47 protein-coding genes (1 of these 47 running past the window's edge) are annotated in these 57,671 nt (G+C 60.4%); 31 read left to right on the plus strand and 16 right to left on the minus strand.

Features of this window, described 5'->3' with window-relative positions; translation table 11 throughout:
* Positions 1-163: 163 nt before the first annotated feature.
* The 4 genes from rhtA (at position 164) to BK662_RS08010 (ending at position 2,974) form a co-directional block, all read left to right on the plus strand.
* Positions 164-1,051, plus strand: coding sequence for a threonine/homoserine exporter RhtA (gene rhtA, locus BK662_RS07995; RefSeq protein ID WP_123357627.1), 888 nt, complete (start codon positions 164-166; stop codon positions 1,049-1,051).
* 169 nt (positions 1,052-1,220) lie between these two features.
* A complete protein-coding gene (locus BK662_RS08000; protein ID WP_123357628.1) occupies positions 1,221-1,502 on the plus strand; it encodes a hypothetical protein in 282 nt (93 codons plus the stop codon).
* A 98-nt stretch (positions 1,503-1,600) separates the two neighbouring features.
* A complete protein-coding gene (locus BK662_RS08005) occupies positions 1,601-2,341 on the plus strand; it encodes an SDR family oxidoreductase (protein ID WP_123357629.1) in 741 nt (246 codons plus the stop codon).
* Positions 2,342-2,377: 36 nt separating this feature from the next.
* On the plus strand, positions 2,378-2,974 hold the full coding sequence (locus BK662_RS08010) for a 2-hydroxychromene-2-carboxylate isomerase (RefSeq protein ID WP_123357630.1): 597 nt from the start codon (positions 2,378-2,380) through the stop codon (positions 2,972-2,974).
* Positions 2,975-3,031: 57 nt separating this feature from the next.
* Here BK662_RS08010 and BK662_RS08015 read toward each other — a convergent pair whose 3' ends face one another.
* The 4 genes from BK662_RS08015 to BK662_RS08030 all read right to left on the minus strand — a co-directional run bounded on the left by BK662_RS08015 (position 3,032) and on the right by BK662_RS08030 (position 7,253).
* Entirely contained in the window at positions 3,032-4,840 is a 1,809-nt protein-coding gene (locus BK662_RS08015; protein WP_123357631.1) for an aminopeptidase P family protein, read from the minus strand.
* Positions 4,841-4,895: 55 nt separating this feature from the next.
* Complete coding sequence (locus BK662_RS08020; protein WP_123357632.1) at positions 4,896-6,062, minus strand: cysteine desulfurase family protein; 1,167 nt, start codon at positions 6,060-6,062, stop codon at positions 4,896-4,898.
* A gap of 205 nt (positions 6,063-6,267) precedes the next feature.
* Positions 6,268-6,882 (minus strand): LysE family translocator, encoded by a 615-nt coding sequence (locus BK662_RS08025; protein ID WP_123357633.1) that lies wholly within the window; start codon positions 6,880-6,882, stop codon positions 6,268-6,270.
* A 101-nt stretch (positions 6,883-6,983) separates the two neighbouring features.
* Complete coding sequence (locus BK662_RS08030) at positions 6,984-7,253, minus strand: hypothetical protein (protein ID WP_008006484.1); 270 nt, start codon at positions 7,251-7,253, stop codon at positions 6,984-6,986.
* Between the two features lie 410 nt (positions 7,254-7,663).
* Here BK662_RS08030 and msuE point away from each other — a divergent pair, with 410 nt between their 5' ends.
* From msuE to BK662_RS08055, 4 genes are all read left to right on the plus strand, one after another.
* Positions 7,664-8,227 (plus strand): FMN reductase, encoded by a 564-nt coding sequence (msuE, locus tag BK662_RS08035; RefSeq protein ID WP_123358120.1) that lies wholly within the window; start codon positions 7,664-7,666, stop codon positions 8,225-8,227.
* A gap of 10 nt (positions 8,228-8,237) precedes the next feature.
* Positions 8,238-9,383: an FMNH2-dependent alkanesulfonate monooxygenase gene (ssuD, locus tag BK662_RS08040; protein ID WP_048397477.1), complete on the plus strand. Its 1,146-nt coding sequence runs from the start codon at positions 8,238-8,240 to the stop codon at positions 9,381-9,383.
* A gap of 212 nt (positions 9,384-9,595) precedes the next feature.
* Positions 9,596-10,783 (plus strand): acyl-CoA dehydrogenase family protein, encoded by a 1,188-nt coding sequence (locus BK662_RS08050; RefSeq protein ID WP_123357634.1) that lies wholly within the window; start codon positions 9,596-9,598, stop codon positions 10,781-10,783.
* Between the two features lie 24 nt (positions 10,784-10,807).
* Positions 10,808-11,911, plus strand: coding sequence for a sigma-54 interaction domain-containing protein (locus tag BK662_RS08055; RefSeq protein ID WP_123357635.1), 1,104 nt, complete (start codon positions 10,808-10,810; stop codon positions 11,909-11,911).
* Here BK662_RS08055 and BK662_RS08060 read toward each other — a convergent pair.
* The gene (locus BK662_RS08060; protein WP_123357636.1) at positions 11,908-12,273 is read right to left on the minus strand and encodes an antibiotic biosynthesis monooxygenase; all 366 of its coding nucleotides are present in this window, start codon (positions 12,271-12,273) and stop codon (positions 11,908-11,910) included. The two genes, BK662_RS08055 and BK662_RS08060, sit on opposite strands and share 4 nt — an antisense overlap.
* 94 nt (positions 12,274-12,367) lie before the next feature.
* Between BK662_RS08060 and soxR the strand changes: the two genes are divergently transcribed.
* The 10 genes from soxR (at position 12,368) to BK662_RS08110 (ending at position 20,221) form a co-directional block, all read left to right on the plus strand.
* Positions 12,368-12,835 (plus strand): redox-sensitive transcriptional activator SoxR, encoded by a 468-nt coding sequence (soxR, locus tag BK662_RS08065; protein ID WP_123357637.1) that lies wholly within the window; start codon positions 12,368-12,370, stop codon positions 12,833-12,835.
* A gap of 246 nt (positions 12,836-13,081) precedes the next feature.
* Complete coding sequence (locus tag BK662_RS08070) at positions 13,082-13,540, plus strand: VOC family protein (RefSeq protein WP_123357638.1); 459 nt, start codon at positions 13,082-13,084, stop codon at positions 13,538-13,540.
* Positions 13,541-13,894: 354 nt separating this feature from the next.
* Positions 13,895-15,100 carry a PepSY-associated TM helix domain-containing protein gene (locus tag BK662_RS08075; RefSeq protein ID WP_123357639.1) on the plus strand — a complete coding sequence of 402 codons (1,206 nt, stop codon included), beginning with the start codon at positions 13,895-13,897 and terminating at the stop codon, positions 15,098-15,100.
* On the plus strand, positions 15,097-15,639 hold the full coding sequence (locus BK662_RS08080; RefSeq protein ID WP_123357640.1) for a PA2404 family protein: 543 nt from the start codon (positions 15,097-15,099) through the stop codon (positions 15,637-15,639). The genes BK662_RS08075 and BK662_RS08080 overlap by 4 nt, the downstream gene beginning before the upstream one ends.
* Positions 15,636-15,956, plus strand: a complete 321-nt coding sequence (locus BK662_RS08085) for a hypothetical protein (RefSeq protein WP_123357641.1) — start codon at positions 15,636-15,638, stop codon at positions 15,954-15,956. Before BK662_RS08080 ends, BK662_RS08085 begins: the two co-directional genes overlap by 4 nt.
* Positions 15,957-15,964: 8 nt before the next feature.
* Positions 15,965-16,540, plus strand: coding sequence for a DUF6162 family protein (locus tag BK662_RS08090; protein WP_123357642.1), 576 nt, complete (start codon positions 15,965-15,967; stop codon positions 16,538-16,540).
* 35 nt (positions 16,541-16,575) lie between these two features.
* Positions 16,576-17,505: a metal ABC transporter substrate-binding protein gene (locus BK662_RS08095; RefSeq protein WP_123357643.1), complete on the plus strand. Its 930-nt coding sequence runs from the start codon at positions 16,576-16,578 to the stop codon at positions 17,503-17,505.
* Entirely contained in the window at positions 17,502-18,350 is an 849-nt protein-coding gene (locus BK662_RS08100; protein WP_123357644.1) for a metal ABC transporter ATP-binding protein, read from the plus strand. The genes BK662_RS08095 and BK662_RS08100 overlap by 4 nt, the downstream gene beginning before the upstream one ends.
* A complete protein-coding gene (locus BK662_RS08105) occupies positions 18,350-19,249 on the plus strand; it encodes a metal ABC transporter permease (protein WP_007906536.1) in 900 nt (299 codons plus the stop codon). The genes BK662_RS08100 and BK662_RS08105 overlap by 1 nt, the downstream gene beginning before the upstream one ends.
* Positions 19,250-20,221, plus strand: coding sequence for a metal ABC transporter substrate-binding protein (locus BK662_RS08110; protein WP_123357645.1), 972 nt, complete (start codon positions 19,250-19,252; stop codon positions 20,219-20,221).
* 203 nt (positions 20,222-20,424) lie between these two features.
* On the opposite strand, the gene BK662_RS08115 is transcribed toward BK662_RS08110, so the two are convergent.
* From BK662_RS08115 to BK662_RS08135, 5 genes are all read right to left on the minus strand, one after another.
* A complete protein-coding gene (locus BK662_RS08115) occupies positions 20,425-20,652 on the minus strand; it encodes an MbtH family protein (protein WP_007934245.1) in 228 nt (75 codons plus the stop codon).
* A gap of 81 nt (positions 20,653-20,733) precedes the next feature.
* Complete coding sequence (locus BK662_RS08120; protein ID WP_123357646.1) at positions 20,734-22,146, minus strand: aspartate aminotransferase family protein; 1,413 nt, start codon at positions 22,144-22,146, stop codon at positions 20,734-20,736.
* Between the two features lie 143 nt (positions 22,147-22,289).
* Complete coding sequence (locus BK662_RS08125; protein ID WP_123357647.1) at positions 22,290-22,775, minus strand: GNAT family N-acetyltransferase; 486 nt, start codon at positions 22,773-22,775, stop codon at positions 22,290-22,292.
* 298 nt (positions 22,776-23,073) lie between these two features.
* Positions 23,074-24,399, minus strand: coding sequence for an ATP-binding protein (locus BK662_RS08130; protein ID WP_123357648.1), 1,326 nt, complete (start codon positions 24,397-24,399; stop codon positions 23,074-23,076).
* Positions 24,396-25,076: a response regulator gene (locus tag BK662_RS08135; RefSeq protein WP_123357649.1), complete on the minus strand. Its 681-nt coding sequence runs from the start codon at positions 25,074-25,076 to the stop codon at positions 24,396-24,398. Before BK662_RS08135 ends, BK662_RS08130 begins: the two co-directional genes overlap by 4 nt.
* A 326-nt stretch (positions 25,077-25,402) precedes the next feature.
* Between BK662_RS08135 and BK662_RS08145 the strand changes: the two genes are divergently transcribed.
* The 4 genes from BK662_RS08145 (at position 25,403) to dsbG (ending at position 29,607) form a co-directional block, all read left to right on the plus strand.
* Positions 25,403-26,098 carry a hypothetical protein gene (locus tag BK662_RS08145; protein WP_123357651.1) on the plus strand — a complete coding sequence of 232 codons (696 nt, stop codon included), beginning with the start codon at positions 25,403-25,405 and terminating at the stop codon, positions 26,096-26,098.
* Between the two features lie 163 nt (positions 26,099-26,261).
* Positions 26,262-27,998, plus strand: coding sequence for a protein-disulfide reductase DsbD (gene dsbD / locus BK662_RS08150; protein WP_123357652.1), 1,737 nt, complete (start codon positions 26,262-26,264; stop codon positions 27,996-27,998).
* Entirely contained in the window at positions 27,998-28,864 is an 867-nt protein-coding gene (locus tag BK662_RS08155; protein ID WP_123357653.1) for a TlpA disulfide reductase family protein, read from the plus strand. The genes dsbD and BK662_RS08155 overlap by 1 nt, the downstream gene beginning before the upstream one ends.
* On the plus strand, positions 28,840-29,607 hold the full coding sequence (dsbG, locus tag BK662_RS08160) for a thiol:disulfide interchange protein DsbG (RefSeq protein ID WP_123357654.1): 768 nt from the start codon (positions 28,840-28,842) through the stop codon (positions 29,605-29,607). Before BK662_RS08155 ends, dsbG begins: the two co-directional genes overlap by 25 nt.
* 94 nt (positions 29,608-29,701) lie before the next feature.
* Here the strand turns inward: dsbG and BK662_RS08165 are convergent, their stop codons facing one another.
* Entirely contained in the window at positions 29,702-30,514 is an 813-nt protein-coding gene (locus tag BK662_RS08165) for an alpha/beta fold hydrolase (protein WP_123357655.1), read from the minus strand.
* 169 nt (positions 30,515-30,683) lie between these two features.
* Positions 30,684-43,667 (minus strand): non-ribosomal peptide synthetase, encoded by a 12,984-nt coding sequence (locus tag BK662_RS08170; protein ID WP_123357656.1) that lies wholly within the window; start codon positions 43,665-43,667, stop codon positions 30,684-30,686.
* Between the two features lie 380 nt (positions 43,668-44,047).
* On the opposite strand from BK662_RS08170, the gene BK662_RS08175 reads away from it, so the two are divergent.
* Positions 44,048-44,596 carry an RNA polymerase factor sigma-70 gene (locus BK662_RS08175; protein WP_007894994.1) on the plus strand — a complete coding sequence of 183 codons (549 nt, stop codon included), beginning with the start codon at positions 44,048-44,050 and terminating at the stop codon, positions 44,594-44,596.
* A gap of 148 nt (positions 44,597-44,744) precedes the next feature.
* On the opposite strand, the gene BK662_RS08180 is transcribed toward BK662_RS08175, so the two are convergent.
* The 3 genes from BK662_RS08180 to BK662_RS08190 form a co-directional block, all read right to left on the minus strand.
* Positions 44,745-45,758 (minus strand): GNAT family N-acetyltransferase, encoded by a 1,014-nt coding sequence (locus BK662_RS08180; RefSeq protein ID WP_123357657.1) that lies wholly within the window; start codon positions 45,756-45,758, stop codon positions 44,745-44,747.
* Positions 45,759-45,870: 112 nt separating this feature from the next.
* Entirely contained in the window at positions 45,871-46,665 is a 795-nt protein-coding gene (locus tag BK662_RS08185; RefSeq protein ID WP_123357658.1) for a substrate-binding periplasmic protein, read from the minus strand.
* A gap of 93 nt (positions 46,666-46,758) precedes the next feature.
* Positions 46,759-47,385, minus strand: a complete 627-nt coding sequence (locus BK662_RS08190) for a TetR/AcrR family transcriptional regulator (RefSeq protein ID WP_038982266.1) — start codon at positions 47,383-47,385, stop codon at positions 46,759-46,761.
* A gap of 178 nt (positions 47,386-47,563) precedes the next feature.
* Between BK662_RS08190 and BK662_RS08195 the strand changes: the two genes are divergently transcribed.
* From BK662_RS08195 to ppnP, 8 genes are all read left to right on the plus strand, one after another.
* Positions 47,564-49,363, plus strand: a complete 1,800-nt coding sequence (locus BK662_RS08195) for an acyclic terpene utilization AtuA family protein (protein ID WP_123357659.1) — start codon at positions 47,564-47,566, stop codon at positions 49,361-49,363.
* Positions 49,364-49,643: 280 nt separating this feature from the next.
* On the plus strand, positions 49,644-50,558 hold the full coding sequence (locus BK662_RS08200; RefSeq protein WP_123357660.1) for an SDR family oxidoreductase: 915 nt from the start codon (positions 49,644-49,646) through the stop codon (positions 50,556-50,558).
* A gap of 2 nt (positions 50,559-50,560) precedes the next feature.
* Entirely contained in the window at positions 50,561-52,177 is a 1,617-nt protein-coding gene (gene atuC, locus BK662_RS08205; protein WP_123357661.1) for a geranyl-CoA carboxylase subunit beta, read from the plus strand.
* Positions 52,178-52,202: 25 nt separating this feature from the next.
* A complete protein-coding gene (gene atuD, locus BK662_RS08210) occupies positions 52,203-53,360 on the plus strand; it encodes a citronellyl-CoA dehydrogenase (protein ID WP_123357662.1) in 1,158 nt (385 codons plus the stop codon).
* Positions 53,357-54,154 (plus strand): enoyl-CoA hydratase/isomerase family protein, encoded by a 798-nt coding sequence (locus tag BK662_RS08215; RefSeq protein ID WP_123357663.1) that lies wholly within the window; start codon positions 53,357-53,359, stop codon positions 54,152-54,154. The genes atuD and BK662_RS08215 overlap by 4 nt, the downstream gene beginning before the upstream one ends.
* Positions 54,155-54,257: 103 nt before the next feature.
* Positions 54,258-56,219: an acetyl/propionyl/methylcrotonyl-CoA carboxylase subunit alpha gene (locus BK662_RS08220; protein ID WP_123357664.1), complete on the plus strand. Its 1,962-nt coding sequence runs from the start codon at positions 54,258-54,260 to the stop codon at positions 56,217-56,219.
* A gap of 71 nt (positions 56,220-56,290) precedes the next feature.
* Positions 56,291-56,839 (plus strand): 3'-5' exonuclease, encoded by a 549-nt coding sequence (locus BK662_RS08225; RefSeq protein ID WP_123357665.1) that lies wholly within the window; start codon positions 56,291-56,293, stop codon positions 56,837-56,839.
* Between the two features lie 74 nt (positions 56,840-56,913).
* Positions 56,914-57,198: a pyrimidine/purine nucleoside phosphorylase gene (ppnP, locus tag BK662_RS08230; RefSeq protein ID WP_123357666.1), complete on the plus strand. Its 285-nt coding sequence runs from the start codon at positions 56,914-56,916 to the stop codon at positions 57,196-57,198.
* A 74-nt stretch (positions 57,199-57,272) separates the two neighbouring features.
* On the opposite strand, the gene BK662_RS08235 is transcribed toward ppnP, so the two are convergent.
* Positions 57,273-57,671: the end of an MOSC domain-containing protein gene (locus BK662_RS08235; protein WP_123357667.1), read on the minus strand. 405 nt of this gene lie beyond the right edge of the window; only the last 399 of its 804 coding nucleotides appear in the window; the start codon falls outside the window, past its right edge; it ends in the stop codon at positions 57,273-57,275.

Genomic DNA, 57,671 nt, shown 5'->3' on the forward strand with positions numbered 1-57,671 from the left:
GAATTATAGACTTCCAGAATCTGCCGTCAACCCCTGATTACGCTTTTCTATCAGGATGTTCAAAATCCCTGCTTATATATAGACGCGCCTGCAACTAATGCGCAGTATATTGCCCAACACATAAAACAATACTCTCGCTTGCTACTTCGGACGATGCCACGCAATGAATGACCACCCCCGCAGCCTTGCCTCGACCCTGTTCTCGGTTGGTCTGCTCTTGATAGCCATGGCGTCGATCCAGTCCGGAGCTTCCCTGGCCAAAAGCATGTTCCCGGTTATCGGTGCTCAAGGAACGACCACCCTGCGACTGATTTTTGCCAGTGTGATCATGCTGCTGCTATTGCGCCCGTGGCGAGCGAAGCTGACCGCGAAATCCCTGCGCACCGTTATCGTCTACGGGATGGCGTTAGGCGGCATGAACTTCCTCTTCTATATGTCCTTGCGCACCGTTCCTCTGGGTATCGCCGTAGCCCTGGAGTTCACCGGCCCATTGGCAGTCGCAATTTATGCCTCACGTCGAGCGATCGATTTTCTGTGGATCACTCTGGCAGCCTTAGGTTTACTGCTATTGATTCCGACAGGCGCCACAAGCGCAGGCATCGATCTGGTCGGCGCCGGCTATGCCCTTGGTGCTGGTGTCTGCTGGGCGTTGTACATTCTGTTCGGCCAGAAGGCCGGTGCTGATAATGGGGTGCAGACCGCAGCATTGGGCGTGATGATTGCCGCACTGTTCGTAGCGCCCATCGGCATTGTCCACGCTGGTGCCGCGTTACTGACACCCTCGTTGATTCCCGTGGCCATCGGGGTCGCCATTCTGTCCACCGCCCTGCCCTATACCCTGGAGATGGTAGCCCTTACACGGATTCCAGCCCGGACCTTCGGCACATTGATGAGCATCGAACCTGCGATCGGCGCGCTGTCTGGCCTGTTGTTCCTCCAGGAACACCTTTCCCTGTCACAGTGGATGGCTATCTTGTGCATCATTCTGGCTTCCGTCGGCGCGACCCTGACCATGGGGAGTACCGCCAAGCCTGTGGTCGCAGCGGATTGAAACGAGATTTGACGAAGGTCTGGTATTTGCCGCTCAATTAGGCCATGTTTAGGCGACGTAACTCAGTGTCAGACATGGATTTTTTCAGACAGGGATATCAGAGCGCTTCAAGCAAAAGCGAATGCAGGCAGACCCAGGCACAGATCCGGGGCCGCTATTAAGGACAGCAATGAAACGAATTTTGATACTGATCGCCGTACTTGCAATTGCGGGCTGCGCGGCGACCTCGAAACCCCAGATAAAACACGGCAAGAAAGGACTGCATATCAACTGTTCGGGACTCTCGTCCTCGTGGGACAAGTGTTACACCAGCGCCGCCAATTCGTGCGCACCCAAGGGTTACAAGGTCATCGCCAAGTCAGGAGATGCGGTGGAAGAGCCTGGTGACTATCCGTTCGGCCTCAACCCTGCCGGCTATACCAGCCGTAGCATGATCGTCATCTGCAAGTAACCCTCCCTTTCTATCGGGCTTGCGTAGCCCGATAGTCGCTTCGCCCCGATGCTGCTAACGTTCGTCAGTCAATGACCGTTCAGCAAAGGGCGATATCCATGACCACCGCTATCAATAACAAGAACATCGTATTGGTCGTCGGCGCAGGCGATGCCACCGGCGGCGCCATCGCCAAACGTTTTGCCCGTGAAGGGTATGTCGCCTGCGTCACACGTCGCAGCGCAGACAAACTTCAGCCACTGGTAGAGTCCATCACAGCCAGTGGCGGCGAGGCTCACGGTTTTGCCTGCGATGCGCGCAATGAAGAAGACGTGATAGCGCTCATCGAGCAGATCGAAACCGAGATCGGCCCCATTGAAGCGTTCGTCTTCAATATCGGCGCCAATGTACCGTGCAGCATCCTCGAAGAAACCGCCCGCAAGTATTTCAAGATTTGGGAAATGGCCTGTTTCTCAGGTTTTCTCAACGCCCGTGAAGTGGCCAAGCGCATGGTCACCCGCCAACGAGGCACGATCCTGTTCACCGGCGCCACTGCTGGTTTGCGCGGCGCCGCAGGTTTCGCCGCTTTCGCTGGTGCCAAGCACGGGATTCGCGCCTTGGCGCAAAGCATGGCCCGCGAACTGGGACCGATGAACATCCATGTCGCCCACGTCGTGGTTGATGGCGCCATCGACACCGATTTTATCCGCGACAATTTTCCGGAGAAATACGCGACCAAGGATCAGGACGGCATCCTCAATCCCGAGCACATCGCCGACAACTATTGGTACCTGCACAGCCAGCCACGGGACGCCTGGACCTTCGAGCTGGATCTGCGCCCCTGGAACGAACGCTGGTAAGCCCTCCCCTACCATAATAAGAAGAGCACATCGACCATGAGCAAAACCGTGGAGTTCTTTTTCGACCTCGGCAGCCCTGCCACTTACCTGGCCTATACCCAACTGCCGAAGATCTGCAAACAGACCGATAGTCAGCTGATCTACAGACCGATGCTGCTGGGTGGCGTCTTCAAAGCTACCGGCAATGCTTCCCCCATCACCGTACCGGCCAAGGGTCGCTACATGTTTCAGGACCTGGACCGCTATGCCGAACGCTATGGTGTGCAACTGAAGTTCAACCCGCACTTTCCCATCAATACCCTGATGCTGATGCGCGCCGTCATGGGTATGCAACTGCGTCATTCCGAACGCTTTCAGGCGTTTATTGATTGCCTGTTTCACGCCCTTTGGGTTGAAGGATGCAGCCTCGATGATCCAGCGACCGTCGTCGCCGTGTTGACGCAAAATGGCTTTGATCCGAACGAAGTGCTGGCGCTGACCGCCGATGAGGACGTCAAAGCCGCCCTCAAGAAAAACACCGAGGAAGCGGTGCAACGCGGTGTATTCGGTGCGCCGAGCATGTTTGTCGGTGATCAGCTGTTCTTCGGCCAGGATCGGCTGGACTTCGTCCTTGAAGCCCTGCGTGCGCAATAACCAGCGCCGCCTATGACATGAGCCAGGCGCTGGAAACAGCGCCTGAACTCAAACCGCTCAAATAGCCGCGGTTCGGGTGTTCAACCATTCAAGGGCCGCGCCGTCAAGCAACGGGCTCAAGCGTTCACGCACCTCGGCGTGATAGCCGTTGAACCATTGTTTCTCATCTTCGGTCAGCAGCGACGGTTCCAGGCAACGGGTGTCGATCGGGCACAGGGTCAGGGTTTCGAATTTCAGAAACTCACCGAATTCGCTCTTGCCCGCCTCACGATTCAACACCAGATTCTCGATCCGCACACCCCAGCGACCCGGACGGTAAGTGCCCGGCTCGATGGACGTGATCATGCCCGGCTGCATCGCAGTTTGCGGTGCCGCCGCGGCCTGATAGGCGATGACTTGCGGGCCTTCGTGAACATTGAGGAAGTAGCCGACGCCATGACCGGTGCCATGGCCGTAGTCGACGCTTTCGGCCCAGATCGGGGCGCGGGCAATAGCGTCCAGCAACGGTGACAGAATGCCTCGTGGGAACTGAGCACGGGAAAGTGCAATCACGCCTTTGAGCACTCGGGTGCAATCGCGCTTCTGCTCGGCAGTCGGCGTACCCACCGGCACCATTCGGGTGATGTCGGTGGTACCGCCCAGGTATTGGCCGCCGGAGTCGATCAGCAACAGGCCGTCACCCTCGATCACCGCATGTTCTTCTTCGGTGGCGTGATAGTGCGGCATGGCGCCATTGGCGTTAAACGCGGCAATCGTGTTGAAGCTCAGCGACACATAATCCGGACGCCGGGTACGCGCCGCGGTCAGGTGTTCGTCGATGGTCAGTTCGGTGATGCGCTCACGCCCCAAGGCCACTTCCAGCCAGGCGAAGAATTCGCACAGCGCCGCGCCGTCCTGCTCCATGACCCGACGTATGTGCTCGGCATCAGCCAGGCTTTTCTGCGACTTGGCAAGAGTGGTCGGATTCAGGCCTTCGAGCAGTTTCACGCCGCTGTCCAGGTTATCCAGCAGACCGGCCGTGACCCGCGCCGGATCGACTTGCAGGCTCTCGCCGCTCGGCACAGCGCGCAAGGCGTCGGCCACTTCGCTGTAATCGCGCAGGGTCACGCCGTCCTGTTCGAGAATGGCGCGCAGCTCGGCGCTCACTTTGCTCAGGGCCACGAACAAGGTGGCCTGCTGCTGGCTGATCAGGGCGAAGGACACAAACACCGGATTGAACGATACATCGCCGCCGCGCAGGTTGAACAGCCAGGCGATGTCATCGAGGGTAGCGATGAAGTGCCAGTCGGCACCGCGCTCTTTCAGCACCTCACGCAGTTTGGCGAGTTTTTCGCCACGGCTGACCGTCGCCTGAGGCGGCAAGTGTTGGTAGATCGGCTCGTTCGGAAGACTCGGACGGTTACTCCAGACTTCACTCAGCAGATCGATGTCGGTGCGCAGACGTGCGCCGCGCTCTTCGAGTTTGCTGCTCAACGTACGCGCGGAGGCCACGGCCATCACCGCGCCATCGACTGCGACGACACCGCCTTCAGGGGTTTGCTCGGCCAGCCAATCGAGCGGGCCGGGTTGACCCGGTTGCAGCTTGACCAGTTCGATGCCGCTGCCCTTGAGCTCCTTGCTCGCTTGTTCCCAATAGCGGCTGTCGGCCCAGACACCGGCAAAATCCGGCGTGACGATCAGCGTGCCCACCGAACCATGAAAACCCGACAGCCACTGCCGTCCCTGCCAATAGCCCGGCAGGTATTCCGACAGGTGCGGGTCGGCCGACGGCACCAGCAGAGCATGAATGCCCTCCCGGCTCATCAGCTCGCGGGTTTGCGCCAGGCGCTGGGGTACCAATCCATTGGTCAAAGGCTGTGTACTCATCGTGTCTCCTGCTAACCACTCATCATTATTATTCGGTGCCGATCGGAGTCGGCGCTTAAGGACCTGTCGCCCAGAATGCCGGAGCACTGGCGCAAGTTGCTTTAATCAGGTGTACCGCTTGATCGATATCCTGCTCGGTGGTGAAACGCCCCAGGCTCAAGCGAATGGTGCGACTGGCCGAGCGTGCGTCATGCCCCAGGGCCAGCAGCACATGGGACGGCGCATTGCTGGCGGAATTACAGGCCGAGGTCGCGGAAAACGCGATCGAGGCGCTCAACGCCGCGGAACTGAACTCGCCTTCGTTGAAAGTCAGGCTCAGGGTATGGGGAATGCGCTGGGTCGGGCTGCCATTGAGGCGCACGCCGGGAATGCTCAGCAGCGGCTCGAGCAAGCGTTCACGCAGACGCGCAATGGTGGCTTTTTCTTCATCGAACGAGGTGGCCGCCAACGCGAAGGCTGCCCCCATTGCGGCAATCTGGTGCGTCGCCAGCGTGCCGGAACGCAACCCGCCCTCGTGACCGCCGCCGTGGATCTGCGCCTGCAGACGCTGCTGCGCACGAGGACCGACATACAGCGCGCCGATGCCTTTGGGACCGTAGACCTTGTGCGCCGAAAACGACATCAAGTCCACCGGCCACCGGGCCAGATCGATCAGCACTTTGCCCGCGCCCTGAGCCGCATCAACGTGGAACAACGCATCGCGATCACGCACCACCTGGCCGATGGCCGGGATGTCGTTGACGGTGCCCAGCTCGTTATTGACCAGCATCACCGACACCAGAAAGGTGTCCTCACGCATCGCTTCACTGACCGCTTGCGGGGTAACCATGCCATCGGCATCGGGCACCAGATACGTCACCGCAACGCCTGCGTCCTGCAACTGTTTTGCAGTGTCGAGAATCGCTTTGTGTTCGATCTGGCTGGTGATGATGTGGCCGCCGGATACACCGCGGGCCTGGGCCACGCCCTTGAGGGCAAGGTTGTTGGACTCGGTGGCGCCGGAGGTCCAGACGATCTGCTCCGCCTGGGCGCCTACCAATTCGGCGACCTGGCGCCGTGCTTGCTCAACCGATTGCCGGGCCTGTTGGCCGAAGGCGTGGGAACTGGACGCTGGATTGCCGAAGTTACCTGTGAACCCCAGACACTCGACCATGACCTTGATGACCCGCTCATCCACCGGCGTGGTGGCGGCGTAGTCGAAATACAACGGACGTTTATTCATAAAAGACTCGCAGAGCGTGTTCCGGGATCAGGAAGCTCGTCACTGGAAGTTTCAAAGCGCCGCCTCATGAGCGACGCCGAATTTTCAGAACGACAGCAATACCTGATCGGAAGCCATTAAAGAAGAACAACTTCATTTAAAAGTGCGTAGGAACGCTCCTGAAGTCGAGCTTAACAGGCATCGGGCCACCGGATGAAGCAATGCGTCAGCTAAAACTTTCGAGTAACAACGGATACATCGAAGCCACCAACAATAAGGCCATACCCCAGTTGAACAGCCGCAACCAGCGGCGATCGCGCAGCACATTGCGCAACAGCGTGCCGCAGCCGGCCCACACCCCGACGCTTGGCAGGTTGATCAAGGCGAAGACTGCGGCAATCACAATCACATTGGTGAAATAGCCTTGCATCGGCGTGTAGGTGCTGATGGCGCCGATGGCCATGATCCAGGCCTTCGGGTTGACCCACTGAAAGGCTGCCGCGCCCAAATAACTGATCGGCTTGCCCTCGCCCTGCTCTCCCTCGGCTACCGGCCCGGAATGAGCAATCTTCCACGCCAGGTACAGCAAATACGCCGCGCCGACATAGCGCAAGACGGTGTAAAGCATTGGATAGGTTTGAAATACCGTGCCCAGGCCGAAACCGACAGCGACCACCAGGACAAAGAAGCCGCAGGTGATGCCCAGCATGTGGGGAATGGTGCGCTGAAAGCCGAAATTCACGCCCGAGGCCAGCAACATGGTGTTGTTCGGGCCGGGGGTGATCGAGGTGACAAGGGCAAACAGGGCAAAGCCCAGCAGCAGGTCGAGCGAGAGTGTCATGGGTGGCAGTCCATCAGGGTCAGTCAGGTGTTGACCCTATCGCACGCCTTGAGGGAATCCCATGGACAGTTGCGTGAAAGTTCGAGCGGTACAGTCGCCGCTCAACTTGGGCGACCGTGCAGCTGTACTGCGCGTTCGGCGTTCATCTCCCCTTGTTTGTCGAAACTGAACGATTTTGCCGGCTGGCCGAGCAATTCGGCTTTCTTCGCGTGGTACTCCTCGAAGGACAAGCCACGACGATTCAGGGCCTCCAGCGCCAGTTCCCGGGTTTCTTCAGCGGTGTAGGGCCGCAATTCCGGTGAAACATGGCTGGCACATCCGGCGAGAACGGAGATGGCGAGCAACAAGAAAGTGGCGAGTAGAGATTTCATTTCGGGCGTCCGGTGATCTGTGTTCGGGGCAATGAACACAGGCTACCCGTGCCGCTCGAAGGGTAGAAATCAACGCTCTCGATAGTGGGTATCGGATCAAAAGATCGCAGCCTTCGACAGCTCCCACACCAGCCTTATATCTCTAAATTGCATATAAATATTAATTTAATGTCTTTTGAGTAATAACAAATAGCCTTTATAAACAACTCCATCGCCTCACGCACTGTTGCCCACGCAACTGTTTGCCTGGCAACAGTCAATCAACAAACAGCCGGTCCAATCGAACAGTGCCTGCCAGCAATTGCGCTGAAAGCCACGGAAAACGGGGCTCCCAAGGATTGGTACAGCTCTTGCTCAACTCCGGTGACTCATCACTGCTCGCTGAGCAACTGTTTAAAAAGGAACTGATCATGTCGCGTCCATTGAAAGTCGTTGCCCTCTCCGGCGGTACCTGGCGTCCGTCTCGCACTTTGGTGTTGACCCAAGCGTTGTTGGCCGAACTGGCCGAGCAGTTACCGATCGAGAGCAAGCTGATCGAACTGGGCGACATCGCCCGACCACTGGGCGCCGCGCTGTCGCGTCAGGAACTGAGCGCCGATATCGAAGCCGAGCTGCAAGCGATCGAAAGCGCCGACTTGCTGATCGTCGCCGCGCCGGTTTATCGCGGCTCCTACCCTGGCCTGCTCAAGCACCTGTTCGACCTGATCGACCTCAACGCACTGATCGACACGCCGGTGCTGCTGGCTGCCAGCGGTGGCAGCGAACGTCACGCGCTGGTGCTCGATCATCAGTTGCGGCCGCTGTTCAGTTTCTTCCAGGCCCTGACCTTGCCGATTGGCGTCTATGCCACCGAAGCCGACTTCTCCAATTATCAAATAACCAGTGAGCCCTTGAGGGCCCGCATTCGTCTTGCTGCAGAACGCGCGGCGCCGTTATTCGGCGTGTCTCCCAAAAATCTGCTGAAAATTGCTTAAGGATCTCTTCATGGATGTTTTCTGGTTTCTGCCCACCCACGGCGACGGCCATTACCTGGGCACCACTCAGGGCGCGCGCCCAGTGACGCTCAACTATTTGAAGCAAGTGGCCCAGGCTGCCGACAGTCTGGGTTACCACGGCGTGCTGATTCCTACCGGGCGTTCCTGCGAGGATTCGTGGGTGATCGCCTCGGCCCTGGTGCCGTTGACCGAACGCCTGCGGTATCTGGTCGCGATCCGTCCGGGGATTATTTCACCGACGGTCTCGGCACGGATGGCCGCGACGCTGGATCGACTGTCTGGTGGCCGCTTGCTGATCAATGTGGTAACCGGCGGCGACCCGGATGAAAACCGTGGCGACGGCAGTTTTCTCGATCACAGCGAACGCTACGAAGTCACCGACGAATTCCTGAAGATCTGGCGTCGGGTGCTGCAAGGCGAATCGGTGGATTTCGAAGGCAAACACCTGCGGGTGCAGAACGCCAAAGCGTTGTATCCACCGGTGCAGAAACCTTATCCGCCGCTGTATTTCGGTGGCTCGTCCGAGGCCGCTCATGACCTGGCTGCCGAGCAGGTCGACGTATACCTGACGTGGGGCGAACCGCCTGCCGCTGTAGCTGAAAAACTGGCCGATGTTCGAGAGCGTGCGGCGCGAAACGGTCGCACGGTGAAGTTTGGGATTCGCCTGCATGTGATCGTGCGCGAGACGGCCGAAGAGGCCTGGAAAGCTGCGGACAAACTCATCGAGCACATCAGCGACGAGACCATTGCTGCCGCGCAAAAGTCGTTCTCGCGATTTGATTCCGAAGGCCAGCGACGCATGGCGGCGCTGCATGATGGACGCCGCGACAACCTGGAAATTTCGCCCAATCTCTGGGCTGGTGTCGGTCTGGTGCGCGGCGGTGCCGGGACTGCGCTGGTGGGTGACCCGCAACAAGTGGCGGCGCGGATCAAGGAATACGCGGACTTGGGAATCGAGAGTTTCATCTTCTCCGGCTACCCGCATCTCGAAGAGGCTTATCGCTTTGCCGAACTGGTGTTCCCGCTGCTGCCCGAGCCGTATGCCAGCCTGGCCGGACGTGGCGTCACCAACCTCACCGGGCCGTTTGGCGAAATGATTGCCAATGATGTGCTGCCGGCCAAAGCCACGGCCTGAAAACCGCTCTCCTGTGGATCCGCAAACCTGTGGCGAGGGAGCTTGCTCCCGCTGGACTGCGAAGCAGTCCCATAACCGGTGAGCGCGGATCTTCTGAAAAACCGCGCGAGCCGATTTACGACTGCTTCGCAGCCGAGCGGGAGCAAGCTCCCTCGCCACAAAAGCCCCCATTCCCCCAGGAAACTTGAGATGAGTCCCAAGAGGAACCCCGCGTGACTGCCAAGCCGATAAGCGCCCTGTTGTCCCCCGTGCAGACCGCCCGCCAGCTGGCCGCCGAGTTTGCCCTGACCGCTGTCGAGCGCGATGAACGCGGCGGTACGCCAAAAGCCGAACGTGATGCCTTGCGCCACAGCGGCCTGCTCGCTTTAAGCATTCCCGTCCAGTACGGCGGCCTCGGCGCCAGCTGGAGTGAAACCCTGAACATCGTGCGCGAGTTCGCCAAGGTCGACAGTTCGATCGCCCATGTCTTCGGCTTTCATCACCTGATGCTCGCCACCGTGCGCCTGTTCGCCCGGCCCGAACAATGGCAACCGTGGTTTGAACAGACGGCTCGCAAGAACTGGTTCTGGGGCAACGCCCTCAATCCGTTGGACACTCGTACCGTGGTGAAAGACCTCGGAGGCTGGCGCGAGTTTTCCGGCAAAAAGAGCTTCTGCTCCGGCGCCAGCGACTCGGAAATGCTGATCGCCTCGGCCGTCGATGAAAGTGCCGGCGGCAAGTTGTTGATCGCCGCGATTCCCAGCGGACGCAGCGGTATAACGCTGCACAACGACTGGAACAGCATGGGTCAGCGCCAGACCGACAGCGGCAGCGCCACGTTTGAACGGGTGCGGGTTGAAGAGTCGGAACTGCTGCTCGACCCCGGTCCGTTGAGCACGCCGTTCGCCTGCCTGCGTCCCTTGATCGCCCAGCTGACGTTCACCCATATGTTTCTTGGCATTGCCGAGGGCGCCTTTGAAGAGGCGCGGCAATACACCCTCACCGAAACCCGTCCATGGCATAAATCCAGTGCTCTGGATGTGCGGCAGGATCCTTACGTGCTCGGCCATTACGGCGAATTCTGGGTGGCACTGGAAGGTGTTCGATTGCTGGTGCAACGCGCCGCCGAGTTGCTCGACAAAGCCTGGGCCAAGGGGCCGACTCTGAGCGCCGAGGAACGCGGACATCTGGCCACCGCCATCGCCACCGCCAAAGTCGCCGCCACCCGTAATGGCCTGGAGCTGTGCAGCCGTTTGTTCGAAGTAACCGGCGCCCGTTCGACTCACGCCTCACTGCGGCTGGACCGCCACTGGCGCAACTTGCGTACGCAAACCCTGCACGACCCGGTGGATTACAAACTCCATGAACTGGGTGACTGGGCGCTGAACCAGTCCCTGCCGATCCCGACCTTCTATTCATAGCCTTCCACTCATGGAGCCTGCCCCATGCAACTGCTGACCTTACCGCCCTCGCCCGCGTTGGCCACCTCGATTCGCGCCACGGCACAGGTGTTCGAAGACCCGAAATCCCAAGCCCTGCTGGCGCACTTGCAGCAGGTCGCGCCAAGTGAAGCCAGCGTGCTGATCATCGGTGAAACCGGCACCGGCAAGGAGCTGGTGGCGCGGCACATCCACAACCTCAGCGCCCGGCGCAACCGGCCGTTCGTGGCGGTGAACTGCGGTGCATTCTCCGAATCCCTGGTGGAGGCCGAGCTGTTCGGCCATGAAAAAGGTGCTTTCACTGGCGCGCTGAGTGCCAAGGCCGGTTGGTTCGAAGAGGCCGATGGCGGCACCTTGTTCCTCGACGAAATCGGCGATTTGCCAATGGCGATTCAGGTGAAATTGCTGCGGGTGTTGCAGGAGCGCGAAGTGGTGCGCCTGGGTTCGCGCAAGAGCATTCCCATCGATGTGCGCGTGCTGGCAGCGACCAACGTGCAACTGGAAAAAGCCATCAATGCGGGGCACTTTCGCGAGGATCTGTATTACCGCCTCGACGTGGTCAGCCTGGAACTGAGCCCGTTGCGCGAGCGCCCCGGCGACATCCTGCCGCTGACCCGGCACTTCGTCGAAGCCTACAGCCGGCGTTTGGGTTACGGCAGCATCACCATCAGCAAGGAGGCCGAGCACAAACTGCGCAGCTACGGCTGGCCGGGCAATATCCGCGAACTGGAAAACGTCATTCACCACACGCTGTTGATCTGCCGCAATGGTGTGATCGAGCGCGATGACTTGCGGCTGTCGAACATGCGCATCGAGCGTCAGGACGACTACCACGCCAACGTCGATGACTCACCGGAAGCCTTGCTCGATCGGGCCTTTCAAAAGCTCTTCGAGGAACAGGCCGGCGCGCTGCACGAGAAAGTCGAAGATGCGTTGTTGCGGGCGGCTTACCGCTTCAGTCATTACAACCAGGTTCACACTGCTGCCCTGCTGGGGCTGAGCCGCAACGTAACCCGCACTCGGCTGATCAAGATCGGCGAACTGGCGGTGAATAAACGCCGACCCACGGAGAACCTGCAGGGTGAACGCTTGATGCAATTGTCGATCTAGCCGATCAGCGTGCAGTGCAGCGCGTTGTCGTGACTAAGCGCCAGGCTATGCAGCACCTGGAAAGAGCCGAAGGTCACGGTTTTCGCCCTATGGGTTTGAATCAGTTGCCAGAGATCCTGCTCGCCGCTTTCGAAGCTCTGAAAGGCCGCTTCTCCGGCTTCGCGGGATTGCCATTGCAGGTAATTGAGCACCCGTCGGCCATCGTCGCTGGCCTGGATGCTGGCACTCAGAAAACCTGTATAACCTTGGGCCAGACGTTCGGTGTGCGCCGCCAGTGCCGACACCAGCGCGGCCTGCTGACGGGGCTCGATCTCGAATTCAATCAGTTGGGTAAAGCTGCGATTCTTCTCTGGCGCGTGCATGAATAGTCCCCACTCACTGTAAGCCGGATCTTGCGATACGAAGGCCTGCAGGGTAAAACCTCCAGTTAACTAGAGGTCAAGGGGCATTTTTTAAATGATCACCTCGCAAAACCTGCATAAAGAACTGACCGTCGGCCAAGTGGCCGCCCGCAGTGGTGTGGCGGTCACGGCGCTGCATTTCTATGAGTCCAAGGGCCTGATCAAAAGCAATCGCAATCAGGGCAATCAGCGACGTTATCCGCGAGAAGTGTTGCGCCGGGTGGCGCTGATCAAAGTGGCTCAGCGTTTGGGGATTGCGCTGGCGGAGATTGGCGAGGCGTTGAAATCCCTGCCGGACAACCATGCACCGACGGCGGCGGACTGGAAAGTGTTGTCGGCGCAGTGGAGCCGGGATCTGGATGAACGGATCAATCAACTGACTCTGCTGCGGGACAGGCTCAATGGCTGTATCGGGTGTGGATGTTTGTCGATGGAGGCGTGTCCGCTGCGTAACTTTGGTGATGTGCTGGGTGAGCAAGGGCCGGGGGCGCAGCTGCTTGAGTCGGGGGTTGATCGGAAATAGCGGTGCGGCCTTCGCGAGCAAGCCCGCTCCCACATTGGATCTGTTTTCAGACCCAATTCTCGTTCACGACACAAAACTACTGTGGGAGCGAGCCTGCTCGCGATGGCGTCCTGCCAGTCGATGGAGGTTTGGGAAGTAATCTGCTGCTCGTCGGGCACTCGGTCGCGGGGAAAGGGCTGACCTATAGTTATTCGACCGGAAATCGGCGAAGGAACACCTTAACCCCACAACAAAAGGAGAACCGTCATGAGCGTAAAACCTATTCCAGAGGGTTATCACAGCATCACCCCTTATCTGGGCATTCAGAAAGCTGCCGAAGCCATCGACTTCTACAAAAAAGCCTTTGGTGCCACCGAAGTCATGCGCCTGGCCATGCCCGATGGCGGCATCGGTCACGCCGAGCTGCGTATCGGCGACTGCCCGATCATGCTTGGCACGCCATGTGACCAGGGACCATTGAGCAACCCGGACAAGTCGCCATCCGTGGGGCTGCATCTGTATGTGAACAATGTGGACAAGTCCTTTAAACAGGCAATCGAGGCCGGCGCCACGCAGGTGTCCGAGGTCAAGGATCAGTTTTATGGCGACCGTTCGGGGACTTTGAAGGATCCCTACGGGCATCTGTGGTTTCTGGCCACGCGCAAGGAGGATTTGACTCAGGAACAGATCGAACAGCGGGCGAAGGAGATGTTTAAGCAGGGGTGAGGACTTCAGTGTCTGATCCGGCCTCATCGCGAGCAGGCTCGCTCCCACAGTTGATCGGTGTTGAACGCACATTATGTGTACGCCGCCGATCCAGTGTGGGAGCGAGCCTGCTCGCGATGGGGTCATTGCATTCAACTTCAATGTCGACTGTCAGGCCCCATTCACGAGCAAACCCTCCCAAGACAGAAACACGAAACATTTACTTTCATATCCCCTTTCGGGATTTCCGATGCTCATACGTCTTATTTAGATGCAGTCGGTCGCGTAGGCAAAAGCCACGGCCGGACTTTTTACGGAGCGCAACGCTGGGAAGCCCACAGCAGCGCTCCTCTCATCGAAACAAGACCTTTAATCATGTCGAAGAAATCCCGCTCAAAACTCTGGTTTCTGGTCCATAGCTGGCTGGCGCTGCCCATCTGGTTCTTTGTATTGATCGTCTGTGTGACTGGCACGCTGGCGGTGGTCAGTCAGGAGATTGTCTGGCTCGCCAATCCGCAAATGCGTGCCAGCCCGCCTTCGGACGATACGCCGCGGCTCAATTATGACGAGATCATTGCCGCCATCAAAAAGGCCGAACCCCAGACACTGGTCCAGGGCATCAGTCGCCCCGACGAGTCGCATTTCGCACTCGACGTGGACGTCAGTTACCCGGACGGGCGCTCGGTGACGGTCTATGTAAACCCCTACAGCGGGGTGATTCAGGGCACCGCTCCCCAATTCAACTTCAAGGCGTTCACCCGCGCACTGCATGGCTGGTGGCTGGTGCCGTTCACAAACGGCTACAGCTGGGGCTGGTATCTGGTGTCGTTCCTCGCGCTGCCGATGCTGGCGTCGCTGGTGACCGGGCTGGTGGTCTACAAACGGTTCTGGAAAGGCTTCTTCCGACCGACCCTGCGCATTCGCCATGGCGCGCGGATTTTCTGGGGCGACTTTCACCGGCTCAGCGGCATCTGGTCGATCTGGTTCATTGCGGTGATCTCGATCACCGGTGTCTGGTTCCTGATCAAGGCGATTCTGTTCGACAACCAGATTTCGATTACCACGGAACCGGTGGTGTCGGTCATCTCGCGTGAAAGCGTGCCGCTGACCAGCACTGGCAAGCTGGCTCCGATGATCAGCCTGGAACAGGCGATCAAGGTCGCTCAAGAGCAAATCCCCGGACTTGACGCCAGTTTTGTCTCCTTGCCGGGCAACGCCTACGGCCACCTGTCAGTGGGCGGTCGAAGCTGGTATCCGCTGATGTTCCAGACGGCCGAGGTCAACCCGTATAACGGCGATATCGCCAGCACGCGGTTGCTGACCGATCGCACCGGTCTGGAGTTCGTGACCGAGTCGATGCGTCCGTTGCATACCGGTGACTTTGGCGGGATCTGGATCAAGCTGATCTGGTTCTTCTTCGGTTTGCTGCTGAGCATGATGGTGCTCAGCGGGTTGCTGATCTGGACCAAACGCACTGCCCTGGCCACCGCCAATGCGTTCAAGCGCAGCAACAAGGCCCCGCGCCCGGTGTCGAGACCGCAAACGGTCATGAACCAACAGACTCCGGAGGGCAACCTGTGAGCAAGACGATCACTGCATCGCCGCCTTCGCGGGCGAGCCTGCTTTGGCGCAAATGGCGCTTGCACATCAACATTCTCTTGCTGTTGATCCCTTTGGGCTTCATGCCCAAATACTTGGCCGACGCCTCGCTGTTTCGCGGCGACAGCGGACTGGGGGAGCGAGAGATCGGCGAAATCGAGGTCGGTCCCTGGAGCCTGCAACTGGCCGAACTGCGCAACGAAGCGCCACGATTGACTGGCCCCGCCGGCTACATGAAAGGCTTCAACGCAGCGCTGTGCGAACGCTGTCGCGATCAGGTCAAGGCAACTTACCTGCGCATCGGCAAACCCCGCAGCCTGCGCGCGGCCGGGGCGATTTTCTTCGGTACGCCGTACCACATGGGCGCGATGCTGCCGGTGCCTGAAAAGACCAAAACCGACGCCGAGCTGTGGATCACCATGGAAGGCTGGGACGGCGCCATGCATCAAGCGTCCGTCCCTCTGAGCCAGGCATCCCCGGCCACTCTCGCATGGCTGAACAAACAAGGAGGCAAACCATGATCAACGCTTTTCGCCCCGTTTTATTGATGCTCTGCGCCACCTTCAGCACCAGTGCCCTGGCCCATAACCCGATGTGTGAATGCAAGGCCATCGACGCCGAACAGATTCAATGCACCGGCGGTTTTTCCGACGGCAGTGGCGCGCCGGGAGTGACCCTGGATGTAATCGGCTATGACGAAACCATTCTGGTACCGGGCAAGCTCGGTGCCGATTCGACCCTGACGTTCAAGAAGCCCGGCGCCGAGTTCTATGTGCTATTCGACGCCGGTCCCGGCCATGTCGTCGAGATCGACCAAGCCGACATCGAGGCGCCCTGAACGTGAGCATGACGTCGCCCACCACCCAAGTTGTTCGCCCGGCCGGTGCCGGCCATGAAACCCTTTATGTGTTGCTGTTGTGCCTGATGATCCTGGCGGTTGCCGGCTCGGTGGTCGCCTGGCGTGGCGAGGCTCAGGAAGTGAGCAGCGTTGGCAGCCATCAACTGGATGCCCGCCGTGATCTGAGCGCATCCGAGCAAGGTATTTACGCCGACCTGCGGGTCACGCTGGATGAAATTCATCTGTTGCGTCAGGAACAGCAAGCACTGCCCACACCCGCCACCCTCGCCGATGACGGTTTTGCGCCGTTTGCCCAGGACGCCAGTTCTGTCAGCCGCGGCGGCCATGCCTGGCAGTTGCTGGACGCCAAGGCGTACTTCGGCCAGAGCCAGAGCCCGACCGTTGCCGGTTCGTTTTTGATGCGTTTGACCGCTGAAGACGACTCGGCGCCAGACATCTGGCTCAACCGTGGCAGCGCCCTCCCCGCTCCAAACGATCTCACCGACGCTGCGCTTAATGGCGCCGGCTGGCAGCAGATCGTCGCGCAATTCGATGCCGGCGTCACCCGCCAGCATCGGCATTGAACCCTCGCCTTCACCCGAGAGAAGACCGCTTTCCCATGCCTAGTTCATCTCAACGTCAGTCCTTTTTTCGCCTGCTGCTGGTCGGCCTGTTTGCCTGTTTGCTGACACCTTTGGCCAGTGCAGACGAAGCCAAGCGCCTGCGAATTGGTATCACCCTGCACCCTTATTACAGTTACGTGGCGAACATCGTCGGCGACAAGGCCGAAGTGGTGCCGCTGATCCCGGCCGGTTTCAACCCCCATGCCTACGAGCCGCGGGCCGAAGACATCAAACGCATCAGCGCTCTGGACGTGGTCGTGCTCAACGGTGTGGGCCATGACGACTTCGCCGACCGCATGATCGCCGCCAGCGAAACCCCGAACATCAAGGTGATCGAAGCCAACGAAAACGTGCCCCTGCTGGCCGCAACCGGTGTTGCTGCCCGCGGTGCCGGCAAGGTGGTCAACCCGCACACATTCCTGTCGATCAGCGCTTCCATTGCCCAGATCAACAACATCGCCCGGGAACTGGGCAAGCTCGACCCGGCCAATGCCAAAACCTATACACAAAACGCCCGCGCCTATGGCAAACGCCTGCGGCAGATGCGCGCCGACGCCCTGGCAAAACTCACCCAGGCGCCGAACGCCGAGCTGCGCGTGGCCACGGTGCATGCCGCCTACGACTATTTGCTGCGCGAGTTTGGCCTGGAAGTGACTGCCGTGGTCGAGCCGGCCCACGGTATTGAACCGAGCCCTAGCCAGCTGAAAAAGACCATCGATCAACTGCGGGAACTGGACGTGAAGGTGATCTTCTCGGAGATGGATTTCCCGTCCACTTACGTCGAGACCATCCAGCGTGAATCCGGGGTGAAGCTGTACCCGCTGTCACACATTTCCTATGGCGAATACACCGCCGACAAGTACGAAAAAGAAATGACCGGCAACCTCAACACCGTGGTCCGGGCGATTCAGGAGTCCGGCGCATGACGGCTCAAGAAACCATCAGCCCGACCACCCCCGAGTCCCCTGTGGGAGCGAGCCTGCTCGCGAAAGCGTCCCGTCAGTCAACATCATCGTTAAATGACACACCGCATTCGCGAGCAGGCTCACTCCCACAGGTTTCGGGGCCGACCCTGGATTTCGCCGAGGTCAGCCTGACGCTGGGTCGCACGACGATCCTCGACAAGGTGACCTTTCAGATTCAGCCCGGCAGCGTGCATGCACTGGTCGGTCCTAACGGTGGCGGCAAGAGTTCGCTGATCAAGACCCTGCTGGGGCAAATGCCGCATCAGGGTCGCCTGAGCCTGCAATGGCCAGGTGAACCGGGGACCATCGGCTACGTGCCCCAGGCGCTGGAGTTCGATCGCGGTTTACCGATGACTGTCGATGACTTCATGGCCGCCATGTGTCAGCGACGCCCGGCATTCCTCGGGTTGAGCAAGCATTATGCAGCGGCGATCGCTGAAGCGCTGGAGCGGGTCGGCATGCAGGACAAGCGCAAGCGGCGCATGGGCGCCCTCTCCGGCGGTGAGCGTCAGCGTGTTTTGTTGGCCCAGGGATTGATTCCGTCGCCGCAACTGCTGGTGCTCGACGAACCGATGTCAGCCCTCGATGAGGCCGGCATTCAGGTGTTCGAACGGCTGCTGGGCGACTGGCGCCAGAGCGGCATCACCGTGCTGTGGATCGAGCATGATCTGGAAGCGGTCGGGCGTCTGGCGGACCGGGTTACCGGCCTCAATCGCTGGGTGCTGTTCGATGCCACGCCGAAACAGGCACTGACCCCGGAGCGACTGCTGACCCTGTTCTCGACCCATCCCCGGAGCGCTGCCTGATGAGCTATGAAGCCTTTCGATTGATGGTCCAGGGATGGGCCTCGTCGGGTTACCTGCCGGAAGCACTGGCCTATGGTTTTGTGGTCAACGCCCTGCTCGCCGGGCTGTTGATCGGCCCGGTGCTGGGCGGCTTGGGTACGCTGGTGGTGGTCAAGCGTTTCGCGTTTTTCTCCGAAGCCGTGGGTCACGCGGCACTGACCGGCGTGGCCATAGGCATTCTGCTCGGTGAACCCTACACCGGGCCTTATGGCAGCCTGTTCGGTTACTGCCTGCTGTTCGGCATTCTGCTCAACTATTTACGCAACCGTACGGGGCTGGCGCCGGATACTTTGATCGGTGTGTTTCTCTCCGTATCATTGGCGCTGGGTGCGAGCCTGCTGCTGATTCTGGCCGGCAAGATCAACGTACACATTCTGGAAAACGTGCTGTTCGGTTCGGTGCTGACGGTCAACGGCAATGACCTGCTGGTGTTGGCCATCGTTGGTTCGCTGGTGATGGCGCTGGCTCTGCCGCTGTACAACCGCATCATGCTCGCCAGTTTCAATCCGCAATTGGCGGCGGTACGCGGTGTGGCGGTGAAGACCCTGGATTATCTGTTCGTGATTCTGGTGACCCTGATCACGGTGGCGGCGGTGAAAGTCATCGGCGCGATTCTGGTCGGCGCCCTATTGGTAATTCCAGCAGCGGCCGCGCGCTTGCTCAGCCAGTCGCTGAAGGGTTTCTTCTGGTGTTCGGTGCTGATTGCCACGGTGAGCACGCTGTGCGGAATTCTCGCGCCGATTGTCTTTGACCTGCCTATCCCCTCCGGTGCCGCGATCATTTTGGTGGCCGGTATCGCCTTCGCTCTGGCCGCCATAGCTCGCGGCATCGTTCCAAGTCTGAAAGGGAACCTCGGATAAATGTCTTTTTCTCTGCGTCAATTGACCCTGGCGGTGACCGTGTGTGTGCCAGCCTCCTTCAACGCATTCGCCACCGACACCTTCGAACCGATGCGTCTGATGGCCAATCACGGTGTGGGTAACACCGCGCTCTTCGCCTCGACTTCCACTCAAAAAGTGCTGGTCCTGGCGGCGTTGCCTGTGACCTACGGTCTGGGTGCCCTGCTGCTGGAGGGTACCGATGTCAGCCTTGAGCGCGCCGCACCGGCCAACCTGCCAGGCAGTCGGCAGACCGCTTACTTCACCGGCCGTGGTGCTCCGGCGCTAAGTAAGCTGGCGATCGACGCCGATGCGGTCATCGGCCTGCGCTCACTGTGGCCGGACGATCCGCTGTACCCGAACGCCCGTCGCAGCAATATCCGCATCATTGAAATCGACGCCGCCCGCCCGGTGGACGGCGCACTGCCCGGCATCGCCGTGAAGCCTGGCAGCAAGGTTGACGGTTTGAACAGTCAGCCTTGGTTGGCCAGTAATAACATGGGGCGCATGGCGGATGTGATGGCGGCAGACCTGATGCGCTTGGCCCCAGCGGCGAAACCGAAGATCGACGCCAACCTGGCAGCGCTCAAACAGCGCCTGCTCAAGCTCAGCGCCGACAGCGAGTCACGGTTGGCGAATGCCGACAATCTGAGCGTGATGAGCCTGAGCGATCATTTCAGCTACCTGATCGGCGGCCTCAACCTGGAGCTGATTGGCCTTGATGCACGACCGGATGCCGAATGGACACCGCAGGCGCTCAAACAACTGGGTGCGACGCTCAAGGGCAATGATGTGGCGGTGGTGTTGCATCATCGCCAGCCGTCGGACCCGGTGAAAGCGGTGATTGCCGAGGCTGGCAGCCGGCTGGTGGTGTTGAGTGTCGATGCGGCGGATCCGGTGGCCGAACTGGAAGGGAATGTGGATTTGGTGATCAAGGGGTTGAGCGGGGTGTAACGTCAGTTAGACCGCGTTATCGTTCATCGCGAGCAGGCTCGCTCCCACAGTGGATTTGTGCCGATCACAGACTCTGTGATCGCCACCGATCAAATGTGGGAGCGAGCCTGCTCGCGATGGCGGCCTGACACGCGACACAAATTCCAAACAAAAAAAAGCCCGCTGACCTTACCGGTTCAGCGGGCTTCTTTTTGGGCGGTGACTCAGTGAGCCACAGCCGCCTGTTCTTCCATTTTCTGGCGCAAGCTCAGTGGACGCATGTCGGTCCAGACCTCCTCAATGTAAGCCAGGCATTCCTTTTTCAGGCCACTCTTGCCCACGGTGCGCCAGCCTTGTGGCACGGCTTTGTAGTCGGGCCAGATCGAGTATTGCTCTTCGTGGTTGACCACGACCTGAAAGAGGATGTCCTCGCGGTCGAATACTGACGTCATGCTGTCTCTCCATCGCTGTAGGGTGGGCTGCACGCCGTGCGCAGCCGTTATGTAGAAGGAACGTTCAAGGCACCAGAAAATTTAGAGGCTGGCGGTGGCGGCGGCCATGGCCCTGCCGAAAATGTCGGCCACCCGATCGATTTCTGTGGCAGTGATCACCAGCGGCGGCAGGAAACGCACAACACCGCCGTGACGCCCGCCCAGCTCAAGGATCAACCCGCGCTTGAGGCATTCACGCTGTACCAGCGGCGCCAGACGACCGAATATCGGTGGATGGCCCTGAGCATCCGGCATGCCGGTCGGGTCGACCAGCTCGACGCCCAGCATCAAGCCACGTCCGCGAATATCGCCCAGTTGCGGGAACTCTCGTTGCAGGATGTGCAGGTGTTCACTCAAGCGTTCGCCCATGGCGGCGGCGTGCTCGCACACCTTGTGCTCAGTCAGGTAGCGCATCACCGCAGAGCCTGCGGCCATCGCCATCTGATTACCACGGAAGGTCCCGGCATGGGCGCCAGGCAGCCAGGTGTCGAGCCAGTCGCGATAGACCACCACCGCCAGCGGCAGGCTGCCGCCGATGGCTTTGGACAGCACCACCACGTCTGGAATGATCCCGGCGTGCTCGAAGGCGAACATCTTGCCGGTGCGGGCAAAACCGCTCTGGATTTCATCGACGATCAGCGCTACGCCGGCCTTCTCGGTGATGCGTCGCAAGCCGCGCAACCAGTCGAGATCAGCCGGAATCACCCCGCCCTCACCCTGCACCGCTTCGACGATCACCGCAGCGGGCAATTGCACGCCGGCCTCTGGATCATTCAGCAGGTTTTCCAGGTAATTCAGGTTCACCTGCACCCCCTGCGCGCCGCCGAGCCCGAACGGGCAACGATAATCGTAGGGATACGGCATGAACTGCACGCCACTGCTGAGCAACGCGCCCAACGGCTTTTTCGGCCCCAAACTGCCCATCAGGCTAAGCGCGCCCTGGCTCATGCCGTGGTAACCGCCCTGGAACGACAACACCGTGCTGCGCCCGGTGGCGGTGCGCACCAGTTTGAGCGCGGCTTCCACCGCATCGGTGCCGGTGGGGCCGCAGAACTGAATTTTGGCTTCAGCGGCCAATGCCGGCGGCAACAGACCGAACAGGTCCTGAACAAACTGATCCTTGACCGGCGTGGTCAGGTCGAGTGTGTGCAGCGGCAGTTCATCGGTCAGCACTTGCTGGATCGCCTCGATCACCACCGGATGGTTGTGCCCCAGGGCCAGAGTCCCCGCACCGGCCAGGCAATCGATGAAACTGCGGCCTTCGACATCTTCGACATAAATGCCCTTGGCGCGCTTGAGTGCCAGGGGAATGCGTCGCGGGTAGCTGCGAGCATTCGATTCCTGCAGGCGTTGGCGGGCCAGCAATGGCGATTCGTTGAACTGATAAAGCGTCTCGGCAGGCGTCGAGATGATCCGGGCCGGCTGATCTTCGATAAGGCTGGTAGCGACTGACATCTCTCGATCCCTCAATACGCTGTTGATAGTGACCAAAACTGCACACCGGGCAGGTGCGCGTTCCGGTCACGGGGCGCACTTGCAGGTTTTCCTGTTCTGGAAACGCATCAGGACCTCAAGGATTTAGACCCTCGATCAGCTTTCTATGAAGGTGGCGACAGTGTCTTATGCATGGGAATGGCGTGGAGTCCCGCCACGATGAAGGTTTCGGCGCAAGCCCGGTAACCCAGACGGTGGTAAAACGCCTCGCCGGTACGGGTGCTGTTGAGCCGCGCCTGAGGCAACCCCTGAGCGATCAACCACATCTCGAGGTCCTGCACCAGCGCTTGTCCGGCGCCTCGCCGAAACCATTCCGGTTGCACATAACAAAACGCGACCTTGCCGCTGATCGCCGCCATGGCAACGCCGATCGGCTTGTCCTGCAGCAGGGCGATGTTCAGGTACAACCGCGGGTCGACCAGCCAGGGCTGCACGTGTTCGATGGTTTTGTTGTGAGTCCAGGTGGCGACAGTTCGCGGATCGTTGCGGTGGTCGAGCGCGCAGCCGACGCGAATGGAGCGCTCGACGATCCGGCTGATGATCCCGGCGTCGGCAGGTGTTGCCTTGCAGATGTGTATCGATGCATCCATGGCGCTGTTACCTCAATCCATTGAGTCAAAGCTGCCGGGGACGATAACGCTGTGGGAGGCTGGGTGGCTAATGGAGAGACGTTACATTTGGTGTGCAACACAGAACAAATGTGGGAGCAACTGTCTTGGTTTATCTGGGAAACCGAGTCGCCACTATCGCGAGCAGGCTCGCTCCCACAGTGGTTTTGTGTTGATCACAGAACCTGTGGCTACCCCGACCAAATGTGGGAGCGAGCCTGCTCGCGATTGCGGCAACACATTCCACAATGATGTGACTAACAGCCCGCGCCAAAAACCATCACACCGGTTGCAAAGGCATCGTCAACTCAACCCGCAAACCATCCGGGCGGCTGTCGAAATGCAGAGTGCAGCCGCAGCGCTGGACGATGGCCTGGACAATCGCCAGTCCAAGGCCGCAACCGGTGCTCTGGCCGTTGCGCCAGAAGCGTTGGGTCAGGTGTTGCAGGTCGTCTTCGGCAATCCCCGGGCCGTGGTCGCGGACCAAAAAACGCACGCGATTGTCGGTGGTTTCCAGGCTCAGCTCCACTGCCCCATCGCCCAGGGTATGGCGCAGGGCGTTGTCGAGCAAATTGCGCAACGCAGCAATCGACAGCACCGCGGGCATTTGCAGCGGCGCATCGGAGGATTTGGCCGGCATCTGAAACTTGATCCGCTGACGATCACCACTGGCTGCATCCTGAATCGCCAGTTTCGCCACCTGCTCGGCGCTGCATTGCACGCCATCATCGAACGACAGACTGCCCTCGACGCGCGCCAGCAGCAGCAATTGTTCAAGCGTGCGGTGCAGCCGGTCGGCGCCCTCTTCAGCCCGCGCCAAGGACTGATCCCGGGCACTGCCTTCGGTCATGCGCGCCACTTGCAGGTGGGTTTTGATGGCGGTCAGCGGGCTGCGCAACTCGTGCGCGGCATCACCAGTCAGGCGCCGTTCGCGCTCGATGGTCTTGCCGATGCGCAGGAACAACTGATTCTGGGTTTCCAGCAGCGGTTGCAGCTCGCTGGGCAATGGCTGGATTTGCAACGGTTCCAGAGAATCGGCACTGCGCCGCATCAACGCATCGCGCATACGATTGAGCGGTGCCAGCCCCTGACCGATGCCGAGCCACAACAGGCACAGGCAACCCAGCAGCGCCACGCCGACCGGCACCGAGGCCGCCAGCAGAATGGACATGTTCAGTGCTTCGCGCTCGATCTGGCGGTCGGCAGTGGTAATGCGCACATCACCGCGCGCCAGGGTGAAGCTGCGCCACGGTGCGCCGTCGATCATTTGATCGTGAAAGCCCATTTTCTCGGCTTCCAGCGTTTGTTCGGGATGACTATGACTGCGGGCCAGGATTTCACCGCGCAACGAGCTGACCTGGCAGGCCATGCCGCCAGGAATACTTAGCTGCTCTGCACTGAAATGAGTGCCTTCGCCCTTGCTCGGCAACGCCGGCAGTTGCTCCAGCAGCCCGGCCACCATCCGCGCCGATGCCACCAGCCGCTGGTCGAGGGAAAACATCATCTGGTTGCGCAGATCACTGAGCATCCAGGCGGCGGCCAGGGCCCAGATCAGCGCAAACGCGGCGCCGAGGGTCAGGCTCAGCCGCAAACGCAGGCTCATCACTTCGATTGTTCTCCGCCATCGGCCGGCCCCAGGCGATAGCCCAGGCCGCGCACGGTTTCGACGATGCCGTTGCCGAGTTTACGCCGCAGGTGATGGATATGGACGTTAAGGGCGTTGCTTTCCAGTTCGTCGTTAAAACCGTAGACGCTGTCCTTCAGTTGCTCGGTGGACAGCACCCGGCCACGGTTATGTAGCAAGGCTTGCAACAGCGATTGCTCGCGGCGCGACAAATCCACCGATTGGCCGCCGAGCAGGGTTTCGCGGCTGCTCGGGTCGTAGGTCAAACGACCGTGCTCGATCAGATTGACGCTGCGCCCCGCCACTCGTCGCAACAAGGTGTGCAGGCGCGCGGCAAGTTCGCGCAGGTCGAACGGTTTGAGCAAGTAGTCGTCGGCACCGGCTTGCAGGCCGTCGACCCGATCGGTGACCGAATCCCGCGCGGTGAGGATCAGCACCGGGATTTCCAGGCCTTGGTGACGCAATTGCTGCAACAGCTTCAGACCGTCTTCATCGGGCAGGCCCAGGTCCAGCACCATCACGTCAAATTCGGCGACCTTGAGCATCGCCCGAGCCTTAGAGGCGGTGGCGACGTGCTCGACGGTCAGGCCTTGAGCGGTCAACCCGGCAACGATGCCGCTAGCGATCAACTCATCGTCTTCACAAACCAGTACGTGCATGGGGGCTCCGTGAGCATAAAAAGACGAGTCAAACAGAGAAGGATTAAGCCGCAATTATGGCAAGGCCAATCACCGACGAGAAGCAGGGCCTTGCACTCAGCTATCGCACCAGCGTATCAGATGAGTATTTGATAATCGCCGCGTCCTTTAAGTATTCGCTTAACTGGCGTAAACACCACAGTTTCAAACCGAAACAAACATCCTATGAAAATCGTACAAAACAGCATTACATCGCGATAATCCAAATCCGCTATCAACCCAACTAACCAACCACTTCGAAACAGCCATTCAATTATTGAACACACCTGACTGAAAGGAATCAGATCATGCCAACATTCAAGAACTTTGTTGCCGTCGATTGGCGAGCAGGAAAAGATAAAATTTACTTCTTCTTCAAGGACACCAATCAATATTCCCGATTTGATCTCGATGAAAACAAGGTTGAAGAGGGATACCCTGCCGATATTACCGCCCATAACTGGGGAGGCTTTCACGCTTACGCCAAGAACCTGCGTTTTGGATTTACCTCCAGTGCACTGGGCGGTTCCTGGGGCGAGGGGGACGACATCTTATGGCTATTCTATTATGTTGGCGATACTCCAATGGTCTGTAAGTATGATCAGGACCTTGACAAGGTGACGGGAAACGATCGTGTTGAAAATTCATTATGGCGTTCACTACTTCCCTACTTTGATCGCATCGTTGCCGGCACGTGGTGGGAAACTGCTGGATTAAATTCCGTATTCAAATCCCTGACAAACGATGGCTACTACATTACTTTCAATTACGAAACAAAGAAAACCACTTACAGCCCCATAACATCAAGCTCCTGGCCTGGATTATACCGCTATAAAAACCGAATCATAACAGCGGTGCAAAACGACGCCCCTCTTATTGACACTTACTATTATATTTTCTTGACCAACAATGAATACATAAGATACGACCTGAAAAATAACAGGGCAGAGACCGGCCCGATAAAGGTCAATGACACCTCCTGGCCAGGACTGATGGGAGACTGAAAATTCACCGAGGTGCGGCGCCCCGGCATCGCACCTCGCCCTTCTCGACAGTGCATACACCCCCTCTGCTTCTGTCAGGGCAAGTCCCCATGGACGCGGTTAATCATCGGTTAATCGCCGCCCGCCACTGTGCATCCCACTTACACAGGGGCAAGGCTTACCCATGCGTCGATTGTTTTTATTCTTTGTTCTGTTGATCTCGGGTGTGGCCCAGGCAGGAACGAATCCGTTCGAAACCAAACCCGATTTTCTCCCGGTGGAAAAAGCGTTCATCTTCACCTCCGAACGCCTTGAATCCGGGGAAACCCAGCTCTATTGGCAAATTTCCGACAATTATTACCTGTATCAGAAACGCCTGAAATTCGACGGGCTGGCCCCGGAGCAAGTGCCGGTTCTGCCCGAGGGCGAATCCCATAGCGACGAGTTCTTCGGCGAACAGCAGGTCTATCGCCAGGGCCTGGAGCTGAAGATTCCGGCCGGAGCCACTGGTCAAATCAAAGTAGGCTTCCAGGGCTGCGCCGATGCCGGTTTGTGTTATCCGCCGCAGACTCAAGTGGTCGACCTTGGCGCAAGTAACGTCCTTACCGCGTTTAATGAAGAAGCGCCCGACCAGGCCCTGGCCAGCGGCCTTCAGCAACGGGCGTTGGGCTGGAGCCTGCTGGTGTTCTTCGGCTTGGGGCTGCTGTTGGCGTTCACGCCTTGTTCGTTGCCGATGCTGCCGATTCTGGCCGGGTTGATCGTTGGCAGCGGCGCCACGCCCAAACGCGGTTTTGCCCTGGCCGGCAGTTACGTGATCAGCATGGCGCTGGTGTATGCGGCGATGGGCGTTCTGGCTGCGCTGCTTGGGGCGAACCTTCAGGCGCTGCTGCAAAATCCATGGCTGTTGGGCAGCTTTGCGGCGGTGTTCGTGCTGCTGGCCTTGCCGATGTTCGGTTTCTTCGAGCTTCAATTGCCGGTGGCCGTGCGAGATCGGCTGGAACATGTTTCGCGTAATCAGCGCGGTGGCAGCCTGATCGGTGCCGGTGTACTCGGGGCTTTGTCCGGCCTGTTGGTAGGTCCGTGCATGACCGCCCCATTGGCGGGTGCCCTGCTCTATATCGCCCAGAGCGGCAATGCGCTGCACGGCGGGCTGATTCTGTTCGCCTTGGGTATCGGCATTGGTATGCCGCTGTTGTTGCTGGTGACTGTCGGCAATCGTTTCCTGCCCAAACCCGGTGCGTGGATGAACCTGCTCAAGGCTGTGTTCGGTTTCCTGTTCCTCGCCACCGCGCTGCTGATGCTGCGCCCGGTGCTGGATGAATCGCTGTGGCTGGGTTTGTGCGGTGCCTTGCTGTTGATTGCGGCTTACAGCGCCTGGAAACAGTCCGAAGGTTTTGGCCGCGTCGCACAGTTGTTTGGCGCCAGCTCGCTCTTGTTGGGACTGTGGGGCAGCCTGCTGGTGGTGGGTGCGGCGGGCGGCAGTGACGATCCGTATCAGCCGTTGCAGGTGTACAGCGCCGACCGTGCCGGCGCTGCCGCGCCAAGCGCTCATGATGCCTTCACTACGATCAAGGAGCCCGCCGTGCTGCAACGCGAACTCGACGCGGCCAAGGCTGAGGGTCAGTGGGTACTGCTGGATTATTACGCCGACTGGTGTGTGTCGTGCAAAGTCATGGAAAAACAGGTCTTCGGCAAACCGCTGGTCCTGGAAGCGCTCAGCGATGTGCGCTTGCTACGGCTGGACGTCACCGCCGACAATGCCGCCAGCCGCGAACTGCTCGGCCGCTATAAAGTGCCGGGGCCGCCAAGCCTGCTGTGGATCGGCCCTGAAGGTGAAGAGCGTCGCAGCCAGCGCATCACCGGTGAGGTCGATGCCGGCACCTTCCTGCAACGCTGGACCACCACCCGAGACGCTCGTTAATGCTGACTTTTACCCTCGGCACCTTTGCCATCGCGCTTAATCACCTGCTGCTGATCAGTGCCTTGGCGCTGGCGACCTTTGTCGGCTGGCGGGTGGCCAAGCGTGGTGGCGAGAACCCGGAGTCGGTGCTATTCAGCCTGTTCCTGCTGGGCATGCTGGCGGCCCGGGTCGGTTTCGTGATCGCCTACTGGGCGCAGTATCGCCACGATCCATGGCAGATAATCGACCTGCGTGACGGTGGTTTTCTCGCCTGGCCCGGGGTGGTCGTGCTGTTGCTCGCCACCTTGTATCTAGGCTGGCGTCGCCCGGGCCTGCGCCGACCGTTGGGCTTTGGCGTGGTCAGTGGTCTGGCATTCTGGTTGCTGGCGACGTTCTCCCTGAGTATTTACGAACAAGGCACGCGTTTGCCCCAGATCACCCTGCGCAACGCCGCCGGCCAGACCGTGCAGCTCAGCGACTACCAGGGCGGTCCGCTGGTCATCAATCTTTGGGCCACCTGGTGCCCGCCGTGCCGCCGGGAAATGCCGGTGCTGGAAAACGCCCAGCAACAGCGTCCGGACCTGACCTTTCTGTTCGTCAATCAAGCCGAAAGCATGCAGAGCGTCAGCACCTTTCTCGAAACCCAGGGCCTGAGCCTGACTAACGTGCTGTTCGATGGCAGCGGTCGATTGGGTCAGGCCGTGGGCTCCATGGCATTGCCGACTACGCTGTTCTATAGCCCCGACGGGCACCTGCTGGGCAGCCACCTGGGCGAACTCTCTGAAGCCAGCCTGGCCCGCGCCCTGGAAAACTTCGACACCCCGAACCCGGCCACCTCGGCCATGCCCTCAAGGAAATTGCCATGCTCCGCCTCCGCCACCTGCTGACGTTGACCCTGGGTGCCGCCCTGCTGCACTTGCCGTCGGTACAGGCCGAAGAATTGCCTGAAGCGATCAAGAAGATCGAAGCCAAGGGCGCCAAAATTGTCGGCACTTTCGACGCGCCCGACGGCCTGCGCGGTTATGCAGCGCAGTACCAGAACCGTGGTATGGCGTTGTACCTGACCCCGGACGGCAAACATGTACTGCTGGGTAATTTGTACGATGCCCAAGGCAATGACCTGAGCAGCGCGCCGTTGCAGAAACTGGTCTACGCACCGATGGCCAAGGAAGTCTGGGGCAAGATGGAAGCGAGCAACTGGATCGGTGACGGCAACAAGGACGCACCGCGAATCGTCTATCTGTTCAGCGACCCGAATTGCCCGTACTGCAACATGTTCTGGGAACAGGCGCGGCCGTGGGTCAAGGCTGGCAAAGTGCAATTGCGGCACATCATGGTCGGCATCATTCGCGAAGACAGCCCGGGCAAATCCGCCGCGCTGCTGGCCGCCAAGGACCCGCAGAAAGCGTTGGAAGAGCACGAGAAATCCGGCAAGGACAGCTCGCTCAAAGCGTTGAAAGACGTGCCGCCGGCCATTCAGGCGAAATTCGCGGCGAACATGCAGTTGATGGAAGACCTGGAACTGGCTGCCACCCCGGCGATTTTCTATATGGATGACAAGGGCCAGCTGCAACAGCAGCAAGGCGCGCCGACGCCAGACAAGTTGGTGAAGATTCTGGGACCCAAGTAATCCCACCGCCCCCATCGCGAGCAGGCTCGCTCCCACAGGGATATGCGATCACCTGTGGGAGCGAGCCTGCTCGCGATGAGGCCATCAAAATCGGCTAATTCCTCACGCCTAGAAATTTCAACAGCGCATCCGTGACAAACTGCGGGTTCTCCAGATTGGAGATATGCCCCGCCTCCGGCACCAGCACATACGGGCAACCAATCAACTCGGCCATTTCTTCGGTTTCCGACGGCGGTCGCGGTTTGTCCTGATCGCCGCACATCAACAGCGTGGTTTCAGGGTTCAGTTCACCCAGACGCGGCAGCAAATCATCACGACCAAAGGTAATCCGCCCCATCGGCACGATGCTTTGACGCAGGCGGTCAGCTGGCAGCGCAGCCAATTTTGCGCGGAAATCCTGATACAGCGCCGATTGCGGATCGATGCCCGGACGGAAGAAGATCGGCACAATAATGTCGAGCAACTGCGGCGAGATCACACCGCTGTCTTCGATCTGCTTGAACAGCGAGAAATAGTATTGGCGAGTCGGTTCAGGTTCGACGCCGACATAGGTGTCCATCAGCACCAGGCCGTTGAGCCGTTGCGGCGCTGACAGCGCCAGTCGAACACCCCACATGGCACCGACCGAAAGACCGACCAGCGTGACACGATCGACGTCCAGATGATCGAGTAATGCCAGTGCCTGGCGCGCCACGTCATCCAGCGACGTCATGCACTCGGGCATCCGCCCGGACTCGCCATGGCCCCACAGGTCCAGGGCGATGACCCGATAATGCTGCGACAGCGCCGCAATCTGTGGCGCCCACATGGCTTGGTCCCACAGGTAACTGCCGGCCAGCAGAACCGCAGGGCCTGTGCCTTGATCTGTGTAGTGAAGCGCTTGTCCATCAACCGTTACGAAGGGCATCGACTGTCTCCCTGGGGAAATCGGATCCATTAAAAAAGCACAGGAAGACTGAGCCGCATGGGACCGGCAGTCAACCGGATTGAAGATCAAAAGATCGCAGGCTTCGCCAGCGCCTGCATGGGCTCGGCGGACACCTGCAGGAGCTGCCGCAGGCTGCGATCTTTTGACTTTAAAGCCCCTCCAACTCCGCCATCAGGTCATTCAACCGATCCACCTTCTCCCCGGTAATGTCGCTCGCCGCCAACCCATCAATGTACTCGGCCAGCTCCGCCACCGTGCTGCACTCGAACATCGCCCGCAGCGGCACGTTGCGTTGCAGGGCTTTTTGCACCCGCGAGGCGATCTGTGTGGCCAGCAACGAATGCCCGCCGAGTTCGAAGAAGTTGTCACGCACGCCGACCTTCTCGACCTTCAACACCTCGGCCCAAATATCCGCCAGGGTCTGTTCCAGCTCATTGCGTGGCGCCTGATAGTCCTGGCTCTGCAACTGGCCGATTTCCAGCACCGGCAAGGCCTTGCGATCGAGTTTGCCGTTGGCGTTGAGCGGCAGCTTGTCGAGCCACAACCAGTGCAGCGGCACCATGTATTCCGGCAATTCGGCGCGCAGACGTTGCTTGATACGCTCCAGCCGTTCGTTCGGATTCAGCACCGAATCCGCTGCAACCAGATAGCCGACCAAATGCTTGCCGTTGACGCCCTCCTGCACACCCACCGCTGCATCGCGAACTTCCGGCTGTTCGTGCAGACGGGCCTCGATTTCTCCCAGTTCGATACGGTAACCGCGAATTTTCACTTGATGATCGATACGCCCAACGTATTCCAGCACGCCGTCACTGCGACGTCGGGCCAGGTCGCCGGTGCGATACAAGCGATCCCCCGACGCACCGAACGGGTTCGGCACAAACACCTGCGCAGTGCGCAACGGATCGCTCACATAACCACGACCCACGCCGGTGCCGGCCACGCACAACTCACCCACCGCTCCCAACGGCACCAGTTCCAGCGCGCCATCGAGCAAGTACAAACAGTTGTTGTCGGTCGGCGTGCCAATCGGCAGATAACTGCCGCGCGTCGAAGCCAGGTCGACGCGGAAGAACGCCACATCGTCCGAGCATTCCGCCGGGCCATAGGCGTTCACCAAACCAATCTCCGGGTAACGCAACAACCATTGATGCGCCAGCTCCGGCGGCATCGCTTCACCGGTCGGCAGCATCCAGCGCAGGCCATCGAGGCTCATGCGGTCCTGGGCGAGCATGCCCTGAATCAGCGACGGCACGCTTTCCAGCACGGTAATGCCCTGGCTCTGAACATGGGCCAACAAGCCTTGCGGATCGTGGGCGATGCTGTTCGGCACAATGTCGACCCGAGCGCCGAACAATGGCGCCGCGAGGAACTGCCAGACCGAAATATCGAAGCTTTGCGAAGCGGTCTGAGCGATCACATCAGCCTCGCTCAATTTCAGGTACGGCGCCTTGCTCAACTGGTTATTGAGCATGCCGCGCTGCTCGACCATCACGCCCTTCGGCAAGCCGGTGGAACCCGAGGTGTAGATCACATAGGCGAGGCTGTCCGGGCCGCTATAAATGCCCGGATTGGCCACCGAAACAGCGCTCGCCTGCACCTCTTCCCAAACCAGCAATCGAGGCCGGTTGGCACAACCGAACTCTTCCAGCAGCGCGAGGGCTTGTTCACGACACGCCTGGGTGCAGACCAGCAACGGCGTACGACTCAGGTCGATGATCCGGCTCAGACGCTGACTCGGCAGGCCCGGGTCCAGCGGCAGGTAACCGGCACCGGCCTTGAAGCTGCCAATGATCATGCCCAACAGATCGAGGTTACGTTCGGCGAGCAGCGCCACCGGTTGATCCAGGCCGACGCCGGCCGCAATCAGCGCATGACCGAGACGGTTGCTGCGCTGGTTCAGCTCAACATAGCTGTGCTGCTGATCCAGACAACTGGCAGCAATTCGCTGCGGATGCTCGGCGACCTGCGCTTCGAACAATGAGACATAGCTCTGCTCCAGCGGGTAGTCGTGTTCGCTCTGGTTGCAGCCATGGATCAGGAAGTCCTGCTCTTCATTGCCCAGCAGCGGCAGATCCGCCATGTCGCCATGGAAGCCTTCGACCAGCGCCAGCAGCAGGCGCTTGAATTCACCAAGCATGCGCTCGACCGTGGATTCGTCGAAATAACGCTGGTCGTAAGACAGGTGCAAGCCCAGGTCATCGCCCGGATAACACACCGCCGTCAACGGGAAGTTGGTGTGGGTGCGGCCCGAATCCGAGGTGGCGTTGAGGCTCTGCGCACGATCCAGCACCGAGACTTCCACCGGCGCGTTTTCGAACACGAACAGGCTGTCGAACAGCGGCTGGCCTTTAGGCAGTTCGCTGTTTTCCTGGATGCTCACCAGCGGCAGGTATTCGTACTCGCGCAGTTGCATGTTGCTGTCGAGCAAACTGCTGAGCCACTGCCGAACACTGCAACGCTGATCGTCCTCGGGCATTTTCACTCGCAGGGCGATGCTGTTGATGAACAGCCCGACTGTGCGTTGCATCTCCGGCATCTCCACCGGCCGCCCGGCCACCGTGACGCCGAACAGCACGTCGCGATCACCGCTCAAGCGACGCAGCACCAGCGCCCACGCCGCTTGGGCGAAGGTGTTGATGGTCAGCTGATGGGCCTGGGCCAGTTCGCGCAGTTGTACGCCATCCCGGGCATCGAGCCGGGTGTAGCAGTCACCGACAATCATGCCGCCGCTGTCGCCGGCATGTTCACGCAGGAACGGTCGATCGCTCGGAATCGGCGTGGTGCGCTCGAAACCTCGCAGGTTCTGCTGCCACCACTGCCGCGCTTCGGCCAGGCTCTGGCGTTGCAGCCAGCCGATGTAATCGCGATAACGCGGCGGCACAGCCAGTTGCGCTTCGCGGCCTTCGCCGAGGACGGTGTAGATCTCGAAGAAATCGTTCATCAGCAGCGAACGGCACCAGGCATCGATGAGGATGTGGTGGTTACTCATCATGAACCAGTAACGCGCCGCGCCCACGCGGATCAAGCGCAGGTGGAACGGTGCCTGATTGAGCAAATCGAACCCGGCCTCACGCTCGCTTTTCAGCAGCGCCTGCAACTTCGGCTCTTGCTCGGTTTCGGCAACCGCGCTCCAGTCCAGATATTCGATCGGCGTGCTGCCCGGTTTGTGGATCACTTGCAGCATGTCTTCGCCGACGTTCCAGCAGAACGATGCGCGCAAGGCTTCGTGACGGGCGATCACCGCTTGCCAGGCCTGAGCGAAACGTTGCGGGTCGAGCTCGCTGTTGATGCGGTAGCGATCCTGCATGTAATAGAGGCCGGTGCCCGGTTCGAGCAAGGTGTGCAGCAGCATGCCTTCCTGCATCGGGGTCAGCGGGTAGACATCTTCAATCATCGCCGCAGGCACTGGCAGCGCATCGAGTTGCGGCTGAGTCAGTCTGGCCAGCGGGAAGTCCGACGGCGTCAGCCCGCCCGCGTTGTCGCTCAGGCAATGCTGGATCAGGCTTTGCAATTCGCCCAGATACGCCTCTGCCAGTTCAGTGATGGTTTGCAGATCGTGACGTTCGGCGCTGAAGGTCCAGCGCAGCACCAACTCACCGCCATACACCTGACTGTCGACGCTCAGCTCGTTGGGCAGCGGCGCATGTGGATCATGGGCCGCGCCCACCGGTTCATCGAGCGGACGGAACAGCGCATCGCTGCCGAAACTCTGATCGAACTGTCCCAGGTAGTTGAAGGTGATCGGCGCCACCGGCAACGCCGCCATGGTCTGACGGCACACACCGTCGGCCAGGTAACGCAGCACGCCATAACCCAAGCCTTTGTGCGGCACCGCGCGCAGCTGCTCCTTGATCGCCTTGATCGAGGCACTCTGTTCACTCATGGGTGTGAGGCGCAGCGGATAGGCGCTGGTGAACCAGCCCACGGTGCGGGTCAGGTCGATCTCGTCGAACAGGGTTTCGCGACCGTGGCCTTCGAGTTGAATCAACGCCGACTCATGACCGCTCCAGCGGCACACCACACGGGCCAATGCGGTCAACAGCAGGTCATTGACCTGAGTGCGATAGGCTGTCGGCGCCTGTTGCAGCAGTTGGCGGGTGCGCTCGCTGTCGAGGCGCACGCTGACGGTTTGCGCGTGACGATTTTGCTGACCACCCTGCGGACGATCACAGGGCAATTCAGCGCTTGGGCCGGCCAGTTGCGTCTGCCACCAGCTCAATTCTTCACGCAGGGATTCGCTGCCGGCGTAAGCCTGCAACCGTGCGGCCCAGTCCTTGAAGCCGCTGGTTTTCGCCGGCAGTTTTACCGACTGCAGGGACTCGAGTTGACGATAAACCGTTTGCAGATCGTCCAGCAGCACCCGCCACGACACCCCGTCCACCACCAAGTGGTGAATGGCGATAAACAGCCGTTGTTGCCCCTCAGAATCATCCACCAGCAGCGCCCGCATCAGCGGCCCTTGCTCAAGGTCGAGGCTGCGTTGGGCATCGGCGAACAGCGCCACGCATTTGTCCATGGCTGGCACATGTACCTGCCACAGCACGGCGGCGGCGGAAACCGCCTGGTGCTCGGCCTGCCAATGGCCGGCGACTTCGGTAAAGCGCAGGCGCAAGGCGTCGTGCTGTTCGATCACCGCCAGCAGCGCTTGCTCCAGACGATGCGGCTCCAGCGCCACTGTTGGTTCCAGCAGCAACGCCTGGTTCCAGTGTTGACGCTGCGCGATTGCAGTGTCGAAGAACCAGTGCTGAATCGGCGTCAAACGCGATTCACCGCTCAGCAAACCTTGCTCGGCCGTGACCTGCTCGGTGCGGGTCGCGACGGCGGCCAGGGTCTGCACGGTCTGGTGCTGGAACAGGTCCCGTGGGCTGAAATGGATGCCCTGCTGCCGCGCACGGCTGACCACCTGGATCGACAGAATCGAATCGCCGCCCAGTTCGAAGAAGTTGTCGTTGAGGCCAACCTGCTGGACGTTCAGCACTTCACAACAGATGCCGGCCAGGGTCAGCTCAAGTTCGTTGCTCGGCGCCACGTACTGCTGACGATTCAACTCCGGGTCCGGCGCCGGCAGCGCGCGGCGGTCGAGCTTGCCGTTGGCGGTCAGCGGCATGCTGGCCAGCAGGATCAAGTACGTCGGCACCATGTAATCCGGCAACTGCGATTTGAGGTGCGCCTTCAACGCTTCGCGCAATGTAGTTTGTTGCGCTTCATCCTGTTCGGCGACGCTGGTGACCAGATAGCCGACCAACTGCTTGCCGCTCGGTGCATCGAAGGCCAGCACCACCGCTTCACGCACGGATTCGTGTTCCAGCAAACGGGTTTCGATCTCGCCCAGTTCAATGCGGAAACCACGGATCTTCACTTGATGATCGATTCGGCCGAGGTACTCGACCAGACCATCGGCGCGCTGACGGACAAGGTCGCCGGTTCGGTACAGACGTCCGCCGTTCACTGCAAAAGGATCAGCGACAAACCGTTCGGCGGTCATGCCCGGGCGCTGGTGATACCCCTGCGCCAGACCGGCACCGCCGACATACAACTCGCCCGTCGCCCCTTGCGGCACCAACGCCAGATCGGCGTCGAGGATGTAAGCGACGCGAGCACCGATCACGCTGCCGATCGGCACACTGCCCAGCCCTTCTTCCAGTTGCTCGGGTGCCAGACTGGCGAGCGGCATGACTACGGTTTCGGTCGGGCCGTAGGCGTTGAAAAACAGGCTCGGTTTGAATGCCGCGCGAATCCGTTGCAAGTGTTCGCCGGTCAGCGCCTCGCCGCCGGTGATGCACATGCGCACCGGCAGGGTTTCACCCTGGGTTGCCAGCCATTGCGCCAATTGGCTGCCGTAGCTTGGGGTGAAACCTAGAATGTTGATGTTGTGCCGACGAATCAGCCCGCAGATTTCTTGCGCGTCCCACTGGCCTTGCGCACGCAGCACAACCTGCGCGCCGCTCAACAGCGGCACCAGCAGACGTTCGGTCGCGGCATCGAAGTTGATCGAATAGAAGTGCAACTCACAGTCGTCGGGTCGCATGGCGAAACGTTCGATCACCGCGCGGCAATGCATGGCGATTTCACCGTGGGACACCACCACGCCTTTCGGTTTACCGGTGGAGCCGGAGGTGTAAATCAGGTACGCATGATGTTGCGGCAGGCTGATAAACGGCAGTTCGTTGGCCGGGTAGTTGGCCAGTGCAGCAGCGTCTTCTTCCAGGCACCAGCGGCCGACGCTGGCCGGCAGTTCACCGAGGGCCACGAACATCGCCGCATCACTGAGCAGCAGACTGATGCCGCTGTCTTCGATCATGTAGTGCAAGCGGTCCAGCGGGTATTCCGGGTCCAGCGGCACATAGGCACCGCCCGCCTTGAGAATCGCCAGCAGGCCGACGACCATCTCCAGCGAACGCGCAAGCATAAGGCCGACCCGAACCTGCGGCCCGACACCGCGCTCGCGCAGCATCCAGGCCAGACGATTGGCGCGGTTGTCGAGCTCGGCGTAGCTCAAGGTTTGCCCGGCGAAGGTCAGGGCCGGTGCGTCCTTGCGCACCAGCGCCTGTTCGCTGAACAGGTGATGGATGCATTGATCGAGGCGATGTTCGCCCGGCTCGATGCCAAGGCTGTCGAGCAGGTTTTGCTGTTCAGTGGCTTCCAGCAACGGCAGTTCGCTGAGGCGTAGTTGCGGATCGGCGAGCAACGCTTCCAACAGGTTGCGCCAGTGCCCGGCCATGCGCGCAATGCGTGGCTCGTCGAACAAATCGGTGCTGTAAGTCAGGCAGCAACCCAGGCGATGGTCGAGGTCGGTGACTTCCAGGTTGAGGTCGAACTTGGTCGCTCGCGCATCGTTGGCCAGGTACTCGACGGTCATCCCGGCCAGGGTGCGACTCTGCTGGAATTCCCAACGCTGCACATTGCACATCACCTGGAACAGCGGGTTGTAAGCCGCACTGCGGGTTGGTTGCAAGGCTTCCACCAGATGATCGAATGGCAGGTCCTGATGGGACTGGCCTTCGATCACGGTGTGGCGAACCTGCTCGAACAACTCGCTGACGGACATCTGCCCGTCGAGCTGGCAACGCAGCACTTGAGTGTTGAGGAACGCGCCGATCAGCCCTTCGCTTTCCGGGCGAATGCGGTTGGCCACTGGCGCACCGATGCGCAGATCGGTCTGGCCACTGTAGCGATAAAGCAGCACCGCCAGCGCGGCCGTCATGGTCATGAACAGGGTCAGACCGTTTTGGGCGTTGAAGGCACGAACCCGCGCCGCGAGGTCATCGCTCAGGTCGAAACGGAACAGTTCGCCCTGATGGCTTTGCACCGGCGGACGCGGGCGATCGGCCGGCAGTTCCAGCAGCGGATGTTCGCGGCCCAGTTGCGCGGTCCAGTAATCGAGTTGGCGCTGACGTTCTCCGGATTCCAGCCACCGACGCTGCCACACGCTGTAATCCAGGTACTGCACCGGCAGTGGTTGCAACGGTGATTCGCGGTCATCGACGAACGCTTCATAGAACGCGCTCAGTTCCCGGGCGAAGATGTCCATCGCCCAGCCTTCGGTGACGATATGGTGCAAGGTCAGGACGAAGTAGTGCTCCTGCTCGGCGGTCTTGACCAGGCACGCACGCAGCAGCGGCCCGATTTCCAGATCGAAAGGCTTATGGGCTTCGTCGTCGGCCAGTTGCTGGACCTGCCATTCGCGCCCATCGGCATCCAGCGTGGTGAAATCCTTCCAGTCCATGCGCAGGCGGGTGTCTGGATGAACCTGTTGCCGGGCCACGCCGTCGACGCTCGGGAACGTCGTACGCAAAGTTTCGTGACGCATGATCAGCGCTTGCAGCGCCGCTTCGAAACGCCCGACATCCAGCACGCCGCGCAACCGCGCCATGCCGCCGACGTTGTAGGCCGGGCTGTCCGGTTCCATCTGCCAGAGGAACCACATGCGCTGCTGGGAATAGGACAGTGGTACCGGTTGGCTGCGGTCGACCTTCTTGATCGGCGGCTGTTTGTTGGTTTTGCCGCTGGCCTGGATCAAGCGAACCTGCTCGGCAAAAGCGCCCAGCTCACTGGCCTCGAACAGCGCCCGCAATGGCAACTCGACGTCGCAGGCCTGGCGGGTGCGGGAAATGATTTGCGTGGCCAACAGCGAGTGGCCACCGAGGGCGAAGAAGTCGTCGTGCAGGCCGATCTGCGCTTGGCCCAGCACTTCACGCCAGATGCCGGCGATTTGTTGCTCAAGGGCAGTGACTGGTTCGACGTGCTCACGGACCTGCCACTGAGGTTCCGGCAAGGCGCGACGGTCGAGTTTTCCGCTCGGACTCAGGGGCATTTCATCCAGACGCATGAGTTGCGCCGGGACCATGTATTCCGGCAGCTCAGCGGCCAGCGCGCTTTTCAGGCGTGTGGTTTGAGCATCGATGGTTTCGCTGGTTTCAGTGGCGGTGTAGTAACCGATCAACTGTCCGCCGGCCGCCGTTTCGCGCACCAGTACCACCGCTTGGGCGACGCCAGACTGCGCCAACAGACGCGCTTCGATTTCTTCCGGCTCGACACGAAAACCGCGCAGTTTGACTTGCTGATCGAGACGACCGAGGTACTCGATCACGCCGTCGGCGGTCCAGCGAGCACGGTCGCCGGTGCGGTACAGACGTGCGCCCTGCTCGTCCAGTGGATCGACCACAAAGCGTTCGGCGGTCAGACTTGGGCGCCCCAGATAGCCTCGGGCCAAACCGATACCGCTGATGCACAGTTCACCCGGTACACCGGCCGGCACCGGGTTGAGATCGCTGTCGAGCACGCGGCACAACACGTTGCCCAATGGCCGGCCAATCGGCGAGCGCTCGCCATCGGCGGTTGTGCAGTGCCAGTGGGTGACGTTGATCGCCGTTTCGGTCGGGCCATAGCGGTTGTGCAGTTGCACTGCCGGCAAGTGTTCCAGCACGCGATTACGCAGTTCAGCGGGCAACGCTTCACCACCGGAGAACAGTCGGCGCAGGCTGGTGCATTCGGCGCTGAGCGGTTCGTCGATGAACAACGCCAGCATCGGCGGTACGAAGTGCAGCGTGGTCACACCGTATTGCTGGACCAGTTGCGCGATGCGATGCGGATCGCGGTGTTCGCCGGGGCCGGCGAGTAACAGACGGCACCCGGTAATCAACGGCCAGAAGCATTCCCATACCGACACGTCGAAACTGATCGGCGCTTTTTGCATCAGCACGTCGGTTTGGTCCAGGCGGTAGGTGGCTTGCATCCATTGCAGGCGTTCAGCGAGGGCCGCGTGAGTGTTGCCAACGCCCTTCGGTTGACCGGTGGAACCGGAGGTATAAATCACGTAGGCCAGGTTGTCGCCGTGCAGGTGCAAGCCCGGCGCATGGCTCGGCCAGTTCTCCAGATGCAGGGCGTCCATGGCAATCACGCTGACGCCGTCGGTGGCCGGCAAGCGATCGAGCAATTCGGTTTGGGTCAGCAGCAGCTCGACGCCACTGTCGCTGAGCATGTAGGCCAGGCGCTCGGCCGGATAGTCCGGGTCCAACGGCACATAAGCGCCGCCGGCCTTGATGATCGCCAACAAGCCGATCAGCAACTGCGGCGAACGCTCGGCGGCGATGGCCACGCACACATCCGGGCCGACGCCTTTGTCCCGCAAGTAATGCGCCAGGCGGTTGGCCTGGGCGTGCAGTTCGGCGAAATCCAGGCTGCCGCCGTCCCACAGCAGCGCGGTGCGCTCAGGAGTCTGGCGCGCTTGTTCGTTGAGCAACTCAGGTAGCCATTGATTGGCGGGTGTACACGGTGCGGCGCTCCAGACGGATTGCTGATCGAGCTCGCCCGGGGTCAACAGTTGCAGGTCGCCGATGGCGGTCGTCGGTTGTTCGCAGACAGCTCGCAGCAGATTGGCGAAATGCTCGGCAAGACGCTCGATAGTCGCCACGTCAAACAACTCGCTGGCGTAGTCGAACGACAGGCTCAGGCGACCATTGCGGTCTTCTTCGCTGTGCAGTTGCAAGTCGAACTTGGCTTCGCGACTGTGCCACGGCAGCTCTTCGGCGAGCAGTCCCGGCAAGCGACGCAGCGCAGTGAGATCCCGTTGCTGATGGTTGAACATCACCTGGAACAAGCCCTGCTCGCGGGCCTGCGGGAAGGCTTCGAGCAGTTGTTCGAACGGCAGATCCTGATGCGCTTGCGCACCCAATGCGGCTTGACGGGTTTGCGCCAGCAACTCAACGAACGGCAGTCGCGAATCCACCTCGGCACGCAGCACCTGGGTATTGATGAAGAAGCCGATCAGCCCTTGGGTTTCCAGACGCGGACGGTTGGCATTTGGCACGCCGATGCGGATGTCGCGTTGGCCGCTGTAGCGATGCAGCAGGCTCTGGAATGCCGCGAGCAACAGCATGAACGGCGTCGAGTCATGAGCCTGGGCGGTCTGGCGAATGGCATCGCTCAGGCTCGCGTCCAAACGCAGCGTGTGGCGGGCGGCGCTGTGAAAGTGTTGCGCCGAACGCGGATGATCGGTGGCCAGGTTCAGGGTCGGGTGATCAACGCCCAACTGCTCTTTCCAGTAAGCGAGTTGACGCTCACCCTCCCCTTGCGCCAACCACTGGCGCTGCCAACTGCCGTAGTCGGCGTATTGAGTCAGCAACGCTGGAAGGATGGCGCTCTGGCCTTGGGAGGCCGCCGCATACAGGCACGAAAATTCGTCGATCAACACGTTCAGCGACCAGCCGTCGGCGATGATGTGGTGCATGGTCACCAGCAGTTGATGGTCCTCATCGCCGAGGCGCACCAGCGTCACCCACAGCAGCGGGCCTTTTTCCAGATCGAACCGGGTACGGGCTTCGTCCTCGCGGATTTGCTGCGCGCGGGCTTCACGCTCGGCAGCTGGCAGATCGCTGATGTCGATCACCTGCAGGCTGAATTCACCGGCAGCAATGACCTGTTGCAGGGCTACGCCATCACGCTCGAAAAACCGTGTGCGCAAGGATTCGTGACGTTCGATCAGTTGCTGGAAACTGGCGCGCAAGGCCTCTTCATCCAGTTCGCCGCGCAGGCGCAAGGCACCGGGAATGTTGTAGGCGCTGCTCTGCGGGTCGAGTTGCCAGGTGATCCACAAACGGTTTTGCGCCAGGGATTGCGGCATGGCTTCGCTGCGCGCCAAGGACATGATCGCACCTTGGGCCACACCGCCATCCTGTTGTTGCCGGATGACCGCGGCAGCGAATGCGCCGAGAGTTGGCGCTTCGAACAGCAAACGCAGATTCAGCTCCAGCCCCAACTCTTCACGCAGGCGCGCGACCACTTGCGTGGCGGCGATGGAGTTGCCGCCGAGCAGGAAGAAGTGATCGTCGGCGTTGACCTGCTTGACCTGCAATTGCTCACACCAGATCTGGCCGATCAGGGTTTGCAGCTCTGAGCCGGTGTTGGTTTCAGACGTGTTTGCGATGTCTGCCGACGGGAATAGCGCATAGCTGTCGAGGCTGCCATCGGCCAGGCGATTGCGGCAGGCGGAGCGTTGCAACTTGCCGCTGGACGTCTTCGGCAGCGCTCCCGGATGGAGCAATACCACCACACTCGGTGCTTGCTGATACGCCTCGGCCACCGCTTGACGGATGGCTTTGATCAACGACTCGGGTGGCAGGATTTTCTGCACGCTGCGGCTGATTTCCGCAGCGATGCCGATGCCCTCCTGACCCTCGATGTTGACTGCGAATGCCGCCACGCGACCTTTGCGCACCACCTCCACTTCACGCTCGATGGTCTGCTCGATGTCCTGCGGATAGAGGTTGTGACCGCGAACGATCAGCATGTCTTTCAGGCGCCCGGTGATGAACAGCTCACCGTCACGCAAAAAGCCCAGGTCGCCGGTGCGCAGCCAGGTGCGTCCGGCGTGCTGGACGAACGTCTTGGCCGTGGCTTCGGGGTTGCGCCAGTAGCCATGGGCGATGCTCGGCCCGGTGGCCCAGACTTCACCGACCACGTTGTCGGCGAGTTCTTCGAGCGATACGGCATCGACAATCAGCACCGCGTGATCCGGCTGGCCGATGCCGCAACTCATGATCGGGCTGCCATCGCCCGGCTCGGCACGGTTCTGCGCCAGGGCTTGATCATCCACGTGCAACGATGGAATGCCCTGGCCGCGCGGGCTGCCGGCAACGAACAGCGTGGCTTCCGCCAGACCGTAAGAGGCCATGAAGCTGTCCGAGGTAAAGCCACACGCAGCGAACTTCTCGGCGAAGCGTTCCAGGGTGTCGAGGCGAATCGGTTCGGAACCGGAATACGCCACGCGCCAGCCACTCAGGTCGAGGCGTTCCAGCGCCGATTCGCTGACCCGGTCGCTGCACAGTCGGTAGGCGAAGTCCGGCCCGCCGCTGATGGTGCCGCCGTATTCGCTGATCGCTTCCAGCCAGCGCAATGGCCGACCGAGGAAGTACGCCGGCGACATCAACACGCATGGCACACCGCTGAAAATCGGCTGCAACAGGCCGCCGATCAGGCCCATGTCGTGGTACAGCGGCAGCCAGCTGACGATCACGTCGTCGGGGTTCAAATCGATGCCGAATCCGTGACGAATCAGCAGTTCGTTGGCCACCAGGTTGCCGTGGCTGACTTGCACACCTTTAGGCAACGCCGTGGAGCCGGAGGTGTATTGCAGGAAGGCAATGTGATCGCCGTGCAAGTCCGGGGCGACCCAGCGTTCGGCCAGGGCGCTATCGAGAGTGTCGACACACAGCAGCGGCGGCGCCTCGTTGATTTGCAGCAACGCGTCGCGCAGGTCGGCGCTGGTCAATAGCAAGCGCGGCTCGGCATCGCTAATGATCGACAGCAGACGTTCCTGGTGATGACGACGGGTCGATTCAGGCGGATAGGCCGGCACTGCAATTACACCTGCGTACAGACAGCCAAAAAACGCCGCGACGTAATCCGGGCCGCTGGGAAACAGCAGCACCGCGCGATCACCGAACGACGTCTCGGCCTGCAATGCACCGGCGATGGTTCGCGCCCGTTGATCGAGCTCACGATAACTGAGCACCACAGCCTGATCCTGGGTTTCGGCGAGAAAACGCAAGGCCACCCGGTCCGGCGTCAGGGCCGCGCGGCGCTGAAGGGCTTGGACCAGTGTGCTAGGGAGTTCGAACGCGTCGGTCATGAGGTTTCCTGCCTGAATTCGGCTTGCAAGTGGAATCGGTTTTCGTATGTCACGCCCGTTCATGGACATGCAGGACGCGGTCTTCGCCGACCGCGCAAGGCTTGGGAATGCTGGTTTGGCCGGGGCTTGCGCCCGCAGCCATTCACCAATGAGAACGGATGAGGTCTTCAAATAATTAGTCGCCAAGCTAGAGCGCCAGCAGGCTTGAGGTCGGTAGGTGAGTCAGCGTGTCGCAGCTCTCACTCTGCTCTTTCGAGGAGCATTAATTCTCCTTCTCAATTGACAATCATTATCATTCAACATAATTTGTCGCTCGATGTGTAGGACGACTCCGATCCCCCCGTCGTCCCACGACCCTATTTGCAGCAAGGTGATTTCCAATGACGGAACAAGTATCCACAAGCAGGTGCGATTCACCGCTACTTCAGGCCTTCGTCGACAACCGACTGATTCTGGTCAAGATTGCCGCCCGCATTACCGGTTGCCGATCACGCGCTGAAGATGTGGTGCAGGATGCGTTCTTCCGGCTGCAATCGGCGCCGCAGATCACGTCGTCAATCAAGGCTCAGCTCAGTTACCTGTTCCAGATCGTGCGTAACCTGGCGATCGATCATTACCGCAAGCAGGCGCTGGAGCAGAAGTATTCGGGCCCGGAAGAGGAAGGTCTGAACGTGGTGATTCAGGGCGCTTCGCCGGAAACCTCGCACATGAATTTCTCGACCCTGGAAAACATCGCCGATGCGCTGACGGAGCTGCCCAGCCGCACCCGTTACGCCTTCGAGATGTACCGCCTGCACGGCGTGCCGCAAAAAGACATCGCCAAGGAACTCGGCGTCTCGCCAACCCTGGTGAACTTCATGATTCGTGATGCGCTGGTGCATTGCCGCAAGGTGTCGGGCAATCGTGCGGATACCTTTGCTCGTCGCTGAAATTTGCGGCGCTCCATTCGCGAGCAAGCCCGCTCCCACATTGGATCTTCTGTGAACACACTATTGACGGGCACTGCAGATCAACTGTGGGAGCGGGCTTGCTCGCGAAGACTGACTCAAGATCGCCACAGACCTTGAGCCATACACCTCAGACCAACGAACACCGATCAAAAAACCGCTCACGCCCCAGCATCATCAGCGCCGCGCGCTTGTGCGGGAAGTCGAACTCTTTTTCGCAGTGGAAACACTGATTGTGCATATGCCCGATCATCTTCGCGTTGTCGGCGCGAGGCTCGGCGACCACCCGTTGAGTGCGTGGATCATCGAGAAACAAGTAATGCACCAGCGCCGATAGCCAGCTCGCCACCTTGTGCGGGCCGCGGTGATGTTCTTCGCCCACCAGCATGTGAATGCCACGGTCGTAATCACCGGCATCATAGAACGGCGCAATGCGATCCTCCTTGGCCCAATAGGCTTCGAAATAGGCGAACGGCTGATCATCGAAGCAACCGATCAGCGTCAAGGTGTGCGGGTCGGCTTCGAGCTTGCTCAGGTATTCACGATGCTTCTCGAGACTGCCCTCCTCCTGCCAGAAACTCGCCACCCGCGGGCTGTTCTGCCAGCGGTTGAAACGCGCCAGGTCATGCTCGATTTCTACCGTGCGCAGGGAGACCCACGCACCGAGCCGCGCATCGAAGCGTCGATACACCTCACCACGGGGTTTCACCGCACGCAATGGATGGCGCTTGCCGCCGCTGATGACCATTTGCTGCGGATAGCTGCCAGTGCGCGATTCACCCAGCCAAGACTGGGGCAGCTGCCAGAACAGCATGCGTTCGCAGCGATACTGACCGGTGACGTCGGTCGCGATCAACAACCCGCTGAGCAAGGCTTCGGTGGGCACGTCATCGAGGTGCCAGGTCAGACGCTGACAAGCCGCGTCACGGGCAAACAGCCAATAACAGGCCGCCCAGAATGCCTGACCGTCAGGGCGACCGAAGCGCTCCTCCAGCCGCAGATGCAACTCGGGCTCGCGGGTCAGCCGCAGCTCGATCAACGCCTGCCCTTGCAGGCTGAGGCTCAGGCGGCTGGCGGTTTCATCGGCTACAAGACAGTTGCCTGACGGCAAGGCCAGGGTGGTCAGGTCATTCAGATTGGACATGGGTGGGGCTCACGGTAATCGTCGACAGTTCAACGATGTGACGTGAGCCGGAGCAGGAAATTTAAGCGCAGTCACCAAATGCGCGTCTCATGGCACTAATCAGGGGCACGATTCAGGGTTTTCCCACCGGCACCAGAGCAATTTTGTAGGGATCGAAAATCTTCAGCATCTGGCCGTTGTTTCGCAGGCCTTGCAGCAACTTGCCAAATGCTTCGCCGGTAATCGGCGCCTGCGGGCGAATCAACGCGTAATGGTGATAGACCTGATCGATGCGTTGCGACACCAGCAATTGCTCGCCGACTTTCTCGTTACGCAGCAGGTAATCGCTCAGATAGGAGCGTGTCACCAAGGCAATGTCCGCTCGCCCACGCAGCACCATCAGCAGGTTGCTGTCATGGGAATAGGTCAGCGTGGCCTTGTAGGCGTCGGCCAGATACTTGGGATCGGCATTGAAATTGGCAAATTCGTAGTGATAGCCGCTGTACAGCGCCAGGCGCTTGCCCGTCAGGTCCTTGAAGTAATTCTCATCGCGATCGGGTTTCTTTTGCGCGACAAAGATTTCTGCATCTTCCAGGCCCATGTCGACGAGGGTGTGCGGGATGTCCTTCCACCCCCAGTCCGGGTTCTCGAAAATCGCCATGTCGACCCGGCCTTCCTTGAAATCGTTGAAACGTCGAGGAATCGAGGTGGGCACCAGCTCAAACCGATAGTCGGTTTGCAACTGATTCAATGCTTCCACCAGTTGCGGCAACAAACCGGTGTCGGCACCGGACTCCGGGCGCACGGTATAGGGTGGAAAATGCGCGGCACCGACCCGCACCAACTGTGCAGCCTGAGACGGCAACACGCAGCACACAGCAAGCGCCGCCAGCAAAAGCCGAGACACTGTTCGAATTGGTGAAGACATCAAAACAGCCTACTCCCCAAAAAAAATATCAATCAATGCATTCAAGCTAGGCGGTTTCGCCAACTTAGCCAGTTTCTTGCCGAGATAGACGGCTCACTGCCGTTCTTCAAGCACCAGAATCAACGCCTCATCGGCCAATTGATCGAGGCTCATGCTGCCATCGGCACGAAACCAGGTGGTGGTCCAGGACAACGCGCCCGTCAGGAAACGGCGGGTGATGAACACGTCACCACGGATAAAACCGGCGTCCTTGGCTTCGCCCAGCACCTGCAGCCAGATGTCTTCATAAATATCACGCAGCGCCAGAACCTGCGCCTGGCCTTCCGCTGACAGCGAACGCCACTCATACACCAGCACCGCCATGGCTTCGCCGCTGCCGCCCATGATCGACTGCAATTCGCAGCGAATCAGCGCCAAAACCCGCTCGCGCACACTGCCGGCCTCGGCCAGGGCTGCGCGCATCAATGCGGTGTTGTAGCGAATGGTCTCTTCCATCACTGCCCGCAAGATCTCATCCTTGCTTTTGAAGTGGTGAAAAATACTGCCTGATTGAATGCCGACCGCACCGGCCAGATCGCGCACGGTGGTACGTTCATAACCTTTATTACGAAACAGGTGAGCGGCCACTTGCAGCAGTTTGCCGCGGGCGCTGTCCGGGTCGGTCAATTGGCCGCTGTCGACCAATTCGCGCATCACCCTCAGGGCTTTTTGCTCGTCCACCCGTTCTCTCCTACAGTCGATCAATCAATTGCGCCGCTGGCCGCTAAAACAGCGGGGTTGCGCGGGCAATTTAAGCTGGCGGGGGCGACCAAGCAAGCGCTTGGGCAGAAGATATTTCAGTCGTTTACAAACCAAGCGCTTGCTTGGTAGTCTCGAAGCACTTCTGTCGGAGGTGGTTATGGAATTGGCTGCGCCCAAAACAATCCGCATCGGTTGCGCCAGCGCATTCTGGGGCGACACCTCGACCGCCGCCGAGCAACTGGTGGAAGGCGGGCGGCTGGACTATCTGGTGTTCGATTATCTGGCCGAGATCACGATGTCGATCATGGCCGGGGCGCGGATGAAAGATCCGGGGGCCGGCTTCGCCAGCGACTTCATCGAAGTCCTCAGCCCCCTCCTCAACCAGCTCGCGGAACAGAAGATCCACGTCATCAGCAATGCCGGTGGCGTCAATCCACAGGCTTGCGCCGCGGCCCTGCAAACGGCCTGCGACAAGGCCGGAGTGGCGCTGAAGATCGCCGTGCTATCGGGTGACGATCTGCAACCGCAGTTCAAACGCCTGAGCAGCCTTGGCCTCCATGAGATGTTCAATGGCACGCCCCTGCCGCCGATGTGCGTGTCGACCAACGCCTACCTCGGCGCGCCGGGCATCGTCGAAGCCCTGCGTCTGGGCGCCGACATTGTGATTACCGGGCGCGTGGTCGACAGCGCCGTGGTCAGCGCCGCGCTGGTGCATGAGTTCGGCTGGTCGTGGCACGACTACGACAAACTCGCCCAGGCTGCATTGGCCGGGCACCTTATTGAATGTGGCGCCCAATGCACCGGCGGCAATTTTACCGATTGGCACGACGTGCCCGATTACGAACACATCGGTTTTCCGATCGTCGAGGTCGGCGCCGACGGCCAGTTTATCGTCAGCAAACCCGATGGTTCCGGCGGTCTGGTCACGCCCCTGACCGTTGGCGAGCAGATGCTTTATGAAATCGGCGACCCGCAGGCCTATCTGCTGCCCGATGTGGTGTGCGATTTCAGTCAGGTCAAACTCGTGCAGCAAGGCAAAAACGCGGTGCAGGTGCATGGCGCAAAAGGCTTGCCGCCGACCGATCACTACAAGGTCAGCGCCACGTATCCGGACGGTTTCCGCTGTACCGCCAGCTGCCTGATCGCCGGGATCGATGCCGTGGCCAAGGCCCGACGGGTCAGCCAGGCGATCATCAACAAGACCTCGGAAATCTTCAGCCAGCGCGGCTGGGCGCCCTACAGCGAAGTGAACATCGAACTGCTGGGCAGCGAAGCCACTTATGGCCCTCATGGCCAGCGCCAGGACAGCCGCGAAGTGGTGATCAAACTCGCCGTGCGCCACCCAAGCAGACAGGCCTTGATTCTGTTCTCCCGGGAAATCGCCCAGGCCGCCACCGGCATGGCGCCGGGGTTGACCGGGATCGTCGGCGGGCGGCCGACGGTGTACCCGCTGATCCGGCTGTTTTCATTCCTGATCGACAAAACTGCCTGCACCCTGGAAATCGACCTCGCCGGTGAGCGCCACCCGTGCGCCCTGCCCGCCCTCGATGTACTCGATCCGGATGACTTGCCATTACCGTTCGATCCGCCCCAACCCACAGAACGGGCCGACGCCAGCGTGGCCCTGATCAAACTCGCCGTGGCGCGCTCCGGCGACAAGGGCAATCACAGCAATATCGGCGTCATGGCCCGTCAACCCGACTACCTGCCGTGGATCGCCGAAGCGTTGACACCTGCGGTAATGGTCGACTGGATGAGCCATGTCCTCGATCCGATCCACGGACGCGTCGAACGCTGGTATTTACCCGGCACTCAGAGCTTTAATTTTCTTCTGGAGAACGCGCTCGGCGGCGGTGGCGTGGCCAGCCTGCGGATCGATCCGCAAGGCAAGGCGTTCGCTCAACAACTGCTGGAGATCCAGATTCCGGTGCCGCAGCGCATCGCCGATCAGGTCTAGGGGGCGTTCTCAATTAGTTTCCCCGCCGCGCCGGGTCTGCTGTTGTGCAGGGCAAGGCGCGAGAAGCGTAGTTTGGTCATTCCAAATAAGCTTCGAGCAACACAGCCCTGCACAACAGCAGGCCCGGCCCTTCGGGTTGTGCCTTAAAGCGGGCCAGGCTGCGTTGCAGGCCTTGAAAGGGAGCTACCATTCCCAGCGGCCTGCGCCTTGCCTGGCCCGCTTTAAGGCGACAACGCGGCAGGGAAACTAATTGAGAACACCCCCTAAGAGGACCGTCGCCATGGCTTATGACTCGATTTACAAACCCGACCTGTTCGCTGGCCAAAACATCATCGTCACCGGCGGCGGCAGCGGCATCGGTCGTTGCACCGCTCACGAGCTCGCAGCCCTCGGCGCGCATGTGCTGCTGGTGGGACGTAATACCGAGAAACTGAAAAAGGTCGCCGCTGAAATCACCGAAGACGGGGGTGAAGCCAGTTGGCAGGTCTGCGATATCCGCGATGAAGACGCCGTCACGCAACTGGTCAGCGAATTGATCCGCAAACACGGGCCGATTCATGGGCTGGTCAACAATGCTGGCGGGCAATATCCCTCGCCCCTGGCGTCGATCAATCAGAAAGGTTTCGAAACCATACTGCGCACCAATCTGGTGGGTGGTTTTCTGATGGCCCGTGAGGTGTTCAATCAATCGATGAGCAAGCACGGCGGCGCCATCGTCAACATGCTCGCCGACATGTGGGGCGGCATGCCCGGCATGGGTCACTCGGGCGCGGCGCGCTCGGGCATGGACAACTTCACCAAGACCGCCGCGTTTGAATGGGGCTATGCCGGCGTGCGGGTCAACGCCGTCGCGCCAGGCTGGGTCGCCTCCAGCGGCATGGACACCTACGAAGGTGCATTCCGGGCCGTGATCCCGACCCTGTGCGAACACGTACCGCTCAAGCGCATCGGCACCGAATCGGAAATCAGCGCGGCGATTGTTTTCCTGCTCAGCCCGGCAGCCGCTTTTGTCAGCGGCAGCACGTTGCGCATCGACGGCGCCGCCAGCCTCGGCGGGCGGGCCTGGCCGATGCACAAGGCGCAGAACAGCCACTCGTACAACGGCTTTCACCGCGCCTATTTACCCGAAGTACTCAGACCCGACGCGCTCAAACCCGACGCATCCAAACCAGACGAGCTCAAGGACAAGGAGTAACCATGCCGGTCATCCAGTCCCAGGTAGATCCGTTCAGCGAAGCGTTCGCCCGCAACCGGGCGGCCATGCTGGCCGGCATTGAGCAAGTCCGTCAGCTCGAACAGAACCTGCTGAGCAAAGCCGCCGAAGCCAAGCCCAGGTTCGACAAGCGCGGGCAGCTGCTGCCCCGGGAGCGGCTTAACCTGCTGCTCGACCCCGGCGCGCCGTTCCTCGAGCTGGCGAGCCTGGCCGGCTACAAGCTGCACGACGACAAGGACGGCAGCTCGGCCGGCGGCGGTTTGATCGCTGGTATCGGTTACGTATCCGGCGTACGGGTATTGGTGGTGGCGAACAACAGCGCGATCAAGGGTGGAACCATTTCCCCCAGCGGTTTGAAAAAGTCCCTGCGCCTGCAACAGATCGCCATGGAAAACAAACTGCCGGTAATCACCCTCGCGGAAAGCGGAGGCGCCAACCTCAATTATGCGGCGGAGATTTTCGTCGAAGGCGCGCGCAGCTTTGCCAATCAGGCGCGGATGTCGGCCATGAGCTTGCCGCAAATTACTGTGGTCCATGGCTCGGCCACGGCGGGCGGTGCTTATCAGCCGGGGTTGTCGGATTACGTGGTGGTGGTGCGCGGCAAGGCCAAGCTGTTTCTCGCCGGGCCGCCGCTGCTCAAGGCTGCCACTGGTGAAGTCGCCACCGATGAAGAACTGGGCGGCGCCGAGATGCACGCGCAAACCGCCGGCACCGCCGAATACCTGGCCGAGAACGATGCCGATGGCGTGCGCCAGGTGCGCGAAATCATGAGCCTGTTGCCGTGGAACGATCAGCTGCCATGGTTACCCGAACGTCAGTGGGAAGAACCGCTCTACCCCATCGACGAACTGCTGGGTCTGATCCCGGATGACCCGAAAAAACCCTATGACGTGCGTGAAATCATCGCCCGGATTGCCGACGCTTCGAACTTCCTTGAATTCAAGGGCGAGTTCGACCAGCAAACAATCTGCGGGCATTTGCAGATTCAGGGTCGGGCCTGCGGCTTCATCGGCAACAACGGCCCGATTACACCCAAAGGTGCGAGCAAGGCTGCACAGTTCATTCAGCTCTGCGACCAGAGCCAGACGCCCCTGCTGTTTTTCCACAACACCACCGGTTTCATGGTCGGCACCGAGTCGGAACAACAAGGCGTGATCAAGCACGGCGCCAAAATGATTCAAGCGGTGGCCAATGCCCGGGTGCCTAAATTGACGATCGTCGTCGGCGGTTCCTATGGTGCCGGCAACTATGCGATGTGCGGCCGTGGCCTCGACCCGCGTTTCATCTTCGCCTGGCCCAACAGCCGCACCGCGGTGATGGGCGGCGCCCAGGCCGGTAAAGTGTTGCGGATCGTCACCGAAGCCAAACAGCTCAAGGACGGGTTGGTGCCCGACCCGAAAATGCTCGACATGCTGGAACAGGTCACCGCGCAGAAACTCGACAGCCAGTCCACCGCGCTGTATGGCAGCGCCAATCTGTGGGACGACGGGCTGATCGATCCACGGGACACCCGCACGTTGCTCGGGTATTTGCTGGATATCTGTCATGAGGCCGAAGTTCGTTCGCTGCAATCCAACAGTTTCGGCGTAGCCCGCTTCTAAGCGGCGATCAGGAGAACAATAAAAAATGATCTTCACCCAGGAACACGAAGCACTGCGCCGCACCGTCCGTCAATTCGTCGATCACGAGATCAATCCTCATGTCGAGGAATGGGAAAAGGCCGGGCGCTTTCCGATCCATGAGATCTTCCGCAAGGCCGGCGACCTCGGTCTGCTGGGGATTTCCAAACCGGAAAAATTCGGCGGCATGGGGCTCGATTACAGCTATTCGATTGTGGCTGCCGAAGAATTCGGCACCATTCATTGCGGCGGTATTCCGATGTCCATCGGCGTGCAGACCGACATGTGTACCCCGGCCCTGGCGCGTTTCGGCTCCGATGAGTTACGCGAAGAATTCCTCCGCCCCGCGATCACCGGCGAGCAGGTTGGCTGCATCGGCGTCTCCGAAGTCGGTGCCGGCTCCGACGTAGCAGGTTTGAAAACCACCGCCCGCAAGGACGGCGACGACTACGTGATCAACGGCAGCAAGATGTGGATCACCAACTCGCCGAGCGCCGATTTCATTTGCCTGCTGGCCAACACTTCGGACGACAAACCGCACATCAACAAGTCGCTGATCATGGTGCCGATGAACAGCCCCGGCATCAGCCTCAGCTCGCACCTGGACAAGCTCGGCATGCGCAGCTCGGAAACCGCCCAGGTGTTTTTCGACCATGTGCGCGTACCGCAACGCAACCGCATCGGCCACGAAGGCGCGGGGTTCATGATGCAGATGCTGCAGTTCCAGGAAGAACGATTGTTCGGCGCGGCGAACATGATCAAAGGCCTGGAACACTGCGTCGACAGCACCATCGAGTACTGCAAGGAGCGCAAAACCTTCGGCAATGCGCTGATCGACAATCAGGTCATTCATTTCCGCCTGGCCGAACTGCAAACCGAAATCGAATGCCTGCGGGCGCTGGTCTATCAGGCCACCGAGCAATACATCAAAGGCCAGGACGTTACCCGTCTGGCGTCCATGGCCAAACTCAAGGCCGGGCGACTCGGTCGGGAAGTCAGCGACAGTTGCCTGCAATATTGGGGCGGCATGGGTTTCATGTGGGACAACCCGGTGGCCCGGGCTTATCGCGACGTGCGGCTGGTGTCGATCGGCGGCGGTGCCGACGAAATCATGCTGGGGATCATCTGCAAACTCATGGGCATCCTGCCGGGGAAAAAGAAATGAGCACCCTCCCCGTTTGTCAGACCCTGTTGCTCGAACGGCATAACGGCGTCCTGCACATCACCCTCAATCGCCCCGACAGTCGCAACGCCATGAGCCTGCAAATGGTCGCCGAGCTGCGGGCGGTGCTGGCGGCGGTGCGGGATGACCGGCAGGTTCGCGCGTTGGTGATTGGTGGTGCCGGCGGGCATTTTTGTGCCGGTGCCGACATCAAGGACATGGCCAATGCCCGCGCTCAAGGCGCGACCGCCTACCGCGAATTGAACCGTGCGTTCGGCGCCTTGCTGGAAGAAGCTCAGCATGCGCCGCAAGTGGTCATCACGGTGCTGCAAGGCGCGGTGCTTGGCGGCGGCTTTGGTCTGGCCTGCGTCAGCGATATCGCGATGGCCGATCATCAGGCGCAATTCGGCCTGCCGGAAACCAGCCTCGGCCTGTTGCCGGCGCAGATCGCGCCGTTCGTGGTGCAGCGCATCGGCCTGACCCAGGCCCGCCGACTGGCCCTGACCGCCGCACGGTTCGATGGCACCCAGGCGCGGCGCATGGGACTGGTGCATTTTGTCGAGCATGACCCGCAAGCCTTGGCCGAACGCCTCGATGAGGTGCTGGCCCATGTGTTGTGTTGCGCACCGGGGGCGAATGCGGCGACAAAAAAACTCTTGCTGGCGAGTGCGGTGCAATTCTCGGATGGCCTGCTGGACCAAGCGGCCAAGTGGTTCAGTGAGGCAGTGACCGGGGATGAAGGGGTCGAGGGGACGATGGCCTTTGTGCAGAAGCGTAAACCGGGTTGGGCTATTTAAAAGCATCGCGAGCAGGCTCCACAGGGGAATGCATTTCAAATGTGGGAGCGAGCCTGCTCGCGATGGGGCCATCACATTCACCGCAATACAAAGGGAACAACCCATGCCCGCCTTCAGCAAAATCCTGATCGCCAACCGCGGTGAAATCGCCTGCCGCATCCAGCGCACCGCGCAAGCGCTGGGCTACCGCACCGTCGCCGTGTTCAGCGATGCCGACGCCGATGCCTTGCATGTGCAGATGGCCGACGAAGCCGTGAACATCGGCCCGGCCCCGGTGCAACAGTCTTACCTGAACATCCCGGCAATCATCGACGCCGCCCGGCGCACCGGTGCCGATGCGATCCACCCCGGTTACGGCTTCCTCTCGGAAAACACAGAATTCGCCCTCGCCTGCCAACAGGCCGGCATCCTCTTCATCGGCCCCAGCCCCGAAGCCATCGAACTGATGGGCAGCAAACGTCTGTCGAAACTTGCCATGATCAAAGCGGGCGAGCCCTGCATCAAAGGCTATCAGGGCAGCGAACAGGACGACGCGACTTTGCGCCGCGAAGCCGAACGCATCGGCTACCCGCTGATGATCAAGGCCAGCGCCGGCGGTGGCGGTCGTGGCATGCGCCTGGTACACAGTGCCGCCGAGTTGCTGGAGCAACTCCGTACCGCACGCTCCGAAGCGCTGCATGGGTTTGGCAGCGACGAACTGATCCTCGAGCAAGCCTTGATCGACCCGCGTCACGTCGAGGTTCAGGTGTTCGGCGATCAGCACGGCAACCTGATCTACCTTGGCGAGCGCGACTGTTCGATCCAGCGCCGTCACCAGAAAATCATCGAAGAAGCACCCTGCCCGGTAATGACCGCCGAGTTGCGCCAGGCCATGGGCGAAGCCGCGCTCAAGGCGGGGCGCGCGGTGAATTACGTCGGCGCCGGCACTGTGGAATTCCTGCTGGATGCTCGCGGCCAGTTTTACTTCCTGGAGATGAACACTCGGCTGCAAGTGGAACACCCCGTGACAGAGCTGATCACCGGCCTCGATCTGGTGGCCTGGCAGTTACACGTTGCCGAAGGACTGCCACTGCCATTGCGACAGGAGCAGGTGCAGCTCAACGGGCATGCCATGGAGGTGCGCCTGTACGCCGAAGATCCAGCCCAGGGATTTGTGCCGCAAACCGGGCGAATCGCAGCCTGGGAGCCCGCGTTGCAAGGCGGCGTGCGGATCGACCACGGTCTGATCGAAGGCCAGTCTGTCAGCCCGTTCTATGACCCGATGCTGGGCAAGCTCATCGCCCACGGCGCCACCCGCGAAGAAGCCCGGCGCAAGTTGTTGCGGGCGGTGCGGGACAGCGTGCTGCTGGGCGTGCAAAGCAATCAGCGCTTGCTCTCCAGCCTGCTGGAACATCCACAGTTCATCAGCGGCGAGTTCAGCACCGGGTTCATCCCCACGTACTTTGCCGATCATCCTTGTCTGCATCTCCATGTGCCGAGCGCCGAAGAACTGGCCATCGCCGCGGCGCTGTTTTATCAAGCGTCGGCACAGGCTCACCGCGCCCCGCTAGCCGGTTGGCGCAACAACGCCTGCGTGCCTTTGCACTACCGAATCGGCCTGGAGGATCAGGATTGGCCGGTGGAATTGAACGCTGAACCTGGCAAACCCTACCGTGCTCAGATTGGCGCTTGCACCCTCGAACTGAAAATCATCGGGTGCGACGGGCACTGGGCTACCCTGGAAATCGACGGCATCCGCCAACGCCATGCCTACCGCCTCGAAGCCGGGCAACTGTGGTTGTTCACGCGCCCCGGCAGCCTGCGGCTGGTCGATCGGACCCAGGCGCTGGTCAACGGCCAGGTCAGTGTCAGTTCCGGCACGCTCAAGGCGCCGATGGACGGGGCGATCGTCGATGTATTGGTCAGTGAGGGCAGCCCGGTCAGCAAAGGTCAGCTACTGGTAGTGCTTGAAGCAATGAAAATGGAGCATCCGCTCAAATCGGGTATCGACGGCGTGCTCAAACGGTTGCAGATCAAGGTAGGCGATCAGGTCAAAAATCGTCAGATTTTGTTGGAGGTCGAATAAGCCGCTAGGCGGATCCGCCGGCTTTGGCTACGCTCAAGCCCTATCAGGACGCGGATACCAGGAACCCTGCGATGCCTCACTGGTTGGTCATTGATCTGGAAGCCACCACCGATGAGGGTGGCTGGCCAGTAACGGAAATGGAAATCATCGAAATCGGTGCCACCCTCGTGGACCGCAAGGGCCAGGAACTGGATCACTTCCAGTGCTTCGTGCGCCCGTTGCGCCGGCCCTTGCTGACGCCTTTTTGCCGGGAACTGACCCACATCACCCAGGCCAATATCAATGCCGCACAGCCGCTCACCGACATCTGGCCGTTGTTCGAACGCTGGCTCGGTCAACATCACGCGCGCCTGGAAGGCTGGGCCAGTTGGGGCGATTACGACCGCAAACAACTGCTTCAAGACTGGCAGCGCCTGCAACTCGACAGCGCCCTGAGCCGGGTGCCGCACATGAACCTCAAGCAACGTTTCGCCAAGGCTCGTCGGCTGGAGCGCCCGCTGGGGCTCAATGGAGCCCTGCAACTGGCGGGCCTGCAGTTCAACGGTCAGCAGCATCGGGCGCTGGAAGACGCGCGCAATACTGCACGTTTGTTACCGCTGGTTTTCCCCGCTAATCCTTGAGTGCAGGAGGTGACGCCTATCGACACCTTGTGCATACTGGCCGGCCCTTTTTAGCCCTTTTCGAGGAACCGCCCATGTTTAAAGTCAACGAGTACTTCGACGGCACCGTCAAGTCGATCGCCTTTGGCACCGCTGAAGGTCCAGCGACCATCGGCGTCATGGCACCGGGCGAATACGAATTCGGCACCAGCCAGCGTGAAATCATGCACGTGGTGTCCGGCGCCCTGACCGTCAAACTGCCTGACAGCGACACTTGGGAAACCTTTGCCGCCGGCAGCCAGTTCAACGTACCCGCCAACAGCAAGTTCCAGCTGAAAGTGGCCGTCGACACCGCTTACCTGTGCGAATACCGCGACTAAACCCGCGGGTTTTCACGGCGAAAAAAATGCCCGTGTCCAAAAAGGACACGGGCATTTTTCATTTTGAAGGGCTTTTATTCGAGGATCGTCACCGGCATGCCGACTTCGAGCCTGCCGTTACCGTCATTGACCAGGTTCTGACCGAACATCGCGCCGTCTTCCTGGGCCCGGTATTTCTGCAAGGTCGCCAAAGGTTCGCGATCTTCGCTGCGTTCGCCGGTCTGTGGGTCGATGGTGGTCAGAATGCAGCGTGAACAGGACTTGACCACGCGGAACTCGACATCGCCAATGCGGATGCGCTTCCAGCTATCTTCGGCATACGCTTCACTGCCCTCGATCACCAGATTGGGCCGAAAGCGCAACATCTCCAGCGGCCGCCCGACCCGTTGCGACAAATCTTCCAGCGACGCCTGACCAATCAGCAACAACGGAAAGCCGTCGGCAAAAGCTACCTGATCATCGTCCTTGCCGTA

This window comes from Pseudomonas frederiksbergensis, assembly GCF_003732275.1.
GTDB lineage: Bacteria > Pseudomonadota > Gammaproteobacteria > Pseudomonadales > Pseudomonadaceae > Aquipseudomonas > Aquipseudomonas frederiksbergensis_H.

Excerpts from the sequence above, each read along its gene's own strand:
- BK662_RS08180 (WP_123357657.1), bottom strand. The coding sequence starts at position 45,758 with ATGTCCAATCTGAATGACCTGACCACCCTGGCCTTGCCGTCAGGCAAC.
- BK662_RS08000 (WP_123357628.1), top strand. The coding sequence starts at position 1,221 with ATGAAACGAATTTTGATACTGATCGCCGTACTTGCAATTGCGGGCTGC.
- BK662_RS08225 (WP_123357665.1), top strand. The coding sequence starts at position 56,291 with ATGCCTCACTGGTTGGTCATTGATCTGGAAGCCACCACCGATGAGGGT.
- BK662_RS08075 (WP_123357639.1), top strand. The coding sequence starts at position 13,895 with ATGTCGAAGAAATCCCGCTCAAAACTCTGGTTTCTGGTCCATAGCTGG.
- BK662_RS08115 (WP_007934245.1), bottom strand. The coding sequence starts at position 20,652 with ATGACGTCAGTATTCGACCGCGAGGACATCCTCTTTCAGGTCGTGGTC.
- atuC (WP_123357661.1), top strand. The coding sequence starts at position 50,561 with ATGCCGGTCATCCAGTCCCAGGTAGATCCGTTCAGCGAAGCGTTCGCC.
- BK662_RS08105 (WP_007906536.1), top strand. The coding sequence starts at position 18,350 with ATGAGCTATGAAGCCTTTCGATTGATGGTCCAGGGATGGGCCTCGTCG.
- BK662_RS08200 (WP_123357660.1), top strand. The coding sequence starts at position 49,644 with ATGGCTTATGACTCGATTTACAAACCCGACCTGTTCGCTGGCCAAAAC.
- BK662_RS08155 (WP_123357653.1), top strand. The coding sequence starts at position 27,998 with ATGCTGACTTTTACCCTCGGCACCTTTGCCATCGCGCTTAATCACCTG.
- BK662_RS08120 (WP_123357646.1), bottom strand. The coding sequence starts at position 22,146 with ATGTCAGTCGCTACCAGCCTTATCGAAGATCAGCCGGCCCGGATCATC.
- BK662_RS08195 (WP_123357659.1), top strand. The coding sequence starts at position 47,564 with ATGGAATTGGCTGCGCCCAAAACAATCCGCATCGGTTGCGCCAGCGCA.
- BK662_RS08055 (WP_123357635.1), top strand. The coding sequence starts at position 10,808 with ATGCAACTGCTGACCTTACCGCCCTCGCCCGCGTTGGCCACCTCGATT.
- BK662_RS08025 (WP_123357633.1), bottom strand. The coding sequence starts at position 6,882 with ATGACACTCTCGCTCGACCTGCTGCTGGGCTTTGCCCTGTTTGCCCTT.
- BK662_RS08060 (WP_123357636.1), bottom strand. The coding sequence starts at position 12,273 with ATGCACGCGCCAGAGAAGAATCGCAGCTTTACCCAACTGATTGAATTC.
- BK662_RS08015 (WP_123357631.1), bottom strand. The coding sequence starts at position 4,840 with ATGAGTACACAGCCTTTGACCAATGGATTGGTACCCCAGCGCCTGGCG.
- BK662_RS08085 (WP_123357641.1), top strand. The coding sequence starts at position 15,636 with ATGATCAACGCTTTTCGCCCCGTTTTATTGATGCTCTGCGCCACCTTC.
- BK662_RS08090 (WP_123357642.1), top strand. The coding sequence starts at position 15,965 with ATGACGTCGCCCACCACCCAAGTTGTTCGCCCGGCCGGTGCCGGCCAT.
- dsbG (WP_123357654.1), top strand. The coding sequence starts at position 28,840 with ATGCTCCGCCTCCGCCACCTGCTGACGTTGACCCTGGGTGCCGCCCTG.
- msuE (WP_123358120.1), top strand. The coding sequence starts at position 7,664 with ATGTCGCGTCCATTGAAAGTCGTTGCCCTCTCCGGCGGTACCTGGCGT.
- BK662_RS08175 (WP_007894994.1), top strand. The coding sequence starts at position 44,048 with ATGACGGAACAAGTATCCACAAGCAGGTGCGATTCACCGCTACTTCAG.
- BK662_RS08220 (WP_123357664.1), top strand. The coding sequence starts at position 54,258 with ATGCCCGCCTTCAGCAAAATCCTGATCGCCAACCGCGGTGAAATCGCC.
- BK662_RS08070 (WP_123357638.1), top strand. The coding sequence starts at position 13,082 with ATGAGCGTAAAACCTATTCCAGAGGGTTATCACAGCATCACCCCTTAT.
- soxR (WP_123357637.1), top strand. The coding sequence starts at position 12,368 with ATGATCACCTCGCAAAACCTGCATAAAGAACTGACCGTCGGCCAAGTG.
- ppnP (WP_123357666.1), top strand. The coding sequence starts at position 56,914 with ATGTTTAAAGTCAACGAGTACTTCGACGGCACCGTCAAGTCGATCGCC.
- BK662_RS08010 (WP_123357630.1), top strand. The coding sequence starts at position 2,378 with ATGAGCAAAACCGTGGAGTTCTTTTTCGACCTCGGCAGCCCTGCCACT.
- atuD (WP_123357662.1), top strand. The coding sequence starts at position 52,203 with ATGATCTTCACCCAGGAACACGAAGCACTGCGCCGCACCGTCCGTCAA.
- BK662_RS08135 (WP_123357649.1), bottom strand. The coding sequence starts at position 25,076 with ATGCACGTACTGGTTTGTGAAGACGATGAGTTGATCGCTAGCGGCATC.
- BK662_RS08005 (WP_123357629.1), top strand. The coding sequence starts at position 1,601 with ATGACCACCGCTATCAATAACAAGAACATCGTATTGGTCGTCGGCGCA.
- ssuD (WP_048397477.1), top strand. The coding sequence starts at position 8,238 with ATGGATGTTTTCTGGTTTCTGCCCACCCACGGCGACGGCCATTACCTG.
- BK662_RS08110 (WP_123357645.1), top strand. The coding sequence starts at position 19,250 with ATGTCTTTTTCTCTGCGTCAATTGACCCTGGCGGTGACCGTGTGTGTG.
- BK662_RS08145 (WP_123357651.1), top strand. The coding sequence starts at position 25,403 with ATGCCAACATTCAAGAACTTTGTTGCCGTCGATTGGCGAGCAGGAAAA.
- BK662_RS08100 (WP_123357644.1), top strand. The coding sequence starts at position 17,502 with ATGACGGCTCAAGAAACCATCAGCCCGACCACCCCCGAGTCCCCTGTG.
- BK662_RS08165 (WP_123357655.1), bottom strand. The coding sequence starts at position 30,514 with ATGCCCTTCGTAACGGTTGATGGACAAGCGCTTCACTACACAGATCAA.
- BK662_RS08185 (WP_123357658.1), bottom strand. The coding sequence starts at position 46,665 with ATGTCTTCACCAATTCGAACAGTGTCTCGGCTTTTGCTGGCGGCGCTT.
- BK662_RS08020 (WP_123357632.1), bottom strand. The coding sequence starts at position 6,062 with ATGAATAAACGTCCGTTGTATTTCGACTACGCCGCCACCACGCCGGTG.
- BK662_RS08030 (WP_008006484.1), bottom strand. The coding sequence starts at position 7,253 with ATGAAATCTCTACTCGCCACTTTCTTGTTGCTCGCCATCTCCGTTCTC.
- BK662_RS08095 (WP_123357643.1), top strand. The coding sequence starts at position 16,576 with ATGCCTAGTTCATCTCAACGTCAGTCCTTTTTTCGCCTGCTGCTGGTC.
- dsbD (WP_123357652.1), top strand. The coding sequence starts at position 26,262 with ATGCGTCGATTGTTTTTATTCTTTGTTCTGTTGATCTCGGGTGTGGCC.
- BK662_RS08170 (WP_123357656.1), bottom strand. The coding sequence starts at position 43,667 with ATGACCGACGCGTTCGAACTCCCTAGCACACTGGTCCAAGCCCTTCAG.
- rhtA (WP_123357627.1), top strand. The coding sequence starts at position 164 with ATGAATGACCACCCCCGCAGCCTTGCCTCGACCCTGTTCTCGGTTGGT.
- BK662_RS08125 (WP_123357647.1), bottom strand. The coding sequence starts at position 22,775 with ATGGATGCATCGATACACATCTGCAAGGCAACACCTGCCGACGCCGGG.
- BK662_RS08215 (WP_123357663.1), top strand. The coding sequence starts at position 53,357 with ATGAGCACCCTCCCCGTTTGTCAGACCCTGTTGCTCGAACGGCATAAC.